Origin of the sequence: Microvirgula aerodenitrificans DSM 15089, from assembly GCF_000620105.1 — a bacterium.
GTDB lineage: Bacteria > Pseudomonadota > Gammaproteobacteria > Burkholderiales > Aquaspirillaceae > Microvirgula > Microvirgula aerodenitrificans.
In genome coordinates this window covers 1-48,524 of sequence record NZ_JHVK01000023.1, presented here as the reverse complement: position 1 = coordinate 48,524, position 48,524 = coordinate 1, and the positions used below count along the sequence as shown (strand labels likewise).

Sequence of the window (48,524 nt, the reverse complement as noted above, 5' to 3'; positions counted from 1 at the left end):
GCTCGGGCGCTGGATCAATCCCGATCCGGGGGGCACCATTGATAGCCTGAATCTGTTCCGCATGGTCAGCAATAATCCGCTGACGTTGCGTGACCGGAGTGGGTTGAGGGGCTCCGGATATATATACGTTCCTTTTCTCAGTCGCGATACCGTAGACATCGCTATTGCACTGTATACACAGAAGTATGCCGTAAACAAAAAACCTGACATTGTTGTATTTTCTTCAAGGAATGAACAGCTGGATTTTTATGAAGAACTAAAGAAGAGGCGCTCTGATTTCGCCGCAGCAATGGGGAAAAGTTTATTTGAAAAATACAATACGTCAGATTTGTCAAGAAAATCACTTTTGAATGCCGGCGTAAAGGAAACAGAAATCAAATCCACCATAATGAGCATAGGGAACTATCTTGCCATAAACAGCATGACCTTGATGAATCAGCAGGATGACGAGATATTCAGTGAAATTTCAATTGGAGACAAGTTAAAAATCATTGGCCACGGCAGTGCCGGGTCAGCAGAAATCAGCAGTGGGGGATTGAAGTCGGTGACTTTATCCATGCATGAATTGGCCGAACGCCTTGATTTTTCCGGTCTGCCTGACCAGGCATTGCAAATCACATTACTGCCGTGCCAGTCCGGCGACGAACTTCTTGAGCCTGTTTTTATTGAAGGGAAAAGTCCGTTTATGCGCACACGCCCTTCTGCTGCAGAATCTTTATTTTATGAAATGCAGGCACGGGGTTACAGGAGAGTAACGACAGCCGGATATCGCGGATTTGGGCAAATTCGCGGATTTCTGGAATCAACTGGCAGTCACCATACCCAGCGCAAGCCAAATTCCATTACGGCAAGCGACGATATTGTCCGCCGACGGGATGCAAAAGAAATTTTTTGCTAAGCGGCATGCTGAGCACTCAATGTGCTTGCGTCACCAACTGCTCGCGTTTCGCCAGCGACGGGAACAGCCGCATCCACAGCACCACCACCAGCAGCGTGCCGGCGCCGCCGATCACCACCGACGGCACGGTGCCGACCAGTGCCGCCGTCGCGCCGGACTCGAATTCCCCCAGTTGATTCGACGCGCCGATAAACAGCATGTTGACCGCGCTGACCCGGCCGCGCATCTCGTCCGGTGTTTCCAGCTGGATAAACGCGCTGCGGATGACCACGCTGATCATGTCGGAAGCGCCAAGGACTACCAGTGCCGCCAGCGACAGCGGGAAACTCGACGACAGGCCGAACACGATGGTGGACAGGCCGAATACCGCGACAGCCATGAACATGACCCTGCCGACCCGGTGCCGTGGCGGGTGGCGTGCCAGCCACAATGACATCAGCAGTGCGCCGATGCCCGGTGCCGAACGCAGCAGGCCGAGCCCCATCGGGCCGGCATGCAGGATGTCGCGGGCGAACACCGGCAGCAGTGCGGTGGCACCGCCCAGCAGCACGGCGAACATGTCCAGCGAAATGGCGCCGAGGATGTCCGGCCGACTGCGGATAAAGCGGATGCCGGCCAGAAAAGTGTCGAGGCTGGCGGCCTGGGCCGGCGCGGCGGTGGCCGGTCGCGGACACAGCAGCTGGTTCAGCACGCAGGCCAGCAGATAGCAGCCGCCGCCGAGCAGATAGACTTCGCCGGGGCCGATCGCATACAGGAAGCCGCCGAGCGCCGGGGCGACGATGGTGGCCAGTTCGTTGGCCGACGCGTTGGCAGCGATGGCCCGTGGCAGCACGGCCGTCGGCAGCAGCATCGGCAGCAGCGCCTGCGAGGTCGGTTGCTCGAACGCCCGCGCCGCCCCCATGATGAATGCGGCCAGGAACACCCACTCCCGGGTCAGCCCGCCGCTGAAGACGCCATGGGCCAGCGACAGCGCGCTCAGTGCCTGCAGCAGCTGGGCGATACCGACCACGCGGCGGCGGTCGTAGCGGTCGGCGACATGGCCGATCACCAGCACCAGCGCGATACGTGGCAGGAACTGGATCAGTCCGACCAGGCCGAGATCGAAGACATTGTGGGTCAGCGAATACACTTGCCAGCCGATCGCGACCGACAGCACCTGAAAAGCGCTGGTGGTCAGCAGTCTGGCCAGCCAGAAAGAGACAAAGTCGGGCAGCCGGCGCAATGGCGTCGAGTCGTCGAAAGTCATGGGAAGCGGGCCCGGGGTCAGTCGCGGATCGGGGTGCCGGCTGCGGCGGCACGCACATATTGCGGTGGCCACGGGACTTCCTGCCCCAGCACCTCGGCAGCATGCAGCGGCCAGTGCGGCTGGCGCAGCAGTTCGCGTGCCAGCCATACCATGTCGGCCTGTCCGCTGCGCACGATATGGTCAGCCTGTGCCGGCGAGGTAATCATGCCGACCGTCGCCACCGGTACGCCGGCGCGATGGCGGGCATCGGCGGCAAACGCGGTCTGGTAGCCCGGGCCGACCGGGATGGCGGCATGGGGCACCAGTCCGCCGGACGACATGTCGATCAGGTCGGCGCCATCGGCTTTCAGCAGCCGGGACAGTTCGACCGATTCATCCGGTGTCCAGCCGCCTTCGGCCCAGTCGGTGGCTGACAGGCGGACGAACAGCGGCAGCGAGGCCGGCCAGACATCGCGCACCGCACGGACCACCTCCCGCGTCAGCCGGGTGCGATTGCCGAAGCCACCACCGTAGTCGTCGCTGCGGCGATTGCTCAGCGGGGACAGGAACTGGTGCAGCAGATAACCATGGGCGGCATGGATTTCGACCACCCGGAAGCCGGCCTGGCGGGCGCGGATGGCCGCCGCGGCGAAGTCGGCGACGATGGCCCCGATCTCACCGGTGCTCAGGGCCTTCGGGGTGGCATGGTCGCTGAAGGCGACAGCGGCCGGCGCCACCGTGGGCCAGCCTCCGTCTTCGATGCCGATCGTGCCGCGCCGCGCATCCCAGGGCCGGTGGGTGCTGGCCTTGCGGCCGGCGTGGGCCAGCTGGATACCGGCCACGCTGCCCTGCCCGGCGATAAAGTCGACAATGCGCGCCAGGGGCGCAATCTGCCCGGCGTTCCACAGGCCGAGATCCTGCGGGCTGATGCGTCCGCCGGGTGACACCGCGACCGCCTCGCTCATCACCAGCCCGGCCCCGCCCCGTGCCAGTCCACCCAGATGAACCAGGTGCCAGTCGTTGGCCAGCCCGTCACAGGCTGAGTACTGACACATCGGCGAGACGCCGATGCGGTTGGCAAACGTGACGTCACGCAGCGAAAACGGAGTGAACAGATGAGCCATGGTGTCGGCGAATCAATGAAATATTAGCGTCAAAGTGTAGGACCAAAGTGGCCGGACCGGTCAGCTAATTTGACGGAAAGCAGCAGCAGGCAAGGCCGCGCGCAGTCTGCCCCACGCACAAACCGGCCAGACGGCCGGCTTGTGCGTGGGGGGAGTCGGGGGATTACTTCCCGGACAGCAGGCTGGCGATGTCCTTTGCCTCCCAGTGCGGGAAGTAACGCCGGACCAGCGCATTGAGCTCCTGCTCGAAAGCCCGGTAGTGTGCGAGCTCCTGCTCCGGCGTGCGCGGCTGACCGTCCCCGCCTGCCCTCACCGCAGCACGGATCATGCCGGCTGCGACCGTGGTATTGCTGAGGCGGTCGATGACGATCAGGCTGCCAGTGGCGCGGCACTCTGCATACAGGTCGAACGCAACCGGTGCGTCCAGCTCGATGCGCACGCGGGCGATCTCGTTCAGCTGCAGCAGATCGGCCGGATGCGGCTGCATGGTGTTGACATCGATCCGCTTGTGGATCGCCGCCACCCGGCCAGCCACCTGCTTGCCGCCCAGTTTGAACACATAACCCTTGCCCGGGCTCAGCGGCGTGGCATCCATCCAGACCAGCGACGCGTCGAAGGCGGCCGCAACCTGCGGCAGCGCTTCACCGTCGTGAACGATCATGTCGCCGCGCGAGATGTCGATCTCGTCCGCCAGCGTCAGCGTGATCGCCTGACCGGCGAAGGCAACATCGAGATCACCGTCCGCGGTCACGATGCGTGCGACCCGGCTCCGGTGTCCGGACGGCAGCGCGGTGATCGCGTCGCCGGGGCGGATTTCACCCGAGGCGATCGTGCCGCAGAAGCCACGGAAATCCAGGTTCGGCCGGTTCACGTACTGCACCGGCAGCCGGAAGGCGCTCTGCGCGGCACGGTCGCCGACATCGACGCTGTCGAGCAGCGACATCAGGGTCGGACCGTCGTACCACGGCGTGTGTTCGCTGGCGGTGACGACATTGTCGCCACGCAGCGCCGAGATCGGCACGAAGCGGATGTCGGGAATGTCGAGCTGGCCGGCAAAGGCGAGGTAGTCATCGCGAATGTCGTTGAACACCTGCTGGTCGAAATCGAGCAGGTCCATCTTGTTCACCGCGACGATCACATGGCGCAAGCCAAGCAGGCTGACGATAAAGCTGTGCCGGCGGGTCTGGGTCTGCACGCCGTAGCGGGCATCGATAAGGATAATGGCCAGATCGCTGGTCGAGGCGCCAGTGGCCATATTGCGGGTGTACTGCTCGTGTCCCGGGCAGTCGGCGATGATGAACTTGCGCTTGTCGGTGCTGAAGTAGCGGTAGGCGACATCGATGGTGATGCCCTGCTCGCGCTCGGCCTGCAGCCCGTCGACCAGCAGCGCCAGGTCGATTTCACCGTCGGTGGTGTTGTACTTTTTCGAGTCGCGGGCAATGGCCGCCAGATGGTCCTCGAAAATCAGTTTGGAATCGTGCAGCAGCCGACCGATCAGCGTGGATTTGCCGTCATCGACGTTGCCGCAGGTAATGAAGCGCAACAGGTCCTTGTTCTCGTGCTGCTTCAGGTAGCCGCCGATATCGTGGGCGATGAGTTCGGATTGGTGCGCCATTCAGAAATACCCTTCGATTTTTTTCTTTTCCATCGAGCCGGACTGGTCGTGGTCGATGGCCCGGCCCTGGCGTTCGCTGGTCCGCGTCAGCAGCATTTCCTGGATGATCTCCGGCAGCGTCGCGGCGGTGGATTCGACCGCACCGGTCAGCGGGTAACAGCCAAGGGTACGGAAGCGCACCGAACGCCACTCGGGGGTTTCACCCGGATTCAGCGGCAGGCGGTCGTCGTCGACCATGATCAGCATGCCGTCGCGCTCGACCACCGGTCGTTTTGCTGCGTAGTACAGCGGAACGATGTCGATGTTTTCCAGGTAGATGTATTGCCAGATGTCGAGCTCGGTCCAGTTTGACAGCGGGAACACGCGGATCGATTCGCCCGGATTGTGGCGGCTGTTGTAGAGGTTCCACAGTTCCGGCCGCTGGTTCTTCGGGTCCCAGCGGTGGTTCTTGTCACGGAACGAATACACCCGCTCCTTGGCGCGCGACTTTTCTTCGTCGCGACGGGCGCCACCAAAGGCTGCGTCGAAGCCGTACTGGCTCAGCGCCTGCTTCAGGGCATCGGTTTTCATCACGTCGGTATAGCGCGCGCTGCCATGCGTAAACGGCGTGACGCCCTGCGCCAGCCCTTCGGCATTGGTGTGTACCAGCAGCTTGAAGCCGTAGCGTTCCGCCATCTTGTCGCGGAAGGTGATCATGTCGTGGAATTTCCACGTTGTGTCGACATGCAGCAACGGGAACGGCAGCTTGCCGGGATAGAAGGCCTTGGCCGCCAGATGTAGCATCACGGCCGAGTCCTTGCCGATCGAATACAGCATGACCGGATTGTCGAATTCCGCAGCCACTTCCCGGATGATATGGATGGCTTCCGCTTCAAGTTGCTTCAGATGCGTGAGCCGGTGCTCGGAGAGATGCATGTTGCGCCTGTTCTGTAATCGCGAAACGATAGTTCGCAATGTACCGGCGCTGGCGTTCGCGCGCTAATCCATTTAGCCATAACAATATATGGATTGAAACATTTAGTCTGTCTTGGAATATGGATATGAGAAAGCGGGCACTGTCGTCAGTGCCCGCTGCTGTCCATTGCCTGCGCTCAGAAATCGACCGTGGCCGTGGCGCTGAAGGTGCGCGGCGCACCCTGAACCAGATAGCCATTACCCGGATAGCCACCGACCGAGCTCCAGTAATCGCGGTTGGCCACATTGTCGATCCGGGCCCGCCAGGTCACCAGCTTGCCGCCGATCTCGGTCAGGTAGCGCGCGCCGATGTCCAGCCGCGACCAGCCCGGCGCCCGCAGCGTGTTGGCGGCATTGGCATAGCTGTGGCCGGTGGCGATCAGGCGCGCATCCAGCGCCAGCCCGGCCAGCCATGGCACATCCCACTCGGCGCCGACACTGCCCTGGATGCCGGGCACGCCAATGACCTTGTTGCCGTCATTGCTGCCGCCTGCCGTCTGCTGCTGCTCCGCATCGAGCACGGTCAGGCCGCCGAGCAGGCGCAGGCCCGGCATCGCCTCGCCATGCACCGTCAGTTCGATGCCGCGATGACGGTCCTTGCCCTCGACGCCATAGTAGCGGGTCACCGGGTCCAGATAGCCGGACGGCTTGCTGGTGGCAAACAGCGCCAGCGTGCCGCCAATCCTGCCCGCGTCGTATTTGACGCCGATTTCCTTCTGCCGCGACACATAGGGGGCAAAGGTCTCGCCAGCATTGACCGCATTGCTGCCGGCCGTGTCGCCCTGCACCAGCGCCTCGATATAGTTCGCATACAGCGACAGCGCCGGGCGCAGCCTGATCACCAGCCCGGCGGCCGGCGTCACCCGGCTCTTGTCATAGTGGGTCTGCTGCGCCCCGGTGTTGTAGCTGTAGGTACGGGTATCGATGCTCTGCTTGCGTGCGCCGAGCGTCAGCCGCACGCTGTCGTCGAACATCGACAGCGTGTCGGATACGGCGATGCTGGTCAGCCGGTCGCGGCGCGTGGTCAGCGGCGAGTCGAGCCGGCCGCCGACCAGATAGGTCGCCGCCGGTTCGTCGAGCACCACCGGGTGGTACAGACTGGTGGCCAGCGGGGAGGCAAAATTGCTCCACGCATAGGCATTTTTCGCCTGCAGCGAATACATCGAGGCGGCCGCAACCAGTTCGTGTCCGATACTGCCGGTCTGCAGCGAACCGCGCAGCCCGGCCTCCCCGCTCTTCACCGAGTCGTCGCGACGATTGTCGGCACGATAGGTCGTCGCCGCGCCCGTATTGGCATTGCTCACGGTCAGATTGGCCAGCGAGTTGGCCTCGTGGGTTTCGCGCAGGCCGAACGCGGCCCAGGCGGTCAGCTTCGGGGCGAGATCGTACTCGCCGCGCACGGTGCCAAAGGTGTCGCGCTCCCGCGAATAGCTCCATGGCTGGGCATAGTTGCGGCGGCTGTCCGGCGCATCCGGCACCCGGGTGGCGCTGGCCGCCAGCGTGACGTTCGGCCGGCCACCGGTCAGCGCGTATTCCTGGTGACCGATATCGGCCGACAGGCGCAGATCGGTATCCCGCCAGTCAAGACCGACCGACACCATGCCCAGGTCGACGTTCTCGTTGTCGACACCGGTACCGCCTTCGCGCCGCACGGCGTTCAGGCGCACGCCGGCCCGGCCGTCGGGACCGAAGCGGCGCGAGAGGTCGATCGCCCCATGGCCCAACCCGCCACTGGATGCGCCCAGTGTGACCCGGTTCAGGTCATCGGCCGGCGCGCGTTTCGGCAGCAGGTTGATAGCGCCGCCGATGCCGCCGTTGCCCGGCGTGGCGCCGTTCAGAAAGGCGTTGGCGCCGCGCAGCACTTCGACCCGCTCGAACAGCTCGGCCGACACATACTGGCGCGGCAGCAGTCCGTACAGGCCGTTGTAGGCGACATCGTCCGAACCGAGAACGAAGCCGCGAATGAAATACGACTCCTGGAAATTGCCGAAGCCGCGCGCGACCCTCACCCCCGGGTCATTGAGCAGCACGTCGCCGACACTGCGCGCCTGGCGATCCTGGATCAGCTTGCTGGTATAGCTGGTCATGCTGAACGGGGTCTCGAGATCGTCCCGGGTGCCGAGAAAACCGACCCGACCGCCCCGGGCGACCTGCCCGCCGGCATACGGTTTGCTGAGCCCGCCAGCCGAAGCATCGGCACTGGCGTCGATGGTGACTGTCGGCAGGGTGGCGGTGGATGGCGCGTCGGCGTCCCCGGTCTGGGCACGGGCGGCGGCGGTCAGCAACAAGGGGGAAACGGTGGCGAGCAGCAAGGGGGACAGACGGAATCGTCGCGGCAGGGACATGGACTGCGTTCAGGTAAATTAATAAAACGATAATTATTATCAATTTCATTTGCGCTGTCCATGACTCGTTGCCCGCAACCGGCCGTCAATAGCCGTCTGCCGCCTGCATGGCCCACAAGTGGGCGGCGACCAGCGCCCGCCATGGCGAAAAGCCGGCCAGCCAGCGTTCGGTCTCGGCGGCGTCCGGCTTGTCGTCGCGCCCGAGCAGCCGCTGCAGATTGCGCCGGACGGCGACATCACCATGCAGCGAACCATCCAGCCAGCCGTATCCGCGCAGCAGCCCATAGCTGACCGTCCACGGGCCGATGCCGCGCACCTGCAGCAGCCGGGCACGGATGTCATCGACCGGTGGCGCTCCGAGCCAGTCATCCAGCGGCAGCTGTCCGTCGATCACGCACTGGCTCAGCGCCAGCAGGGTCTGCGCCTTGCCACGCGACAGCCCGGCCTGGCGCAGCCGGTCTTCATCGAGGGCGGCGACCCGGTGCGGGTCCGGGTGGCAGAACAGGCCGCTGCGGTGCGCGATACCGGCGGTCTGGATAAAGCGGCGACGGACCGAGATCGCCGCCCCGACACTGATCTGCTGGCCGGTGATCGCCCAGGCCAGCGCCTCGAACGGCGTGGCGCTGAGCGGAACCCGCAACCCCGGATGATGCCGGATCAGCGCACCGAGCTGCGGGTGGTCGCGGTAGCACTGTTCAAACTGCTCGACCGGCTGGGTCAGACCGAGCATGCGCCGCACCATCGCCGTCAGCGCGGCCGTTCCGTCCGTGGCGGGCTCGCCGTCGATCTCCAGCGTCGCTTCCGCAGCGTGTGCGGCAATCTGCAGCGTCAGACAGGCCGGCAACCCGTCCCACATCAATCCCTTGCGCAGCGAGGTGTCATCGACCTGTTCGGCCTGCTGTTGCGGATCACGACGATGAAAGGCCAGCAGGTCGCCGCGGCGAAAACCGGCCGGCAGATCGAGGTGGCAGCGGAAAGTGGTAGTGCGGTCGGTCGGCATGCATGCTCCACGAAAAACACGGCAGGGTATGGCCCTGCCGTGTGGTCTGTCATCCCGGATCCTGCGCCCGAATCCGGTTGACCCGCAACCTTACACCACGCCCTGCTCGATCATCGCGTCGGCCACCTTGCGGAAGCCGGCGATGTTGGCGCCGAGCACCAGGTTGTGCGGTTCGCCAAACTCGCGGGCGGTCTCGCTGGCCTGGCGGTAGATGCCGGTCATGATCTCGTGCAGCCGGGCGTCGACCTGCTCGAAGCTCCACTGCTGCATCGACGCGTTCTGGCTCATTTCCAGCTGGCTGGTGGCCACGCCGCCGGCATTGGCCGCCTTGCCCGGGCCGTACAGGATGCCGGCGTCGAGGAAGCGGCTGACGGCTTCCTGGGTGGACGGCATATTGGCGCCTTCGGCGACCAGCTTGCAGCCGTTGTTCAGCAGTTGCGTCGCATCGTCACCGTTCAGTTCGTTCTGCGTCGCGCACGGGAAAGCGGCGTCACACGGTACCGACCAGACCGCATTGCGGCCCGACGCATAGTCGCTCACCGGCACGAAGCGCACTCCGCCGCGCTGCTCGGCATAGCGGGCCAGCGATGCGTGTTCGACTTCCTTGACCTGTTTCAGCAGGGCGAGATCGATACCGGCCGGGTCGTGGACAAAGCCGGTCGAATCACTGGCCGTGACCGGGCGGGCACCACAGGCCTGCAGTTTCTCGATGGTGTAGATGGCCACATTGCCGGCGCCGGAGACGACGCAGGTTTTGCCTTCCAGCGTCTGCCCGGCATCGGCCAGCATCTGACCGGCGAAGTACACCGTGCCATAGCCGGTGGCTTCCTTGCGCGCCAGCGACCCGCCCCAGTTCAGTCCCTTGCCGGTCAGCACGCCTTCGTAGCGGCCGGTCAGGCGCTTGTACTGGCCGAACAGGTAGCCGATTTCGCGCGCGCCAACGCCGATGTCGCCGGCCGGCACGTCGATGGTCGGGCCGATATGGCGGTACAGCTCGCTCATGAACGCCTGGCAGAAGCGCATGATCTCATTGTCGGACTTGCCCTTCGGATCGAAGTTGGCCCCGCCCTTGCCGCCGCCGATGGCCAGCCCGGTCAGCGAGTTCTTGAAGATCTGCTCGAAGCCGAGGAACTTGATCACGCCGGCATTCACGCTCGGGTGGAAGCGCAAGCCGCCCTTGTACGGGCCGATGGCCGAGTTGAACTCGATCCGGTAGCCCTTGTTGACCTGCACTTCGCCACGGTCGTCGACCCAGGCGACGCGGAACATGATCTGCCGTTCCGGCTCGACGATGCGCGACACGATATTGTGGCGGCGGTATTTCGGATCGGTATCCAGCAGAGGTTGCAGCGACAGCAGCACTTCCTCGCAAGCCTGATAGAACTCCCGTTGCGCCGGACTGCTGTGCTGCAATGCGGCAATGGTTTCGGCTACGTACGCCATGACTGATTTTCCTTGTAGGGGTTGTATTGAATGATGTTGTTATTGTGTCTGGATGCAGGCGTAGCGGTGTCCGCCTTGCATCGCAATATTAACCGGCAAGGAATTCATATCGGGCATTTTGCCGTCTTTTGTCAATCCTTTTGGCATGAAAAATGCGCAAAAACCGTGCTTCAGACTGGTTGATAGCGCGCCTGGACCAGGCCGCTGGGAAAGGCGCGGGACGAGACCAGCCGCCATTTGCTTGTCGGCATCCCGACGCCGAACAGGGCGGTTCCCTGACCGAGGATGACCGGCACCCAGCTGAGGGTCAGCGTATCGACCACACCGGCGGCCAGCCCGTCGCGCACGGCCATGCCGCCATCCAGATACACATGGGCATGGCCCGCTGCTCCGAGTTCGGCGAGCAGCGCGCACAGATCGCCGCCATGGGCTTCTTCGCCATGGCGTGGATACAGTGCATGGTGGGTCAGCACGATGACCCGCTTGCCGTGGTACGGCCAGTCGCCAAAGGTCAGGACTTTCTCATACGTGTTCCGGCCCAGGACCAGCACATCGACCTCGCGCATCAGCGCCTCGTAGCCGGTGTCCTCCGGCGGATCGGTCTGGACGATGGACAGCCATGACAGGTCGTCGGATTCTCCAGCGATATAACCATCAAGGCTGACGCCCAGAAACACACTGACTCTGGGTCTGTTCATGGCGCTTCTCCAGATGCAACAAGAAAAATCGGGGTGGCACGGCCGGGCGAAAACGCGGCCTCGTGCAGGAGCAGGAGGCCGTCGTGCCGGGGGCCGCGAGGGCGTGGCTAGCGGGCCAGTGCCGTCAGTGCAGACACCGCGGCGCGGGCTGCGGCGTAAATGCTGGCCGGATTGGCTCCGGCGCACATATAGGCCGGCACGCTGATCAGGCGGCGCGCGCTGTCGACGCAGGCGCCATCGACCGGCCGGTCAACAGGATGCTGCCCCCAGGCGGCCAGCGCCGCCGCCAGCGGATTGCCTGCCGTGGCGCCGACGGTGAGGTCGACATCGCGCAGGCCGGCATCGCGGGCAGCCAGGCCGAGCACCAGCGGCGCGGCGCACATTGCCAGCACCGGTGTACCGGCCGCCAGCGCGTCGCGCATCACCCGGGCGACATCGGGATACAGCTGCGCCTGCTCGCCATCAGTGGCGAAAGTGGTCAGGTTTCTGGCCGCGCCGAAACCGCCGGGGAAAGCCAGGGCGGAGACCTTGTCGATCTGCAGCGCATCCAGCGGCGCGATGTCACCCCGGGCAATGCGGGCCGACTCGGCCAGGATGCTGCGCGTGCCCGCGGCGGTGTCGCCGCTGAGGTGGTCGGTCACCGCCTGTTCGCGATCCGGTGCATGGAATGCATACGGAAGACCGGCTTCGGACAGCGCGATGATCAGCGCGACCGCCTCGGTAATCTCGGTGCCGTCATTGACGCCGCAGCCGGACAGGACCACAGCAACGGGAAGCGGATTCGACATACAAGCTCCTGAATTTGAAAGGCGGAAACTGGCAGAGCCGATCAGGCTGACTGCCGTACCCTTCAGTGTATCAACCCGCCGGGCAGCGACCGGCGCCACTCATGCCATTGTGCCCAAAAATGCACGCAGTCAGATCGCCCGCTTGTCCAGCCACTTGCTGACCGCCACCGGCGCCCAGCCGGCCATGCGTTCCAGCAGCGCGTCCGGCGTCGCGGCGGACACCATCAGGTCGAGGTTCTGCTCGCGGGCGAAACCCTGTTCGACGGTATGCCGCATCATGGTCAGGAACGGGGTGTAGAAGCCGGCTACATCGAGCAGACCAACCGGCTTGTGATGCATGCCGAGCTGCGACCACGACAGCACTTCCAGCAGTTCCTCATAGGTGCCGTAGCCGCCCGGCATGGCGATAAAACCGTCGGACAGCTCGGCCATCATCGCCTTGCGTTCGTGCATCGACGCGACCACATGCAGCTCGCTGAGCCCCGGGTGGTCGAGTTCCTTCAGACGCAGGAATTCGGGAATCACGCCGATGACCTTGCCGCCGGCAGCCAGGGTGGCGTCGGCGACGGTGCCCATCAGGCCAACCTTGCCGCCGCCGTACACCAGCGTGATCCCGCGGCGGGCCAGCAACTGGCCCAGCGCGATGGCGCCCAGTTCATAGTCCGGCTTGTCGCCGAAGTTCGAACCACAAAATACGCAAATGCTTTTCATCATCCATCCAGCAAGGTTGTCGTGGCGGGACGGCCCCGCCCGGTCGAATCGTTACAGTACCGCAGTGGGATAGGCGCCAAGCACCTTGACGAAGGCCGCGCAGCGTCTCAGCTCGTTCAGGGCGGCGGTGACGTGGCTGTCGTCCGGGTGGCCTTCCATGTCGATGAAGAACACGTATTCCCACAGACCGGTGCGCGACGGCCGCGACTCGAATTTGGTCATGCTGACACCGGCCTGGGCAATCGGCGCCAGCAGGCTGTGCACTGCGCCCGGGCGGTTCTGTGCCGAGCAGACGATGCTGGTCTTGTCATGCCCGGTCGGCACGCATTCCTGATGGCCGAGCACCAGGAAGCGGGTGGTATTGTTCGGCTCGTCCTCGATGCTGCCGGCGATGCGGACCAGCTGGAAGCGTTCGGCGGCGGCCTCGCCGGCAATGGCGGCAACGGTGTCGTCCTCGGACGCGAGCCGGGCGGCTTCGGCATTGCTGGCCACCGACACGCGCTCGACATCGGGCAGGTGACGGTTCAGCCATTCATGGCACTGCGCCAGCGACTGGGCGTGCGAATACACCTTGCGCGGCGGCGGGGCGTCGGCGCGCTGGCGCAGCAGGTGGTGATGGATGCGCAGAATGACCTCGCCGCAGACTTTCAGCGGGCTGCTGACCATCAGGTCCAGCGTGCGGCCGACGGCGCCTTCGGTCGAGTTCTCGACCGGCGCGACCACGTAGTCACAGGTCCGCGATTCGACGGCGCGAAACGCCTCGTCGATCGATGCGCAGGCAATGGTGTGGGCAGCATGACCGAAATGCTTGACCGCCGCCGCCTGGGTGAAGGTGCCTTCCGGGCCGAGAAAGGCGATCGACAGCGGTTTTTCCAGCGCAAGGCATTCGCTCATGATCTCGCGGAACAGGCGTGCCACCGACTCGCCGGGCAGCGGGCCCGGATTGCGTTCCTTGACCCGGCGCAGCACTTCGGCTTCGCGCTCGGGCCGGTAGATGATGCCGCCCCCCTTGATCTCGCCGATGGCGCGGGCGTGGCCGGCGCGCTGGTTCAGCAGTTCGAGGACTTGTGCGTCGATATCGTCGATCGCATGGCGGTGTTGCTTGAGCAATTCGTCTGACACATCAGGCTTTCAATATCAGGCATTCACCCTTGCCGAGCGCCAGCGTTTCGACCACGTAGCCGGGCGTGGCGGCGACCAGGTCGAGAAAGCCGGCACATTCGGCGGCGTGGGAAATGGCGTTGTCGACCACAATCAGACCGCCGCGGCGCAGCAGGCGCTGCAAGTGCGGCCAGTCACCGGCATAGCGGCTGCGGTCGGCGTCGAGGAACAGGAGGTCAAAGGCGTCGTCCGGTGCGGCGGCGATCCACGCCGAAGCGTCGACGCGGAACAGGGTGACGCAGTGGTCAAGCCCGGCGGCGGCCAGCTGGGCGCTGGCCGCGGTCTGCTTGTCGGCCTCGATGTCGAGGCTGATCACGCGGCCGTCGATATCGTCAGCCGCTGCGGCCAGCCACAGCGTCGAATAGCCGTTCGAGGTACCGACTTCGAGAATTCGGCGCGCATTGCCGAAGCGGACCAGCTGGTACAGGAAGCGCCCGGTGTCCGGCGTGATGTTCAGCCGGCATTCGCGGCGCACGCCGGTGCCGGCGTCGTGCGCCACGCCTTCGTGGTACAGGCTGTCCAGCTGCCGCAGCAGGGATTCGGTCAGCATGTGCTGCGCTCAGCCGTTGTTGCGGGCGAAATCGTTCATGAAGCGCACCAGCGTCCGCACGCCTTCCAGCGGCATGGCGTTGTAGATCGACGCACGCATGCCGCCGACCGAACGGTGGCCCTTCAGCTGCACCAGACCGGCTGCGGCGGCGCTTTCGACAAACTGCGCTTCCAGTGCCTCGCTCGGCAGGCGGAACGGCACGTTCATCTGCGAGCGGTATGGCTTGTCGACCGGGCAGCGGTAGAAGCCGTTGCTGGCGTCGATGGCCTGGTACAGCAGCGCGGCCTTCTCGGCATTGCGCGCGGCAATGCCTTTCAGCCCGCCCTGCGCCTTCAGCCACTTGAACACCAGCCCGGCCATGTAGATGGCGTAGGTCGGCGGGGTGTTGTACATCGAGTCGGCATCGGCGTGAACCCGGTAGTCGAACATGGTCGGCGTGCCGGGACGGACATGGCCGAGCAGGTCTTCGCGGATGATGACCAGGGTCAGGCCGGCCGGGCCGACGTTCTTCTGCGCACCGGCGAAAATCAGGCCGAAGCGGCTGACGTCGACCGGACGGGACAGGAAGTCGCTGGACATGTCGCAAACCAGCGGCACGTCGGATTCGGGGATATACGGGAACTGCACGCCGCCGATGGTTTCATTGCTGACGTAATGCAGATAGGCGGCGCCGGGGTCACGCTTCCAGCCGGACTGCGGCGGGATGGTGGTGAACTGGCTGTCCTCGCCGCTGGCAGCAACGTTCACTTCGGCAAAGCGGTGGGCTTCCTTCAGCGCCAGCTTGCCCCAGTGGCCGGTAACGACGAAGTCGATCGATTTCCGGTCGCCGAGCAGGTTCAGCGGCACCATCGAAAACTGGCTGTGGCCCCCGCCCTGCAGGAACAGCACCTTGTAGTTCGACGGGATGGCCAGCAGCTCGCGCAGATCGGCTTCGGCATCGGCGGCGATCGACATGAACTCGCGCCCGCGATGGCTCATTTCCATCACCGACATGCCGGAGCCATGCCAGTCGGTCATTTCGCGGGCGGCTTCGATCAGCACGTCCTGCGGCAGCACGGCGGGGCCGGCGGAAAAGTTGTAGATGCTCATGGGTCCTCTTCTCTCCCGCGATGACCTGCGCGGGACTCAGTGCAGGGAGCGTGCGGACATCGTTTGCGTGTCCTTCGCGCCGGTTGATTCTAGTTCAGCAGGAAGTGTGCGCGGGCCACGGCGACCGGCTTGTTTTCATCGTCCTGCCAGGCGGTGATCTGCATGTTGGCGATACGCTTGCCCTGACGGGTGAACTCGCAGCGGGCATGCAGCGTGTCCGGCTTGCCGGAACGCAGGTAATCGAGTGAAAAATCGATGGTCTTCGGCGGTTCGCCGGATTCGCGGACCCACATCAGCTGGATCAGCGCGGCGTTTTCCATGAAGCCGCCAATCACGCCGCCGTGCAGCGCCGGCAGGATCGGGTTGCCGATGCTGGCCTGGCGGAACGGCAGGGTGAACAGCAGGCGACCGTCGCTCTCCTCGGCAAACTCGACACCCAGCAGGCGCGCATACGGGATGCTGTCGATAATGCCGGCGAAATCGCCGGCATCGCGCAGCGCCTGGAAGCGTTGCATATAGGATTTCATGATGTCGTCCCCCCGCCAAGCACCGCCGGACTGGAGTCGCGCATGAAGGTCGCGACGCCATGGGCAATCGGGTCGGCCGGATCGCCCTGGTGGCACAGCGCGCGGGTAAAGGCGATCTGCCGGCCAAGCTTGTAGCACTCGGCACGGCAGAACACCGGCTGGCCCGGCGTGGCCGGGCGCAGGTAGTCGATGCGCAGGTCCAGCGTGGCGATGGCCTCGGGCTGGTCGAGCCGGGCAAACAGCGCCAGACCACTGGTGGTGTCGATCAGGCTGGTGATGGCGCCGCCGTGCAGCACACCGGTCACCGGGTTGCCGACCAGTTCGTCGCGCCAGTCGATGGCCAGCGTCGGCCGGCCCTCGTCGAGGCCGGCCGGCCGCATGCCGAGTGTCGCGCAATGCGGCATGCTGACGAACCAATTCTGCATCTGCTCGAACAGCGCCGGGCTCATCAGGCGCCCTCGCCTTCGCCGGTTTCACCTGCAGCCGGCTCGCCGTCCACGGCTTCAGCGCCGTCGATGGCGTCGTCGTCGACCGGCAGGTCCTCGTCGCTCTCGGCCACCTTTTCCAGGCTGATCAGGTGTTCACCCTCGTCGAGATTGATCAGGCGCACACCCTGGGCGGTCCGGCCGGTTTCGCGGACTTCGGACACGCGGGTGCGGATCAGCACGCCGCCGGTCGTCATCAGCATCAGCTCGTCCTGCTCCTCGACCAGCGCCACGGCGACCAGCTTGCCATTGCGCTCGCCGGTATCGATGGCGATGACACCCTGGGTGCCGCGCCGCGACTTGCGGTAGTCGCCGATCGGCGTGCGCTTGCCGTAGCCGTTGGCGGTGGCGGTCAGCACCTGCAGCGTTTCGTCGTTGCTGACCAGCATGCCGATCACCTGCTGGCCGTCGGCCAGGTCCATGCCGCGCACGCCACGGGCGGTACGGCCCATTGCACGCACGTCGCCCTCGTCGAAGCGCACGGCCTTGCCGGCGTCGGAGAACAGCATGACCTGACTGCTGCCGCTGGTCACGGCAACACCGATCAGGTGGTCACCCTCGTCCAGGTCGACGGCGATGATGCCGGCGGTGCGCGGACGGGAGAAGTCGGACAGCGGCGTCTTCTTGACCGTGCCACGGCTGGTCGCCATGAACACGTATTCGCTGTCGCTGAAGGCCTTGACCGGCAGGATGGCATTGAGTTTCTCGCCATCGGCCAGCGGCAGCAGATTCACGATCGGCTTGCCACGGCTGTTGCGGCTGCCCTGCGGCAGTTCGTAGACCTTGATCCAGTACATGCGACCAAAGCTCGAGAAACAGAGCAGGTAGTCATGGGTATTGGCGACAAACAGGTTGTCGATGAAATCTTCTTCCTTGGTCCCTGCCGCCAGCTTGCCGCGACCGCCACGGCGCTGGGCCTGGTAGTCGGCGACCGGCTGCGCCTTCATGTAGCCGCCATGCGACAGCGTGACCACCATGTCCTGCGGCGTGATCAGGTCTTCGATATTGATGTCGCCGCCGTACTGCTCGATTTCCGAGCGGCGGGCGTCGCCATACTGGGTCTTGATCTGGGCCAGTTCCTCGGCAATGATCTGGTTCACCCGTTCCGGACGCGACAGGATGTCCAGCAGGTCCATGATGGTGTCCATCACGTCGCGGTATTCGCTGACGATCTTGTCCTGTTCCAGCCCGGTCAGGCGCTGCAGGCGCAGTTCCAGAATGGCCTGGGCCTGGACTTCGGACAGGCGGTAGCCCTGCTTCTGCAGCCCGTACTCGGGCAGCAGTCCGTCCGGGCGCGCCTGGCTGACGTCGACGCGGGACAGCATGTCCTCGACCAGCGCCGAGTGCCATTCGCGCGCCATCAGCTCGCTCTTGGCCACCGGCGGCGTCGGCGCGGCCTTGATCAGGGCGATGATCTCGTCGACATTGGACAGCGCAACGGCCAGCCCTTCGAGGATATGGCCCCGCTCGCGTGCCTTGCGCAGTTCGAAGATCGTGCGTCGCGTCACCACTTCGCGGCGGTGGCGCAGGAACTCGTCGAGGATCTGCTTCAGGTTCAGCAGGCGCGGCTGGCCATCGACCAGTGCGACCATGTTCATGCCGAAGCTGTCCTGCAACTGGGTCTGCTTGTACAGATTGTTGAGAACGATCTCCGGCATTTCGCCGCGCTTGAGCTCGATCACCACGCGCATGCCGGACTTGTCCGACTCGTCGCGCAGGTCGGAAATGCCTTCGATGGCCTTCTCGCGCACCAGCTCGCCGATCTTGATCAGCAGGTTGGCCTTGTTCACCTGGTACGGCAGCTCGTCGATGATCAGCGCCTGGCGGTCGCTGCCCTTGCCGATGTCCTCGACGTGGGTGCGGGCGCGAATCACCACGCGGCCACGACCGGTGCGGTAGCCTTCGCGCACGCCGGCCAGACCGTAGATGATGCCGGCGGTCGGGAAGTCCGGCGCCGGGATGATGTCGATCAGCTCGTCGAGCGTGATCTCCGGGTTGCCGAGCAGCACCAGCAGACCGTCGATAACCTCGTTGAGGTTGTGCGGCGGAATGTTGGTGGCCATGCCGACGGCAATGCCGGAGCTGCCGTTGATCAGCAGGTTCGGCACCCGGGCCGGCAGCACCAGCGGTTCCTGTTCGCTGCCGTCGTAGTTCGGGCCGAAGTCGACGGTTTCCTTCTCGATATCGGCCAGCATTTCGTGCGCGATGCGCGACATGCGGATTTCGGTGTAACGCATGGCGGCCGCGTTGTCGCCGTCGATGGAACCGAAGTTGCCCTGACCATCCACAAGCGGATAGCGCAGCGAGAAATTCTGAGCCATCCGCACGATGGTGTCGTAAACGGCGCTGTCGCCGTGCGGGTGATACTTACCGATCACATCGCCGACGACACGGGCCGATTTCTTGTACGGACGGTTCCAGTCGTTGGACAGTTCGTGCATGGCAAAGAGCACGCGACGATGCACCGGCTTCAGGCCGTCCCGCACGTCGGGCAGTGCGCGGCCCACGATCACGCTCATTGCGTAATCGAGGTAGGAACGCCGCATTTCTTCTTCGAGACTGATGGGAATCGTCTCTTTGGCAAACAGTTGATCGGTCATGTGTTCGAGGCAATCGCTTGGCCGGAAAAATGGACCTGATTCTACCACGCGGCGCCTGTCCCATGGCGGCAAAGGCTAATATTCCCCCCTGCTGCTGCGGGGAATATCGTGCCGGAGAGCGGTGCCTGCCGGCAGCACATACATTATTGAATGCAAAAACGGAAACAGCCCGGCAAGCCGGGCTGTTCTTTTGTCTGCGCGTGCGGACCGGTTTCCGGGCCTCAGCGTGCGGCGATGCGGTATTTCTTTTCCAGCGACGACACGCCCCACGCCATCAGCATGGTCATGCCGAGGTACAGGAAGGAAATCGTCAGGTACGGTTCCCAGTAGCGCGAGTAGACGCCGGCCACGGTACGGGCGGCGAATGCCAGCTCGGCCAGACCGATGGCCGAAACCAGCGAACTGTCCTTCAGCAGCATGATCGCCTCGTTGCCGAGCGGCGGCAGCATGCGCCGGAACGCCTGCGGCACGATAACGAACTTCATCGCCTTGCCGTAGCTCATGCCGAGCGAACGGGCCGCTTCCATCTGCCCGCGGTCGATCGACTGGATGCCGGCACGGAAGATTTCGGTGATGTAGGCGCCGGCATTCAGCGTCAGCGCCAGCAGGCCGGAGAAGAACGCGCCGTAGTTCTGGCGGATTTCCCGGGCCAGGTCACCGCTGATGATCAGTCCGTCGACCGGATGGACCAGCGTCGGCATCAGTGCGAAGTGAATCAGCAGGATCTGCACGAACAGCGGCGTACCGCGGAAGAACGTGACATAGGCGGTAGCAGGCCATTTGACCAGAAAGCGCAGCAGGTATTTGCTCATGCCGTGGCGCGCTTCCGCCAGCCGCGCCATGCCCATGAACAGACCGATGAGCGTACCCAGCACCACGGAAATCAGCGTGATGACCAGCGTCATCTTCAGGCCGCTGATAAACAGCGGCGCGTATTCGGTAATCATTGCGAACCGGAAGTCCATCATTCCCCCTCTCCCGGAAAAACGGCGGCGCGCGGTAAACGCGCGCCGCAGGTATTGCATGTCTTCAGCGTGGTCCGCTTACTTGTTTTCGCCAAACCACTTGGCGTAGATCTTGTCGTAGGTGCCGTCGGCCTTGATCGCCTTCAGACCTTCGTTGATCTTGCCCAGCAGCTCGGCATTGCCCTTCTTCACGGCGACGCCGTAATACTCGGGGTGGAAGCTGTCCTTGTCCTCGACCGAGATCAGGCCCTTGTCGGCGTTGTTCTTCAGATAGTTGATGACGACGCCGTTGTCGGCGACCACGGCCTGCACGCCACCGCTTTCCAGTTCCTTCAGCGCCAGCGGGGTGCTTTCGAAGCGCTTGATGTCGGCACTGGTCTTGCCGAGCAGCTTCTGCACCAGTTCATCGCCGGTAGTGCCGGTCTGCACGGCCACCTTCATGCCCTTCAGGTCACCGAACTTGGCAACCTTGGCATCCTTGGCGACCACGATCAGCTGGCGTGCCTCGAAGTACGGCTCGGAGAAGTCCATCGACGCCTTGCGCTCGTCGGTAATGGTGATGGCGGAAACCAGCGCATCACGGTCACCGTTATTCAGGCTGGCGAAAATGCCTTCCCACGGCGTATTGATGAACTTGACCTTGATGCCCGCCTTGTCGGCAATGGCGGTGACCACGTCGATGTCGAAACCTTCGGCCTGCTTCTGGTCATTTTCAAATTCAAAAGGAGCATAGGCGGCATCAGTGCCAACCACATATTCCTTCACCTCGGCAGCCGGCGTAGTCGGCGCCTGGACATTGGCAGCTTCTTCCTTCTTGCCGCAGCCGGTCAGCACGAATGCCGACAGCAGCGCCCCGAGCACCAGGTTTCTTCTCGATAGTTTCATGCATTCTCTCCCTTGAGGGTAGTTGTTGCGGAACAGGCGCCCGCGCAGGGCGGTGTTCCATGCGTGGTAATATAACTGCCACTAACTGTATCGCTCAATATTTCGAATAAATATTTCTCAAACATTCCCTTTACCGCCTGCGGCCCTGACAAAAAATGCGTAAATTCATACAGTTCCTTATTGGCGGCCTGACGGCGCTGACCCTCTGTTCGGCCCACGCCGAAGACGTTCCCCTGCCCGGCGACTACATGCCGGCTCCGGTCAAGGCCGGCAAGGCCCGCCCGGCGACCGCCGCCAAGCCGGCTCGCGCCGCCGACAACACCTCGCGCGGCAGCCGTGCCGAGCGCCCGGCCAAGGCTTCGCGCCACACGGCCAGGGCAGACAAGAAGCGCCGCGACAGCGCCGTTTCCGCCCGGACATCGCGGCACAAGGCCAGTGCGAAGCACGCCCAGGCAAAGCCGGTTTCCGCCCGGCACGCCGGCAAGAAGAAAACCGCCACGGCAACAACCGCCTCGGCCCGGCACGGCAAGCACGCCACGGTCGACAAGCGCAAGGCCGCCCGTCCCGCCAGCAAAAGCAAGATCCATGCCGAAAAGGGCAAGAAACAGGCCGTCCACGCCAGCGCCCGGCCGGATTCGCACAAGAAGGCGGTGCGCGGCAGCAAGGCGTCGGCAAACAGGAAAGCCGTGGCAAACCACAAGGCCGGCAGCAGCAAGCGCAACAGGCAGACCGCGCACGCGGGCAAGACTGGCAGCAAGGCCAGTGGCAAGGCCGTGAACCGGAAAAGTGCCGCCAGCAAGAAAGCGGCGCCGCACAAGGCAGTGACGCACAAGAAGCAAAAGAAGCAGAAAACACAGAAGACCGGACACGGTCGCTGATATCAGCCGGCCCGATCGCAAAAAAGCCCTGGCGGGGAAACCGCCAGGGCTTTTTTTCCTGCTGCCGCGATCAGCGCTTCAGCCGTGCGAAGGCATCGGCCATGGCCGAGTTGCCGGCGGCGGCCGGCTTGTCGTCGCGGCGACGCTTCTGCTGGCCACCGGTGGCCACAGCGGCAGCCCTGCCCGCTCCGGCACGCGGCGCATCCAGCGGATCGTCGAGGCGCATGGTCAGCGCGATGCGCTTGCGCGGAGCGTCGACTTCGACCACCTTGACCTTGACCACATCGCCGGCCTTGACCACCGTGCGCGGATCGGCGACGTATTTCTTCGACAGCGCCGAGATATGGACCAGTCCGTCCTGGTGGACGCCGATATCGACAAAGGCACCGAAGTTGGCCACATTGGTGACCACACCTTCCAGCACCATGCCCGGCTGCAGATCGCGGATATCCTCGACCCCGTCGGCAAAGGCCGCCGTTCTGAATTCCGGACGCGGGTCGCGCCCCGGCTTGTCGAGTTCACCGAGGATGTCCATCACCGTCGGCAGGCCGAAACGCTCATCGGTGTAATCGGTCGCCTTCAGCGTTTTCAGGAAACCGCTGTCGCCGATCATCGATTTCACCTCGCGACCGGAGCGGGCCACGATCTTCTCCACCACCGGATAGGCTTCCGGGTGGACCGACGAAGCATCGAGCGGGTTGACGCCGCCCATCACCCGCAGGAAGCCGGCCGCCTGCTCGAAGGTCTTGTCGCCGAGGCGCGGCACGGCCTTCAGCGCGGTACGGCTGTCAAAGGCGCCGTGCGCATCGCGATGGGCGACGATGTTCGCCGCCAGGGTGGCGTTCAGGCCCGAGACCCGGGTCAGCAGCGCTGCCGACGCCATATTGACGTCGACACCGACCGCATTCACGCAATCCTCAACCACGGCATCCAGCGCACGAGCCAGCTGGCTCTGGTTGACGTCATGCTGGTACTGGCCGACGCCGATCGACTTCGGGTCGATCTTGACCAGTTCCGCCAGCGGGTCCTGCAGCCGGCGGGCGATCGACACCGCGCCGCGCAGGCTGACGTCGAGATCGGGAAACTCCCGCGCCGCCAGTTCGCTGGCCGAATAGACCGAGGCACCGGCTTCGCTGACCACGATCCGGGTCATGCCGAGTTCCGGGTGCAGGCGGATCAGGTCTGCCGCCAGCCGGTCGGTTTCGCGGCTGGCGGTACCGTTGCCGATGGCGATCAGGTCGACCTTGTGCCGGGCGCACAGTGCACCCAGCGTCGCCAGCGAGCGGTCCCAGTCGCGGCGCGGTTCGTGCGGATAGATGGTCGCGGTGTCGAGCAGCTTGCCAGTGGCGTCGACCACCGCCACCTTGACCCCGGTGCGCAGGCCGGGGTCCAGCCCCAGTGTGGCGCGCGGGCCGGCCGGTGCGGCCAGCAGCAGGTCGTGCAGGTTGCGGGCGAACACCTGGATCGCCTCTTCTTCCGCCGCCTCGCGCACGCGGCCAAACAGCTCCAGTTCCAGCGACAGGAAAATTTTGGCCCGCCAGCACAGGCGCACGCTGTCGAGCAGCCACTTGTCGGCCGGCCGGCCCTGATCGGTCAGGCCGAAACGGGCAGCGATGCGCTGCTCGTATTCGCTGCGCTGGGTCAGCGGCGTGTCTTCCGGCTGATAGCGCAGCGCCAGGGTCAGGCATTCTTCATTGCGACCGCGCAGCAGTGCCAGCGCCCGGTGCGACGGCAGGCTGCGCAGCGGTTCCTCATGGGCGAAATAGTCGGCGAACTTGGCGCCGGCGCTTTCCTTGCCCGGCACGACCCGCGCGACGACTTCGCCTTCGCGCCACAGCTTGTCGCGCAGCTCGCCCAGCAACTGCGCATCTTCGGCAAAGCGTTCGATCAGGATCGCCCGCGCCCCGTCCAGCGCCGCCTTGATATCGGCCACGCCGTTGTCGGCATTGACGAAGCCGGCCGCCACGGCTTCCGGCGTCTGCGACGGGTCGGCCAGCAGCGTCTCCGCCAGCGGCGCCAGTCCGGCTTCGCGCGCAATCTGTGCCTTGGTACGCCGCTTGGGCTTGTACGGCAGGTACAGGTCTTCCAGCGTGGTCTTGTCGCCGGCAGCGTAGAGCGCGCTTTCCACTTCAGGGCTCAGCTTGCCCTGTTCGGCGATCGACTTGACGATGGTGTCGCGCCGGTCATCCAGCTCGCGCAGATAGCGCAGGCGCTCGTCAAGCAGGCGCAGCTGGGTGTCATCGAGACCCCCGGTGGCTTCCTTGCGGTAGCGGGCGACAAACGGCACGGTCGCGCCGCCGTCGAACAGCTCGATGGTGGCGGACACTTGCGCCAGGCGGACGTTGAGTTCTTCGGCCAGGCGTTGGGCAATCGGTTTCAGCATCGTGACAATCAGTGGGTAGGGTCGGTTTCGATGGAGCGCGGACTTTAGAGCCGGTGCGCGCAGGATGCAAGGCGGTCACGCCAACGGGTGCAGTTGGCGGTCTGCCGCCAGCCTCAGGCCGACGCGGCCGACATGACGGTCGTTCATGGCCCGGATGGTCAGACACAACCGGCCGATGCGGATACGGTCGCCAACGACCCGCACGCAGGCATAACGACGGGCAAACAGGGCATCCAGCGTCAGATCAGCCTCATCCGCCGGCGGCGTTTCACCATACAGTCCGGCGACATCGCCGAGCCGTGCGCTGCCATCGAGTACGAAGTCACCGAAGAAGCGCCGCTCGCACAGCGGCCCGTCCTGCTCCGGCTGCGGCAGGAAAACGCGCGACAGCGCCTCGCCCTCTCCGGCCGGCGCCAGCACCAGCACGTCGTCACCGGCAGCGAAGCGGGTGCTGGCATCCGGCACGATCAGCTGACCGTGGCGCGACAGCGCCAGACAATGCGCTGCAGCGCCGGGCAAGGCCCCGGCCAGCACCGTGCCGACCGGTTCGCCAATGGCTGCCGCGTCGGGATGCACGCTCAGTGTCAGCCAGTCGGCCGTCGGCGTCAGCGCCAGCAGCGGCGCACGGGCCTGGGGCAGCGGGTCCGGCTCGGGCACCACCACGCCCAGCTTGCGCGCCATCCAGCCGAGCGACGAGCCCTGCACCAGCAGCGACACCAGCACCACGGCAAAGGTCACGCCGAACAGCGGCGCCGAGGCCGGCACGCCGGCCATCATCGGAAAAATGGCGATCACGATCGGTACCGCGCCACGCAGGCCGACCCAGCTGACAAACAGCACTTCGTGGCGCGGAAAGCGGAACGGACGCAGGCAGAGCATGACCGCCACCGGTCGCGCCACCAGCATCAGGAACACGGCGACGGCAAAGGCCTGCGGCAGGTCGCCCACCATCTTCGACGGCGTGACCAGCAGGCCGAGCATCAGGAACATGACCGCCTGGGCGAACCAGGCCAGGCCATCCATGACCGGCAGCATGATCGGCGAGGCCGGTGTCGGCCGGTTGCCAATGACCACACCGGCCAGGTAGATCGCCAGAAAGCCGCTGCCGCCCATCTTGTTCGCCAGCGCAAACAGCGAAATCCCGCCGGCAGCCAGCAGCAGGGCATACAGGCCGTCCGCCAGCCGCAACCGGGCGAACAGCCGCGACAGCAGCCAGCCGCCGCCGAGTCCGGCCAGCGCGCCGACGCCAAACTGGGTGACAAAGGTCAGCAGCAGCGTCAGCGGCCCGCCGTCGGCCCGGCCGGACATCCAGCCGACCAGCATCAGCACCAGCAGCACCGCCATCGGGTCATTGGCGCCGGACTCGATCTCCAGTGTCGAGCCGACCCGGTCGTTCAGCCGGATGCCGCCGGAGCGCAGCAGCGCGAACACGGCGGCGGCATCGGTCGAGCCGATGATGGCACCCAGCAGCAGGCCATGGGCGAGATCGATGCCCATCAGCAGCATGGCGAACACGCCGACCAGCCCGGCCGACACCAGTACGCCGACGGTGGCCAGAGACAGCGCCGGCTTCAGGCCGGTGCGGAACGACTTGATCGAGGTCTGCAGGCCGCCGTTGAGCAGGATGATGGCCAGCGCGAGGTTGCCGATAAAGAAACTTGCGCCGTAATTGTCGAAGCGGATGCCGCCGGGGCCGTCCTCGCCGGCCAGCATGCCGACCACCAGGAACACCAGCAGCAATGGCACGCCGAAACGCGCCGACACCAGGCTGGCCAGCACGCTGAGAAACAGCAGGCCGCCACCCAGCAACAGCAGGGTATTGATTGCCTCCACGCGATGGGGAGTCCTATGTATGGGGAGATTTTACTGCTCAGACAGGCTTGTCGCAGTCTTCAGTGGCGACTTCTGCAATGGGAGGGCCGGCCGCGATGCGCGGCCGGCTGTGCGTCAGACCGCGGGCAGTTCCCCGCCCTCGACCCATTCACGGGCCGACTCGGCGCTGTCGAAATACATCACGTCGGTGTCGCCGCTGAGCAGGCCGGCAATATGCGCCGCCAGCTTGATCCAGTTGTCCTTGACCACCACGGCGATGCGGCCAAAATGCTTTTCGTGCGCGCGGACGAAGCGCAGTTCCTCGACGGCCATGTCGATGGTGAAGTCGACCACTTCACTCATGTCGATCAGGACATTGGGTTTGGCCTGGCTGTTGAAACGGTCGAGCAGCGCAGCTTCGAGGCTTTTGAAATCGGCCAGGGTGAATTCGTTGTACAACGCGACATCAAGGCCGAAATCCTGCGGGCGGATCGAGATCATGCGTGCCTCCTTCGGCTGGGGTGGTTTTCTTCTATCGTAGCGCAGCGGGGGGCTTCCTATAAAGCACCCGCTCAGCGTCTGGCCGCAATCAGCCCGCTGACGACGATCAGCACGATCGCCGCCACGGCCGGCAGGTCGAGCCGGTCACCGAACAGCAGGGCGCCGGCCAGCGCGGTAAAGGCCACGGTGCAATAGGCGAGCGCGGAGGCGACCAGCTTGTCGCCCTGCGAATAGGCACGGGTCATCGCCAGCTGCGCCAGCGTGGCCGTGATGCCCATGCCGAGCAGCGGCCAGACCGATTCGGCCGTCGGCAGCCGGAACCCGCCGCTCAGCAGCAGCCAGACGCCGCCGCAGACGGTGGACAGACCGGTAAACCAGAACACGGTGCGCCAGTCCGGCTCGCCAAGCTGGCCGAGTTCGCGCACGTGCAGATAGGCAAAGGCGGCCATCAGGCCGGAACCGAGGCCGATCATCCCCGACTGCCATTGACCGGCGCCGATCGACGGCCGCAGCAGCAGTGCCACGCCGACCAGTCCCAGCCCCAGCGACAGCAGCAGCTTTGGCGTCAGCCGTTCGCCGAGCATCAGCACCGACAGCAGGGCAAGAAAAATCGACGACGAATAATTGAGGGTGACCGCGGTCGAGATCGACAGCTCGGTCATGGCCGAGAAATAGCAGACCAGCGACACATAGCCGAACAGCCCGCGCTTGACCTGGACCCACCAGTTCGGCGTCAGCAGGGACTGCCGGCGCACACCGGCGACGGCGCCCAGCGACACCATGCCGAACAGTGTGCGCCAGAACACCAGTTCGACCGCGCCATGATGGACGGCGCCGAGCTTGACGCAGGAGGCCATCAGCGCAAAGAAGAAGGCGGCAACCAGCATCCAGGCCGCGCCGAGCTGGCCGGTTTTCAGCCGCGTTGCCCAGTCCGGCGGCAGGCCGGTCAGGGACGAGGAAATTCGGGTCAAGGGCATGGACCGGACAATACCATGCCCGCCCGTGAACCGGCAGCGCGCCGGCCGGAGATCAGCAGCCCGGCTGGCGCCACTCGGCGGTCGGCCACAGCGGAATGCCGCCCCGCGGCGTGAAGCGGCCTTCGACCCGGATCCACTTCGGCTGCAGCAGGGTGACCAGATCGTTGCAGATGCGGCAGACGCAGGCTTCGTGGAACTCGCCATGCATGCGGAAGGAACCGAGATACAGCTTCAGCGACTTCGATTCGACGCACCACGCGCCCGGGATCATGTCGATGACAAGGGTGGCGAAGTCCGGCTGGCCGGTGACCGGGCACAGGCTGGTGAATTCCGGGCAGGTGATGTTCAGGCTGCCGGTCACGCCGTGCGGGTTGATCGTCGCTTCGGCATACGGGTTCGGGAAGCGCTCCAGCAGCGCGGCGTCCGGCTGGTCGTAGCGGTAGTCGGTGCGCTGGCTGCCCAGGGCATTCAGTTTGTCGTGCAGGTTCATCGGGGAAACTCCTGGATGGGCAAGCGGCCTCCGCTTCAGCGGATGCCGGTGATCTTGTGGGTCTGGACCGACAGCCGCCAGCGGGGATCGGTCAGGCAGGCGGCAATCGCCGCCCGGGTGTGTTCCGTGCGTGCCGGGCCGTCCATCGGCTGCAGCCACGCGTGGGTAAAGCCGTCGGTGGCGACCGTGTCCGGCAGCAGGGCCGGTTGCGGGTAGACCAGCTTGATCTCGTCGCCACGGCGCTGTACCCAGTCGGTGCCGGCCTTCGGGCTGACGCACAGCCAGTCGATGCCGTCGGGGGCCGGCAGCGTGCCGTTGGTTTCGACGCCGATTTCGAAGCCGAGCCGGTGCAGTGCCGTGATCAGGGCAGCGTCCAGTTGCAGCAGTGGCTCGCCGCCGGTGAATACCACATATGGTGTGCCGCCCTGCCCGCGCCAGCCGGCACGGATATGTGCGGCCAGCGCCCCGGCATCGGCGAACTTGCCGCCGTCCGGACCGGTGCCGACAAAGTCGGTATCGCAGAAACGGCAGATGGCGCGATCACGATCCACCTCGCGCCCGCTCCACAGATTGCAGCCGGAGAAACGGCAGAACACTGCCGCTCGGCCGGCCTGCGCGCCTTCACCCTGCAAGGTGTAGAACACTTCCTTGACCGTGTAGTTCATGCCCCCTCCCCGGCCAGCCGGCACTCGGCGCCATCGTGGTCATTTTCCAGCACGTCGACCCGGCACAGCTCCGGCACCCCGGCGGCGAATTGCGCGGCAATCCAGCCGGCAATGCCGGCGCAGTCGGTGGCGCCGATGCCCGGCAGCTGGTCGAGCGGATGGTGGTCGAGCCGGGCATAGCACGGTTTGAAGCGCGCCTTGACCTCGCCAAAGTCGCGCACCCAGCCCCGGGCGTCGACCTGGCCGGCCAGATGCAGCCGTACCAGATAGCTGTGACCGGTATAGCGGCCGTGACCGTCGAACGGCACCGCCGCCTCGAAGCGCATTTCCTTCCAGATCCGGAAACGGTGGCCATCGTAGCGGCTGCCGGCAGTGGCGGTCTCGAAGACGTCGACGGCACGCAGGCCGGGCACGACCGCGCCCAGTCGCTGCCACAGCCAGGCGGCGAGGTTCTCGCTGGTCGGGTTGTCCAGTCCGGGCAAGGCATTCAGGTATGCATGGTTGAGCTGCGCATGCAGCGGTGCCCAGGCCGCCTGCAGCGCGGCGATGTCCTGTCGGTCGGCATCGGCCAGCAGCCGCACGCCGAAGCCGTGGCCGTGCAGGCGACCGCACTGGTGGCCGGCCGGCACGTGCGGCAACTGGTGGGCCGCCTCGAAGCCGCTTTTCAGCCAGACCCGCCGCGTCCCGTCAGCATCGCGCTCGACACCCCGGTCGGGCGCGCTGCGCAGAACCAGATCGGCCGCCATCGGCAGGCGCGCGGCGATCCAGTCGGCCAGCGCCGCATCGTCCGGCGACGGCAGCACCTGGTTCAGGTCGCGGTAATCGAGCGCCTGCGTCACCTCATGCAACCGGGCGCGCAGGGAAGCCAGCCCGGTTGCGGCGTGGGCACTGACCGTGAAGCTGTGACCATGCGCCTCGTCCGACGCCAGCCGGCGCGCGGACTCGAAGCCGGCCGCAGCACAATGCACGATACGCATGTCAGCCTCCCGTCCGGACGAGCAGCGGGTCGGCGACGCCGGCTTCGGCAAAGCCGCGGGCGCGCAACTGGCAGGCCGCACACTGGCCGCATGGCGGCACCTGGCCTTCATAGCAGGTATGGCTGTGGGCCAGCGCATCGAACGCGCCGACCGACTGTGCCAGGCGCACGGTATCGGCCTTGCTGAGGAACATCAGCGGCGCGTGCAGCTGCAGCCGGGCGTCCATGCCCAGGTTGATCGCCAGTTCCAGTGCCTTGAGCGTGTTCTCGCGGCAGTCGGGATAGCCGGAATAGTCGGTCTGTGCGACACCGGTCACGATATGGCCCAGTTGATGCTGGTAGGCATAGGCGGCGGCGAAGGTCAGGAAAATCAGGTTGCGACCGGGCACGAAGGTATTCGGCAGCGCGTCACCGGCAGCTGCCTCGGGCGCGATGTCGTCGGTCAGCGCATTGCCGCCGAGCGCGCTGAAGGTGTCGATCGGCAGCACGGTCTGGCGCACGCCGGCCAGCGTGGCGATGGTGCGGGCAGACGCCAGTTCGACCCGATGGCGCTGGCCATAGTCGAACGTGACGGCTTCCACATGGGAGAAACGGGCAAGCGCCCAGTACAGGCAGGTGGTCGAGTCCTGGCCGCCGGAAAGCACGACGAGTGCCCGGCCGGCATCGACGGATGCGGTCATGATATGTCCCTTCGAAGAACAGTCGAAGTTGGCGGAACCACTGGGGTTCCCGGTGTGCCACCGCTCGGTCTCGCGGCGCACGAAGGGACGGATTGTATCGCAGACGCGCTCAGCGCGGCAGCGCCGACAGGCTCAGACAGCTTTTTTCCAGCTGGGCGCGATAGAGGGAAAAATCGGTTTCCGCCGCCTGGCAGCGGGCAACCAGCAGCGTCTTGCCATCCACCGGCAGGTAGGCCAGCAGATAGCGGTTGACCAGCCACGCGCCGCTGCGGTCGTAGCTGCCGTCGCGGTATTCGACCAGCGTCAGCTCGGTATGGTTGGGGCGCGGGAAGGTCCGGATGCGGAGCGGTGCGGTCAGTTCCTTGCCGCGGCGGCGGATCTCGCGCTCCAGCTTGCGTGCCCCGGGATGGCGGCGGCGCTCGACCTCGATGCGCGCCCGGCCGCGGTCGGCGTCGGTGCGCCGCGACGGAATCCAGGCCCGCGAACGGTCCGGGGCCGACAGCTCGCGGTAGGTCAGTTTCCAGCGCGGCGGCAGGTCGATGCTGAAACCGAGCTCACGGTCGCGGACCACGCCCGCGCCGGCGGCCGACGGCAGCAGGCAGAGCAGCAGCAATGCCCGGGCCAGCCAGCCGCCCCGCGAACAGGCCGTGTCAGCCGGCAAGGGCCTGCCCCATCTGCCGCCGGTAGAACTCGTGGAAATGCTGCATGCCGTCCTCGGTCGGCGACTGGTACGGACCGACCTCACTGTCGCCGCGCAGCCACAGCGCGCGACGGCCTTCGTGCATCCGGTAGCAGATTTCGTCATCCTCGACCGCGGTTTCGAAGTAGGCTTTCTGCTCGGCTTCGATAAAGTCCGGCTCGAACCAGAGGATGTCTTCCGGGTAGTAGAACTCGGTAATGACCGTGGTCTTGTCGACGCCACGCGGAATGGCCACGCTGACTACCAGCACGTGCGGATACCACTCGACCATGATGTTCGGATAGTAGGTCAGCCAGATGGCGCCGAAATCGGGCTGGCGGTCGGCATGGCGCTGCCGTACCTGCTGATGCCAGTCGTCATAGACCTGGCTGCCGGCACGCGCCAGCCGGTTCTTCACTCCGACCGTCTGCACGTGATACTGCTCGCCCCACTCCCACTTCAGGTCGGCGCAATCGACAAAATTGCCAAGCCCCGGGTGGAACGGATCGACGTGGTAGTCCTCCGAATACACTTCAATGAAGGTTTTCCAGTTGAAGTCGTATTCGGTCACATGGGCGCTGTGGAAGCCGTACTGGTCGAACGACAGATGACGGGCAACACCGAGTGTCGCCAGATCGCGGGCGACATCGCGGCGGCCATCGAACAGCAGGCCGTTCCAGCAGGTCAGCTCGACCTGCTCCAGCTTCAGACAGGGGGTTTCGGCAAAGTGCGGCGCCCCGAGCAACCGGCCCTGGTTGTCGTAGGTCCAGCCGTGGATATTGCAGGTGATGTGGTCGGTATTGCCGCGCCCCTTCAGCATCAGCGCCTGACGGTGGCGGCAGACATTGGACAGCAGGCGGACACCATCGGCATTGCGCTTGAGCATTCTGCCGTGCCCCATCCATTCCAGCGTGTGATAGTCGCCGACATTCGGCACCATCAGCTCGTGGCCATAGTAGACCGGCGCATCGCGGAACAGCAGCTGTTGCTCCAGTTCATGGAATGCCGGATCAAAATAAGTATGGATGGGCAATTGCGCGCAGGACGCGCCCAGCAGTTGGGCCTGAGCCAGATCAGACATTCTTCCCACTCCTTGGGATGCAAGAGTAAGACCAGCCGAATCCCGCCAAAACGAGTTTACGGATACGGTGCTAAAAACCGCGCAACTGCCGGGAAAACCCCGGCAGGATACGGGCCGGGGAATGTACCCGGCCCCTCCCCCCGGGGCAAGTGCTTTTTACCGGACGGACGGCCGGTAAATCGCGTTTATTTAAATGCTTAGCCTCACTCAGTCATCGGCCCGCTCATGGTGCATCGCGCAGGCCGGTCGCAGGATGCGGATGTCGCGGATCTGCGCCAGCTCGCCCAGCGCGGCCTTCAGCCGGGCCAGCAATTGCTCGCAGGCAGCCGGGTCCGGCGCGGTCAGGCGATCGTCGAGCACAATATCCAGATCCAGCCAGCCTCCCAGATAATGCAGCTGGATCTCGAAACCGCCGGCCTCGCTGTCACCCAGGCTGTCGCGCAGTCGCTGCATCACGGCCTCGCGGAAAGGCAGGTCGTAAGCATTGCGCTCGCCTTCGTCATCCTCGGGATCGATATGCACCAGCACATCCAGCGCGCGGTGATGCTGCAGCACGCGGCGCCGTGCCGTCGCGGCGATATAGTGCCCTTCGGATACGCTGATACGACCATCAACCAGCAAGTGGGCATCGACCAGCGCGTAGTCGCCCATGTGCCGGGTCCGCAGATCATGCACATTGCGCACCCCCGGCGTGGCCGCCAGCGTCTGCCGGATCTCGTCCACTTCATGGTCTGACAGGCCACGGTCCATCAGGTCGGACAGCGCCGACCAGGCGAACTTCCAGCCGGAACGGCCGATCATGAAGCCGACCAGCGCCGCCGCCAGCGGATCGAGGAAACGGTAGCCCATCAGGTTGCCGCCAATGCCGACCGCCACCACCAGCGAGCTGGCCGCGTCCGAGCGGGCATGCCAGGCATTGGCCACCAGCATGCTCGACTTGACCGACTCGGCCACGCGCAGCATGTAGCGAAACAGCCCTTCCTTGCACAGCAGCGTCAGCAGTGCGACCCACAGCGCGACCGGGTGGACGGTCGGAATCAGCTCGGGATTGGTCATTTTCATGCCGGCAGACCACAGCATGCCGATGCCGACGATCAGCAGCAGCAGACCGAGCAGCATTGAGGCAGCCGTCTCGAAACGGGCGTGGCCGTACGGGTGGTTGGCATCGGCCGCCTCATGGCTGACGCGGTTTGCCGCCAGCACGACAAAATCGGCCAGCAGATCGGACAGCGAGTGAAAGCCGTCAGCGATCAGCGACTGGGAATGGGCGAAGAAGCCCAGCACGATCTGCAGCGTCGACAGCACGACATTGACCACCACGCTGACCAGGGTCGAGCGCTTGGCAGCGGCATGGCGGTCAGCGGGGCTGACGCCGGCTTGTGCAGGAGTACTCATCGGTTTCAGATACGGAAGGAAGACAGATCGCGCGATTGTCGCACAGCGATACGACCGCGCGCTGACAGGCTATTTGCGCTGGTTGACCATGATCACGCCGCCGACCACCAGCAAGGCCCCCGCGATCTGCCAGCCGGACATCGCGTCGCCGAGCACCAGCCAGCCCAGCACCAGGGTGATGGCCGGCCCGAGGGTCGACACCATGGCCATGCGGCTGGCGCCGATATGGGTCATGGCAATATTCATCCATACCACCGGCAGTACGGTACTGATGACGGCCATGGCCAGGCCATAGCCATAGACCGGCCACGGCTGCAGCAAGGCCTGCGGGTCGCGGGTGACCAGAAAATGAATCGCGATGCCGGCGGTGGAGAACAGACAGCCCCAGGCCGCCATCCGCACCGAGCCGATGCGCTTGACCAGTTCACCGGCGCCGGTCAGGTAGACGGCATAGCTGACCGCACTGGCCAGCACCCAGGCCACGCCGAGCCAGATCGCGTCACCATTGAACGCATGGCGCAGGTCATGGGCCACCGCCAGGCCGATGCCGCCGTAGCACAGCGCCAGCGCCAGCCATTCGCGCCGGCCGATCCTGCGACCGAAACAGAGCACCGCCAGCAGCAGCACGAAGGTCGGGTACAGGTACAGCACCAGCCGCTCCAGCGCCGACGAGATGTATTGCAGTCCGAGAAAGTCGAACAGGCTGGACAGGTAATAGCCACAGCCGCCGAGCAGAACCAGCGCCAGCCAGGTACGGAGCGAATAGCTGCGGGCGGCACGCAGCGCACCCGGGGTCAGCACCATCAGCAGGAAAAACGGCAGCGCAAACAGCATGCGCAGGGTCAGCAGGGTCAGCGGATCGACCTGGTACTGGTAGGCAAGCTTGATGAAAATGGCTTTGGCGGAAAAGCCGGCGGCGGCCAGCACGGCCAGCACAATACCGCGACTGACGGCCGACGGCGGGGCGACGGCATGGACATTCTGTTGCATGTTCTCGCCCGGGATGGTCTATGGTTTTGACATTATCCCGGCGTGGCGGCTGCCGCGACCACTGCCGGCTGACGATGCCGCCATCGCGGCCGGCGATGGCAGCGGCGGCATGACCCGCCTTGATGTCGTGCCGATCACCGGCTACCCTCGAAAAACCGCAAACAAATCAGCGGGATCGGTCAGCCGGCGACCGGCTGCCACCCTTCGTCAATGCAAACAGTCAGGAGTCTGAACATGACGACAAGCAGGACAGCGATCGTGCTGTGGACCTCCTTCTGCGTGGCGTTTCTGGCCACCGTGGCGTTCTATACCGCCTTCGATCCGATGGAAATGCACCGCCATGGCGAACCGCTGTTCCATTCGCCGCTGGCCGCGTATTCGATCAGTTTCTTCATTGTCTGGGCGTTCGCCGCCCTGTGTGCCGCGGTGGCCGTCTACTTCACCCGGCCGAAGGAAGAAGTCAATGGCTACTGTCCGGTGCACACCGGGCCGGCTGCCGAGGTGCAGCCCGAATCCGATCTGCAGTAGCCGGCACAAAAAAGAACGGGCGGACCTTGCGGCCGCCCGTTCCGGCGTTCACTTCCGGTCAGGCGCGCACGTCGATATTCTGACCCAGATGGGCCGGATTGACCGAACGGCTTTGCTGCACGGTAGACTCGACCAGCGTATTGATGGTGTCCTTGGTGATGTCGCGTTGCTTCTTGATCGCGAAAACAGCCGACTGGTCCAGTACGTTGGCACTGCTTGTCGATTGAACATTGTCCACGGTGATACTCCTTTCCGGCTGTATAAGCCTCTCCGTCTTATCGACCGGCGACAGACAGAGTTGAATGCCGTGGCCGGCATGGCCCATGACATCCGACTCTCATGGTAAGACCAGTCCGCCGGCAACGCCACCGGAAAGCGCCTGACGGACCCTCATAGCGGCTTGCTATCGGGGTTTGCAGGAATATCAATTCGCCCCGTCCCGGACCCGGTGATAGCCTTCGCGGCAATCCTCCGCCGCGGCGCCCGGCGCGCCGCCTGCGGCAAACCTGATAAAATACCCTGTTCCCCCTAGCACGGAAGACCGACATGAGCACATCCCGCCACAGCCCTCTGTTGATTCTGGGTTCCGGCCCCGCCGGCTACACCGCCGCCGTCTATGCCGCCCGCGCCAACCTGGCCCCGGTCATGATTACCGGCATGGCCCAGGGCGGCCAGCTGATGACCACGACCGATGTCGACAACTGGCCGGCCGACGCCAATGGCGTGCAGGGTCCGGAACTGATGCAGCGCTTCCAGCAGCACGCCGAGCGCTTCAACACCGAAATCCTGTTCGACCAGATCCATACCGTCGACTTCTCCGCCCGCATGCAGGACCCGGCCAGCCCGCTGCGCCTGGTCGGCGATGCCGGCGAATACACGTGTGATGCGCTGATCATCGCCACCGGCGCTTCGGCCCAGTATCTCGGCCTCGAAAGCGAGTCCAGTTTCATGGGTCGGGGCGTGTCCGGCTGCGCGACCTGCGACGGCTTCTTCTTCAAGAAGCAGCGCGTTGCCGTGATCGGCGGCGGCAATACCGCCGTCGAAGAAGCGCTGTACCTGTCCAATATCGCGGCACATGTCACGCTGGTGCACCGCCGCAACGAATTCCGCGCCGAGAAGATCCTGCTCGGCAAGCTGGAAGAGCGCGTCAGGGAAGGCAAGATCACGCTGCAACTCGACAGCGTGCTGGACGAAGTGCTCGGCGACGACAGTGGCGTCACCGGCATGCGCGTCAAGTCGACCACGGACGGCTCGACCACGGACATCGCGGTTGCCGGCGTCTTTATCGCCATCGGCCACAAGCCGAACACCGAGATTTTCAAGGGCCAGCTGGAAATGGACGCCACCGGCTATCTGATCACCCGCGGCGGCCGCGATGGCAATGCCACGGCGACCAGCGTGCCGGGCGTGTTCGCCGCCGGCGATGTGCAGGATCACATCTACCGCCAGGCGGTCACCAGTGCGGCGTCGGGCTGCCAGGCCGCACTCGATGCCGAGCGTTACCTCGACAAGTAAGGATCGCTGCAGCATGAACGCCGCATGAGCCGCAAGCCGCTCAAGGCGCAGCTCAAGGCCCTGAAGCCGGCGCTGGTCATCTCCCGACCCGTGCCGGCTTTGCCGTTGCCGCCGCCGTCCCCGTCGTTTTCGTGGTTGATGCGCGATGTGCAGCCGCTCGCGCCGGACAACCGCGTCCACCCGGCACGCGTGCCGCCCTCGCCACATCCGCAGCCGCGCCAGACCGGCATGGTCCGTCCGCCGGAGGCTGATCATTTCGCCAGCTGGTTTGACGAGGACCGCGCCCAGGCCGATTTCACCCGCGACGGCGTCCCGCGCGACGTGCTGAAGAAAATCCGCGCCCGCCACTGGCCGCTGGCCGGCCGGCTCGACCTGCACGGACTGGACCGCGATGCGGCCGAGGCCCGGCTGCTGCTGTTCCTGCACCGCTCGGTGCACGACGGTGCCCGTCTGGTTGCGGTCATCCATGGTCAGGGTTTCGGCTCGGTGGCCGGGCAGCCGGTGCTGCGGCCGATGGTGCGCGCCACGCTGGGACGCCATCCCGATGTGCTCGCCTACTGTCCGGCGCCGCCCGAGGGCGGCGGCGACGGTGCCATCTTCGTGCTGCTGCGCCGGCAGCATCCGGCCGGCTGAGCGGCCGCCGGGTCGTCAAGCGCCCCCCGTTGCCTTACCATGGCAGGCAACAGTTTCAATCCGCCCGGTTCCGGCCGGGCCAGAAGGGTAGCCATGTCCATCCGCGCTTTTGCTCTTGATCTGGACGGCACGCTGGTCGATTCGATCCCCGACCTGTCCGCCGCCGCCAACCAGGTTCGCCGCCATTTCCATCTGCCGCCGCTGGCGGAAGACCGCATCCGCAGCCACGTCGGCGACGGCGTGGCCACGCTGGTCCACCGGGCGCTGACCGATCTGCGCGATGGCAGCGTGCCGCTCGAACAGCACGCCGAGGCGATGAACGTGTTCCTCGCCTGGTATGGCGACCATATCGACGTGCACACCCGGGTCTATCCCGGCGTGCTCGATGCGCTGCAGCAGATGCGCGACAACGGCTACGCCATTGCGCTGGTCACCAACAAGTCGATCGCCCTGGCGGAAAAGCTGACAACCCGGCTCGAACTCGCGCCGTGGTTCGCGCTTCAGGTCGGCGGCGACTCGCTGCCGGAAAAGAAACCGTCCGCACAGCCGCTGCACCATGTGGCCCACACGCTGGGCATCCAGACGCGGGAAATCGCCATGGTCGGCGATTCGATCAATGACGTGCTGTGCGCGCGCAATGCCGGCAGCCTGGCGATCTCGGTCAGCTACGGCTACGAAGACGTCAGCAGCTACGCGGCAGACTACATCGCCGCCACGCTTGCCGATGCGGTCGAATTCGTTAAGAATCGGCACTGATCACGACTCACCCCGTTTGCATGACATGAAATTCCTGCCCAATCCGGCGAGCTGGCGATGGCAAGCCTGAATTGATGTTCCGGCCGCCACCCCTCCCTGTTGACTGCCTTACCCTGATTGGGCTTCCCTCATGACGCAAGACGATTTCGCGCGCTATGCCGCCGAAGGTTACAACCGCATTCCGGTCACGCTGGAATTGTTCGCCGACCTCGACACCCCGCTGTCGGTCTATCTGAAACTCGCCAATGCGCCGTACACCTACCTGCTGGAATCAGTGGTCGGTGGCGAGCGCTTCGGCCGCTACTCGTTTATCGGCCTGCCGTCTTCGACCCGGTTGCGGGTGATTGGCACCCGGGTGCAGGTCGAACATGGCGACCGGGTGGTCGAGAGCCAGGATGGCGATCCGCTCGGCTTTATCGAAGCTTTCCAGCAACGCTTCCGCACCCCGCCGCAAGCGGCCCTGCCCCGCTTTACCGGCGGTCTGGTCGGTTACTTCGGCTATGAAACCATCAAGCTGATCGAGAAAAAGCTGGCCGCACGCCCGGCCAAGCCGGACCCGATCGGTGCGCCGGACATCCTGCTGATGCAGTCAGAGGAACTGGCCGTAGTCGACAACCTGTCCGGCAAGCTGTACCTGGTCGTGTATGCCGACCCGGCGGTGCCGAATGCCTGGCAGAAAGCGCAGGCCCGGCTCGCGCAGCTGCGCGCCCGGCTGCGCGAACCGGTCCCGTTGCCGCTGTCGACGCCGTCGCAGCGGACCGAGGCACAATCGGAAATGGGCGAGGCGGCCTTCAAGCAGGCCGTCGAGGACATCAAGCGCTATATCGTCGATGGCGACGTGATGCAGGTGGTGCCGAGCCAGCGCATGATCATGCCGTTTGCGGACAGCCCGCTGGCGCTGTACCGCGCGCTGCGCAGCCTGAACCCGTCGCCGTACATGTTCCTGTACCACTTCGACGATTTTCACGTGGTCGGCAGTTCGCCGGAGATTCTGGTCCGCCAGGAAAACCGCACCGTGACCGTGCGCCCGCTCGCCGGCACCCGGCCGCGCGGCGCCACCCGCGAGCTGGACGAACAGCTGGCGGAAGAGCTGCTGGCGGACCCGAAGGAAATCGCCGAGCACGTGATGCTGATCGACCTCGGCCGCAACGACATCGGCCGCGTGACCGAGATCGGCTCGGTCAGGGTGACCGACCAGATGGTGATCGAGCGCTATTCGCACGTGATGCATATCGTGTCCAGCGTCGAGGGTCGCCTGCGCGAGGACATGAGCAATCTGGACGTACTGAAGGCCACCTTCCCGGCCGGCACCCTGTCCGGCGCGCCCAAGGTGCGGGCGATGGAAATCATCGACGAGTTCGAACCGACCCGGCGCGGCATCTATGCCGGCGCGGTCGGCTATCTGGGCTTCAATGGCGACATGGACCTTGCCATCGCCATCCGCACCGCGGTGATCAAGGACCAGACGCTGTACGTGCAGGCCGGCGCCGGCATCGTCGCCGACTCGGTGCCGGAAAGCGAATGGGCCGAAACCCGCAACAAGGCCCGGGCAGTGTTGCGCGCGGCCGAACTGGTGCAGGCCGGACTCGACAGCTGAACCGGCGACTCACCCCGTTTCCCTGCAAATATGGCTACCGGCTGTCGAATGGCCGGTAGCCATCCATTGCGGCACGGCGCAAAGCCTCCTATGACGAATACGTGCCTTCCATTCTGAGGGCATAATTCCAAGGAGGCCTTATATGTCGACTCAGCAGAAAATCATTCAGTGGCAACTCAATACCAGCTTCGCCATCGGTGTGCCTGACCAGATTAGTGGCTCCCCGCTGGTACTCAGCAAGATCAGCGGCGGCCGCAATGCCATCTGGGATGTCGATCTGGCCAAGAACGTTATCCTGCTGACCGCCAGTGGCAACACACTGGCCATCGACTTTGCCAATGGCCAGGCCGGCAACCAGGTGCCGCTGGTGCTGTCGCCGTACAACGGCACCCCGACCCCGACCCAGCAATGGAGCTTCCTGATAAAGGGTGGCTATATCACTTCCCTGGCCAATACGTCGCTGGTCATTGACGTGAAGAGCCGGGTGGCTACCGACGGCCAGCCGATCTGGGGATATACCTTCAATGGCTCCCCGGCCCAGCAATGGAAGGCCTACGATCCGTTCGCCGCTCTGGCACTGATCGAAAACGAGGCAGCCGAACCTGCTTGATCCCGTCAAGGAAATCTTGATCCCGTTAAGGGAACAGGGAATAAGGAAGCAGCCAGCGGCCCGGGTTAACCAGGCCGCTGTCACGTCTTTTGCCTTATCCGGCGACTAGAATGACGACTGATACGTCGTCATGATTCCCCGGTCATTCATGCCGTCACTGCGGCTGGCATAGGCGCTGACACTGAGCAGGCTCCGGTCCTTGCTGCGATGACTGATGCTGAGGCGCCCGTCGTAGCCGAAACGGCTGCGCGGATTTCCCGGCAAGGCCACGCGGGTGTCGACGTCGTCGGCCCAGTGGGCGCTGCGCCCGCTGTCCTGCCGGTACAGCTGCGGCCGCGCCAGCGCTTCGGCATCGATCCGCCACCCCCGTCCCTCGCGGGCCTCGGCGCCACGGAAGGCAAGGCGAACCCCCAGCACGCCATCCAGCGCCTTGTCGCTCTGCGCTGACAGTCGCAGCAGATCGCCGGAACCGGCACGCGCATTCAGTGCCATCTCCCGATCATGACGCAGCGCCAGCCCGAACAACGGCTCGACCTTCATGCCGGTGCCCACCGCGTAAGGCAGTGCCACGGCAATCTGACCGGCCAGCTGATCGCGGCGAGGCTCGCTGCCCGGTTCGTATTGCTGGCCGGACTGGTGCCGCGCGTAGTGGAATTCGCTTTCCAGCTTCAGCCCGGCATCCAGGGTCTGCACGTGACGCAGGCCGGCGAACTGGCTGACGCCATTACTGCTGCCCGCCTGCAGCCGGGCAATGCCATAACGCGTGGTCAACTGCGCGTCGTCACCAAGGGTGAAACGCTGCTGCATGACCACCATGCCATAGCTGGCATCGCCGATGCGCGTGCCCGGCTGGCCGCGGCTGACCAGATTGATGCCGAAGCCGGAGCCATCTTCGGCCACATTGTCCGCTACGCGCCCGAAGTGCTTGCCGAGCATCCGGGTCGGTCGCAGTGATTTGTCCAGATAATTGCCAGTCGACAACGCCGACTTCACGCGCCGGATCGGTGGCCCCTTTTTCGTGCTGGAGATCGGTATGCCGCTGGACAGCCGGGACACACCGGTCGCGCGGCGCTCTCCCTGTATCGACGGTCCCTTCTTCGTGCTGGAGATCGGTATGCCGCTGGACAGGCGGGGATAGGAAGGCAGTGATGACGATGGCCGGCCATTGCCGGCATCGGTCACCGGGCGTTGCCCGGCGGGCTGCGCCAGGCCGGACAGGGCGTCATCGATCATGCCGGCGGGAATACCGGCAGCGGCAAGCTGCTGCCGCTGATTGTCGGCAGTGCGCTGGCGGTAGTCATTGCTGGCTTCCGCGATCGGCACCGCACCAACGGCCATGGCACCGCTGACGCGGAACAAGGCGGCGATGCAACGCCGGGACCAATGACGCCGGGACTGTGTGTGAACAGTATGAGGAAGGGATTGCATGAGGATCTCCTGCTCGCTGGTCGGTAGTGACCAGTTCGCAGTCTAGCCATTTGAATCCCGCCATATCGATGGCATAAAGCTTAAATTGACGTACGAAAATACCCTCGAATTACGGAAAAATCTGCAATTTTTCCATTATTCTTTTAGTGGTGATCGAGTACAGACAGGATATTACCCTCGGCATCCAGAATAAAAGTCTGGTCGTAATCGAGCATTTTGCCGGCCGAATTCCACACCCGGTACTTGTGCTCAACCATGTAGGTCCCATCGCTGCGCTGGACAATGCTGGACCAGCTGCCGCCACGGTATTCGCCGGCGGTAGGATATTTCTGCTTCAGGTAAGCTTCTACTTGGCGCACGCTGCCGGATTCCGGGTCCCGGAACACGACATCCGGACGCGCCAGCGGGCCTTCCTGCGGATAGTGTCCGCCGGACCGCCAGACAAAGACGCAGATCAGGGCAACGATGATGACTGCGCCAGCGATGATCCAGCTCTTTCTGCTTTCCATGCCGGTCTCCTTGTAGTCTGCCCGCCAGCGGGCAGTGATGTGTCTTGGCACTCATAAGCATATAGGGGTTTTTTGATTGAAAGGTCAAGACGCCGACCTTATTCACTTGATGTGACTGACACATTTAACGTCATTGTCATGGCATGGGCAATCAATGCCATAATCAGGCATGCCCTTCTCCACGTTTCGGCTGGTTTCAAATCTGCTCAGTCCGGTCGTCCTGCTCGCCGGGCTGGCCGGATTGTGCGAATGGCTGGTTCATCTCGATCTGATGCCGGTCACGCACCACCCCGCCCTGCTTCCCGCCTACGATCTGCTCAAGGCCGTGGTGCTGCGCTTCCTGGCTGCCTGCCTGGCGCTGGCGGCCCTGGTGCTGTTCGGGCGCGGCGTGTGGCGACTGCACGGCTGGCGCCACGGACGGGGCGAGCGCTGTCCCGACTGCAGTGGTCCCTGCGTGCTGTGCCATGGGAGGCATGGCCTGCGCTGGCGATGCCTGGCTTGCGGAGCACGACGCGATATCCATTACTGAACAGGCACCATGCACGATCGGGGCATGGTGCCTGCCTGCCGCCGGCTCAGCGGACGATGGCGCGGGTTTCCCACTTGTTGTTCTTTACCTCGGAAATGGTCACCGGCGCCTGCTTCAGGTCGCCATGGCTGTCAAAGGTGAAGTCGGCCGTCACGCCGCGGTAGCTGATTTTTGCCAGCACCGGCAGATATCTGGCCGGATCGGTCGAGTTGGCCTGCTTCATCGCCTCGGCGACCAGCATCACGCCATCGTAGAATTGCGGGCCGAGCAGCACTACGTCCTGTTTGAAACGCGCCTTGTAGCGCTGCTCGAAGACCTTGCCGGCCGGTCGCGATGCCAGTGTGCTCCCGGGCACGGCGGAAAATTCACCAGCCGCGTCGGCACCGGCCAGTTCGATGAATTTGGGCGTATTCAGCATGTCGCCCCCCATCAGCCGCGCATTGATGCCGAGCCGCTTCATCTGCCTGACCATCGGGGCAGCCTGCGCATCGGCGCCGCCATAGAAAATGACGTCCGGTTTCAGCGGCTTGATGGCGGTCAGGATCGCGGCGAAATCGGCCGCCTTGTCGTTGGTGTATTCACGCCGCGCCACCTTGCCGCCATTGGCCTGCACCGCCTTGATGAATTCATCGGCGATGCCCTGACCATAGGCGGTACGGTCATCGATGGCGACGATGCTTTTCGCTTTCAGTTCCTTGACGGCAAAGTGACCGAGCGCCGAACCGACCTGTCCATCGCTGCCGACCAGCCGGAATGCGGTCTTCAGTCCCTGACGGGTATACGGCACGGCGGTCGATACTGACAGTTGCGGAATGCCGGCATCGCTGTAGATCTTCGAGGCCGGAATCGACACCCCGGAATTGAAGTGACCGATCACCGCCTTGACGTCGGCGTCGACCAGGCGCTGCGCCACCTGGGTGCCGATGCGCGGGTCGGCCTGGTCGTCCTCGGTGACCAGCTGGAACGATATCTTCTGGCCGCCGATGACCAGCCCCTTGCCGTTCAGGTCGTCTATCGCCATCTTGCTGGCGTTTTCATTGTCCTTGCCATAGTGTGCCTGCGGGCCGGACAGCGGCGACGCAAACCCGATCCTGACGATCTGGTCGGCCGCGGCATGACCCGCACACAGGGCCAGCAGGGTACACAGCGCCAGCCGTCGGGGCAGTACTCGATGCGATCTCATGCGTGCTTCTCCTTGTGATGGTGACTCGACCCGTTATCGTTGTTTCCCTGCCGGTCGGGCCCCCGGCGGGATATCAGAACGGCTTGCGTCAAGAAATGCGCGGCGCCAGCGCCGATTCAGAACCGCGTGGCCGCATAGGGCGCCAGGTCGATGCCGCTGTCGCGCCCGGCCAGCAGGTCGGCCAGCAGACGACCGGTGGTCGCCGCCAGCGTCAGGCCCAGATGACCATGTCCGGTCGCGAACAGCAACCGGTCCACGCCGGGTGCGGCACTGATAATCGGCAGCGTATCCGGCAGCGACGGCCGGTTGCCCATCCACTGGCTCATGTCAGCGGTCGAGAACGGCGGCAGGATGCGACGCGCCTTGTCGATCAGCACCCGGGCGCGCGCCCAGTTCTCCGGCGCGTCACGGCTGGCCAGTTCGACCGTACCGGCCAGCCGGATCGCACCGTCTCCCATCGGCAGGATGACAAAGCCCTCGCCGGCCGGCTGCAGAAAATGGTTCAGCTCGATGCCGGCCTGCGGCAGCGTGACGTGATAGCCGCGTTCGCTCTCCAGCGGCACCCGCAGGCCCAGCTGGCGGGTAAAGCGGTCGCTGTCGATGCCGGCGGCAATGACCACCGCATCAGCAGCGATCCGCTGGCCATCGTCCAGCACCACACCCCGCACCCGCCCGTGTTCGTGATCGACCCGGTCGACCGTTGCCTGCACGGAGCGGGCTCCGCGCGCCAGCGCCGCCGCATGCAGGCCGGTAGCAAAACGGTACGGGTCGTCGACATGAGACCAGGCCGGTACCCTGACTGCCTGATGCCAGGGCGCGGACAGCCCGGGCTCAAGCTGTGCCAGTTCCTTGTCGGCCACTTCGATGCAGCGGATGCCGAAACTGCGCCGGCTGCGCCAGGCGGCCGCGTCGGCATCCCGCGCCCGCAGCGACGGATACAGGGTCAGCGAACCCCGCCGTCGCCACATCGGCGTCAGTCCGGCTGCCGCGATCAGCGGTGCATAGTCGGCATCGACCCGGCCCAGCAGCGCGGCCATGGCCCGGGTCAGGGTACGGACCCGCGCCGGGTGGCCGGCCCGGACAAACCGCCACAGCCACGGCGCCAGCGTCGGCAGATGGCGCCAGCGCACTGCCAGCGGCCCGCACGGATCCAGCAGCCAGCCCGGCACCTGACGAATGATGCCCGGCGATGACAGGGGAATGATGTCGCTGACGGCAAAGGCGCCGGCATTGCCGTATGACGCCCCGCGCGCCGGCAGGTGACGTTCGAGCAGCGTCACCTGCCAGCCGTCATCCAGCAGCGCATGCGCGGCACCGATGCCGACAATGCCGGCGCCGACGATGATGACCTGTCCACGGGTCGTTCCCGGCGCGTTCATCAGGCAAGCTCGAAGCCAAAGGCGTACGGATCGTCCGCCGGATCGAGCACGATGCGGTTGTAGCCGGTGACCCTGGCCCAGCCCTCGATGCTCGGCACGATGGCCGCGTGCGGCCCCACTTCGGTCAGTTGCTCGACCCGGGCAACAAACTGGCTGCCAATGATGCTTTCATGCACGAACGGCCGCGCCGGGTCCTGCCAGCCTCGGGCAACCCGCTGCGCCAGCCGGGCCGAGGTACCGGTCCCGCATGGTGAGCGGTCGATGGCCGAAGCGCCGTACAGCACGGCATTGCGTGCATCCGATCCTGCCATGCGCGGCGCACCGGTCCACAGCACGTGGCGCACGCCGCGGATGGTCGGATGCAGCGGATGGACGATGTCCGGATGATCGCGATCGATCAGCTCGCGCAGCGTGCGACCGTATTCGATCAGCTGCGCCGGCGAGTAGTCGGCCATGTCGCGGAAATTGGGCTGGCTGTCGACAATTGGATAGAAATTGCCGCCATAGGCGATATCCACCGTCAGCGGGCCCAGTGCCGGATGCTCGACGGGCACATCGCGCCGGAACAGGAAGGACGGCACATTGGTGATGCGGACCGAGGTCACCTTGTCCCCGCTCCGGGTATAGCGTGCCCGCACCGGACCGGCCGGCGTATCCAGCATCAGCTCGCCCGCCGTGCGCGGCGTCACCAGATCGTGTTCGATCGCCATCGTCACCACACCGATGGTGCCATGGCCGCACATCGGCAGGCAGCCACTGGTTTCGATAAACAGCACGGCGATATCGCAGTCATCCCGCGTCGACGGATACAGGAAAGCACCCGACATCTGCCCGTGCCCGCGCGGCTCGAACATCAGCCCGGTGCGAATCCGGTCGAAACGGGCCAGGAAGTCCTCGCGCCGCGCGGCCTGGGTGTCACCGTTCAGCACGGGTGCACCATCGGTCACCAGACGGACCGGGTTGCCGCAGGTATGCCCGTCGATACATTCGAAAACCATCCGGTCCATGCGTCGCATCCTTGTCGGGTATGTCTTCGTATTTGTATACAAAATACTGTCAAACAGTGCAACCGGCTTTTTTCCCGTAGCCGACGACCTCTGCCGCACGGGATTTCGCGCGAAAACTGATGGATTTCTTGCCATTCTGCCCCGGAAAAAGCGGCCCTGCGCCTGAGCGCCCCCATGCGATGACAATCCGGCTGATTATTTTTGAATATTGTATACAATTTATGGAGCGCCCGACTCTGGCCGCGGCGCCCCCTGACCCCGCCAGCCCCTCTACAGGAGAAACCCATGCAAAAAGCGATCCACTGGTCCGGCGTGTTTCCCGCCGTCACGACCCAATTCACCGCGGACGGCGAGCTGGATGCCGCCGCGATGCAGAAACTGTACGACTGGCAGATCCGTTGTGGCGCCGACGGGCTGGTCATGGTCGGGTCGCTGGGGGAAAACTCGACACTGAGTTCTGCAGAAAAACTCGATGTCCTGCAGATCGCCCTGGAAACGGCCGACGGCAGGGTGCCGGTGCTGGTCACCGTGGCCGAGAACAGCACGCGTGACGCCTGCCGCTTTGCCGCCGACGCCCAGCAGCGGGGTGCGCACGGACTGATGGTGCTGCCGGGCATGCGCTATCTGTCCGACCGGCACGAAACGCTGGTGCACTACCGTGCCGTGGCGGCGGCCAGCGACCTGCCGGTCATGATCTACAACAACCCGCTCGCCTACGGGGTCGACATCAAGCCAGACATGCTGGCCGAGCTGGCCGACGAGCCGAAATTCCAGGCGATCAAGGAGTCCAGCGGCGACGTGCGCCGCGTGACCGACATTTTCAACGCCGTCGGCGACCGCTATGCCGTCTTCACCGGCGTCGATGACCTGGCGCTGGAAAGCCTGGCGGCCGGCGTGCAGGGCTGGGTGGCCGGGCTGGTCTGCGCGTTTCCGCAGGAAACCGTGGCCATCTACAGGCTGATGCGCGCCGGCCGTCTGGCCGAGGCGCTGGCCCTGTACCGCTGGTTTGCCCCCCTGCTGCATCTCGACGTATCGACCAAGCTGGTGCAGAACATCAAGCTGGCCGAACTTGCGGTCGGCTACGGGACCGGCCATGTGCGTGCGCCGCGGCTGCCACTGACCGGTGACGAACGGGTCCGGGTGCAGGCCGTCATCGACGACGCACTGGCCTGCCGCCCGGTCATGCCGCTGCACTGACCCGCGCTGGACGCTGCAGGCGGCAACCGCTATCGTGCGCTTGCCGCCTGTCCCCTTTCCTTTCCGACTGCCCTCAAAACCGCCATGACCGCCCCCGACCTGCGTGTTTCGCGCCAGACCCTGACCTCCGCCGTGACCGAGGCATTGCGCAACCGCATCCTGACCGGAGACCTGACCGGTGGCACCCAGCTGCGCCAGGAGGCCCTGTCGCAGGAGTTCGGCGTCAGCCGCGTGCCGGTGCGGGAAGCCCTGCGGCAACTGGAAGCCGAAGGGCTGGTCCGGATTTTCGATCATCGCGGCGCGGTGGTGACCGAGCTGTCGCTGGATGATGTACGCGAACTGCTCGATATCCGTGCTCTGGTCGAAAGCGATCTGCTGCTGCGCGCCGTGCCGCGCCAGTGTGCCGCCGATATCGACGAAGCGGCCGCCGCGCTGGCCGAATTCGAGACGGCTCTGGCACGACACGACATTGCCCACTGGGGCACGCTGAATGCCCGTTTTCATATCGCGCTGTATCGTGCTGCCGGACGACCGCAGACCATGGCCCTGGTCGAGTCACTGCACAACCGCACCGATCGCTATACGCGAATGCAGATTCTGCTGACCAATTTTGCAGACCGGGCCCAGGCCGAACACACCCATCTGCTGGCGCTGTGCCGCAGCAAGGATGCCATCGGTGCCGCAGCCTTCCTGCGTCAGCATGTACTGAATGCAGCCGACTCTCTTGACGACTGGTTTGCCCGCCGCGACGGGACCCGGAGCGCGCTAAGCGCACGCTAACCGTCTGGCGGCTGGCGGGTGAAACTTGAGACCTGCTTCTTATAGTGTGAACCAGAGGGGCGGAATGTGTGAGCCCGGCATCTGTACCGGGCCCATGCCGATGCAGCCGGAGACGCTCCGCCCCTTCTTCACTCCCTCGCAACAAGGTGCACTTGCCATGGCCACCGCTACGCTCCCTGACGCAGGCACTGCCAGCCGCTGCCAGGCTACCCCGACCGTCACCGTCCACGACAATCGTCTCCTTGCCGTTCGCGTCATTCGCTACCACCGCACTGACGACGAAGCCGCCGACGAGCGTATCGA

Annotated in this window: 48 protein-coding genes; 12 read left to right on the top strand and 36 right to left on the bottom strand. The window is 64.8% G+C overall.

From position 1 onward, the window contains the following. Nucleotides 1-898 (top strand): RHS repeat-associated core domain-containing protein (locus tag Q352_RS23780; protein WP_169735660.1); only part of this gene is annotated, 898 nt, incomplete at its 5' end. A gap of 16 nt (nucleotides 899-914) precedes the next feature. Here the strand turns inward: Q352_RS23780 and Q352_RS0115710 are convergent. The 18 genes from Q352_RS0115710 to Q352_RS0115625 form a co-directional block, all read right to left on the bottom strand. Next, nucleotides 915-2,144, bottom strand: a complete 1,230-nt coding sequence (locus Q352_RS0115710; RefSeq protein WP_028500162.1) for an MFS transporter — start codon at nucleotides 2,142-2,144, stop codon at nucleotides 915-917. Between the two features lie 17 nt (nucleotides 2,145-2,161). Further along, nucleotides 2,162-3,247: an NADH:flavin oxidoreductase/NADH oxidase gene (locus Q352_RS0115705; protein ID WP_028500161.1), complete on the bottom strand. Its 1,086-nt coding sequence runs from the start codon at nucleotides 3,245-3,247 to the stop codon at nucleotides 2,162-2,164. Between the two features lie 163 nt (nucleotides 3,248-3,410). Continuing rightward, nucleotides 3,411-4,862, bottom strand: a complete 1,452-nt coding sequence (gene cysN, locus Q352_RS0115700) for a sulfate adenylyltransferase subunit CysN (protein ID WP_028500160.1) — start codon at nucleotides 4,860-4,862, stop codon at nucleotides 3,411-3,413. Then, a complete protein-coding gene (cysD, locus tag Q352_RS0115695; protein ID WP_255420251.1) occupies nucleotides 4,863-5,807 on the bottom strand; it encodes a sulfate adenylyltransferase subunit CysD in 945 nt (314 codons plus the stop codon). Nucleotides 5,808-5,953: 146 nt separating this feature from the next. Continuing rightward, nucleotides 5,954-8,161 (bottom strand): TonB-dependent receptor, encoded by a 2,208-nt coding sequence (locus Q352_RS0115690; protein ID WP_028500158.1) that lies wholly within the window; start codon nucleotides 8,159-8,161, stop codon nucleotides 5,954-5,956. A gap of 85 nt (nucleotides 8,162-8,246) precedes the next feature. Then, entirely contained in the window at nucleotides 8,247-9,161 is a 915-nt protein-coding gene (locus tag Q352_RS0115685; protein ID WP_028500157.1) for a DNA-3-methyladenine glycosylase family protein, read from the bottom strand. A 90-nt stretch (nucleotides 9,162-9,251) separates the two neighbouring features. Next, nucleotides 9,252-10,604, bottom strand: coding sequence for an NADP-specific glutamate dehydrogenase (gdhA, locus tag Q352_RS0115680; RefSeq protein ID WP_028500156.1), 1,353 nt, complete (start codon nucleotides 10,602-10,604; stop codon nucleotides 9,252-9,254). Nucleotides 10,605-10,774: 170 nt separating this feature from the next. Then, on the bottom strand, nucleotides 10,775-11,302 hold the full coding sequence (locus Q352_RS0115675; RefSeq protein WP_028500155.1) for a dihydrofolate reductase family protein: 528 nt from the start codon (nucleotides 11,300-11,302) through the stop codon (nucleotides 10,775-10,777). Nucleotides 11,303-11,409: 107 nt separating this feature from the next. Further along, nucleotides 11,410-12,090: an isoprenoid biosynthesis glyoxalase ElbB gene (gene elbB / locus Q352_RS0115670; RefSeq protein ID WP_028500154.1), complete on the bottom strand. Its 681-nt coding sequence runs from the start codon at nucleotides 12,088-12,090 to the stop codon at nucleotides 11,410-11,412. Nucleotides 12,091-12,219: 129 nt separating this feature from the next. After that, nucleotides 12,220-12,804 carry an LOG family protein gene (locus tag Q352_RS0115665; protein ID WP_441338903.1) on the bottom strand — a complete coding sequence of 195 codons (585 nt, stop codon included), beginning with the start codon at nucleotides 12,802-12,804 and terminating at the stop codon, nucleotides 12,220-12,222. 48 nt (nucleotides 12,805-12,852) lie between these two features. Next, the gene (gene pheA, locus Q352_RS0115660; RefSeq protein WP_028500152.1) at nucleotides 12,853-13,923 is read right to left on the bottom strand and encodes a prephenate dehydratase; all 1,071 of its coding nucleotides are present in this window, start codon (nucleotides 13,921-13,923) and stop codon (nucleotides 12,853-12,855) included. A gap of 1 nt (nucleotide 13,924) precedes the next feature. Further along, the gene (locus Q352_RS0115655) at nucleotides 13,925-14,512 is read right to left on the bottom strand and encodes an O-methyltransferase (RefSeq protein WP_036386655.1); all 588 of its coding nucleotides are present in this window, start codon (nucleotides 14,510-14,512) and stop codon (nucleotides 13,925-13,927) included. 9 nt (nucleotides 14,513-14,521) lie between these two features. Beyond that, nucleotides 14,522-15,601: a 3-phosphoserine/phosphohydroxythreonine transaminase gene (gene serC / locus Q352_RS0115650; protein ID WP_028500150.1), complete on the bottom strand. Its 1,080-nt coding sequence runs from the start codon at nucleotides 15,599-15,601 to the stop codon at nucleotides 14,522-14,524. 89 nt (nucleotides 15,602-15,690) lie between these two features. Continuing rightward, nucleotides 15,691-16,128 (bottom strand): PaaI family thioesterase, encoded by a 438-nt coding sequence (locus Q352_RS0115645; protein WP_028500149.1) that lies wholly within the window; start codon nucleotides 16,126-16,128, stop codon nucleotides 15,691-15,693. After that, nucleotides 16,125-16,577, bottom strand: a complete 453-nt coding sequence (locus tag Q352_RS0115640; protein WP_028500148.1) for a PaaI family thioesterase — start codon at nucleotides 16,575-16,577, stop codon at nucleotides 16,125-16,127. The genes Q352_RS0115645 and Q352_RS0115640 overlap by 4 nt, the downstream gene beginning before the upstream one ends. Continuing rightward, complete coding sequence (gene gyrA / locus Q352_RS0115635; protein ID WP_028500147.1) at nucleotides 16,577-19,213, bottom strand: DNA gyrase subunit A; 2,637 nt, start codon at nucleotides 19,211-19,213, stop codon at nucleotides 16,577-16,579. Before gyrA ends, Q352_RS0115640 begins: the two co-directional genes overlap by 1 nt. 221 nt (nucleotides 19,214-19,434) lie before the next feature. Continuing rightward, nucleotides 19,435-20,178 carry an amino acid ABC transporter permease gene (locus tag Q352_RS0115630; protein ID WP_028500146.1) on the bottom strand — a complete coding sequence of 248 codons (744 nt, stop codon included), beginning with the start codon at nucleotides 20,176-20,178 and terminating at the stop codon, nucleotides 19,435-19,437. Nucleotides 20,179-20,256: 78 nt separating this feature from the next. Beyond that, entirely contained in the window at nucleotides 20,257-21,063 is an 807-nt protein-coding gene (locus tag Q352_RS0115625; RefSeq protein ID WP_028500145.1) for a basic amino acid ABC transporter substrate-binding protein, read from the bottom strand. Nucleotides 21,064-21,218: 155 nt separating this feature from the next. On the opposite strand from Q352_RS0115625, the gene Q352_RS0115620 reads away from it, so the two are divergent. Next, a complete protein-coding gene (locus Q352_RS0115620) occupies nucleotides 21,219-21,941 on the top strand; it encodes a hypothetical protein (RefSeq protein ID WP_028500144.1) in 723 nt (240 codons plus the stop codon). A 70-nt stretch (nucleotides 21,942-22,011) separates the two neighbouring features. On the opposite strand, the gene Q352_RS0115615 is transcribed toward Q352_RS0115620, so the two are convergent. From Q352_RS0115615 to Q352_RS0115560, 12 genes are all read right to left on the bottom strand, one after another. Next, nucleotides 22,012-24,324 carry a Tex family protein gene (locus Q352_RS0115615; RefSeq protein ID WP_028500143.1) on the bottom strand — a complete coding sequence of 771 codons (2,313 nt, stop codon included), beginning with the start codon at nucleotides 24,322-24,324 and terminating at the stop codon, nucleotides 22,012-22,014. A gap of 75 nt (nucleotides 24,325-24,399) precedes the next feature. Next, on the bottom strand, nucleotides 24,400-26,157 hold the full coding sequence (locus Q352_RS0115610; RefSeq protein ID WP_028500142.1) for a potassium/proton antiporter: 1,758 nt from the start codon (nucleotides 26,155-26,157) through the stop codon (nucleotides 24,400-24,402). 114 nt (nucleotides 26,158-26,271) lie between these two features. Then, nucleotides 26,272-26,637, bottom strand: a complete 366-nt coding sequence (locus Q352_RS0115605) for a SpoIIAA family protein (protein ID WP_028500141.1) — start codon at nucleotides 26,635-26,637, stop codon at nucleotides 26,272-26,274. Between the two features lie 71 nt (nucleotides 26,638-26,708). Continuing rightward, complete coding sequence (locus Q352_RS0115600) at nucleotides 26,709-27,608, bottom strand: DMT family transporter (RefSeq protein WP_233495298.1); 900 nt, start codon at nucleotides 27,606-27,608, stop codon at nucleotides 26,709-26,711. A 58-nt stretch (nucleotides 27,609-27,666) separates the two neighbouring features. Continuing rightward, nucleotides 27,667-28,104, bottom strand: a complete 438-nt coding sequence (queF, locus tag Q352_RS0115595) for a preQ(1) synthase (protein ID WP_028500139.1) — start codon at nucleotides 28,102-28,104, stop codon at nucleotides 27,667-27,669. 35 nt (nucleotides 28,105-28,139) lie between these two features. Continuing rightward, nucleotides 28,140-28,769 (bottom strand): 7-carboxy-7-deazaguanine synthase, encoded by a 630-nt coding sequence (queE, locus tag Q352_RS0115590; protein ID WP_028500138.1) that lies wholly within the window; start codon nucleotides 28,767-28,769, stop codon nucleotides 28,140-28,142. Then, nucleotides 28,766-29,746: a 6-pyruvoyl trahydropterin synthase family protein gene (locus tag Q352_RS24550; RefSeq protein WP_051529018.1), complete on the bottom strand. Its 981-nt coding sequence runs from the start codon at nucleotides 29,744-29,746 to the stop codon at nucleotides 28,766-28,768. The genes queE and Q352_RS24550 overlap by 4 nt, the downstream gene beginning before the upstream one ends. 1 nt (nucleotide 29,747) lies before the next feature. Next, entirely contained in the window at nucleotides 29,748-30,425 is a 678-nt protein-coding gene (queC, locus tag Q352_RS0115580; protein WP_028500137.1) for a 7-cyano-7-deazaguanine synthase QueC, read from the bottom strand. Nucleotides 30,426-30,534: 109 nt separating this feature from the next. After that, nucleotides 30,535-31,086, bottom strand: a complete 552-nt coding sequence (locus tag Q352_RS22450) for a hypothetical protein (protein WP_028500136.1) — start codon at nucleotides 31,084-31,086, stop codon at nucleotides 30,535-30,537. Then, entirely contained in the window at nucleotides 31,076-32,185 is a 1,110-nt protein-coding gene (locus Q352_RS0115570) for an aromatic ring-hydroxylating oxygenase subunit alpha (RefSeq protein WP_028500135.1), read from the bottom strand. The genes Q352_RS22450 and Q352_RS0115570 overlap by 11 nt, the downstream gene beginning before the upstream one ends. A gap of 207 nt (nucleotides 32,186-32,392) precedes the next feature. Next, nucleotides 32,393-33,580, bottom strand: coding sequence for a cation diffusion facilitator family transporter (locus Q352_RS21505; RefSeq protein ID WP_051529017.1), 1,188 nt, complete (start codon nucleotides 33,578-33,580; stop codon nucleotides 32,393-32,395). Nucleotides 33,581-33,649: 69 nt separating this feature from the next. Next, entirely contained in the window at nucleotides 33,650-34,570 is a 921-nt protein-coding gene (locus tag Q352_RS0115560; RefSeq protein ID WP_028500134.1) for a DMT family transporter, read from the bottom strand. Between Q352_RS0115560 and Q352_RS21500 the strand changes: the two genes are divergently transcribed. After that, complete coding sequence (locus tag Q352_RS21500) at nucleotides 34,569-34,802, top strand: hypothetical protein (protein ID WP_036386651.1); 234 nt, start codon at nucleotides 34,569-34,571, stop codon at nucleotides 34,800-34,802. The genes Q352_RS0115560 and Q352_RS21500 overlap by 2 nt on opposite strands. Nucleotides 34,803-34,804: 2 nt before the next feature. Beyond that, nucleotides 34,805-35,098, top strand: a complete 294-nt coding sequence (locus tag Q352_RS21495) for a hypothetical protein (protein WP_051529016.1) — start codon at nucleotides 34,805-34,807, stop codon at nucleotides 35,096-35,098. Nucleotides 35,099-35,156: 58 nt separating this feature from the next. Here Q352_RS21495 and Q352_RS21490 read toward each other — a convergent pair whose 3' ends face one another. After that, entirely contained in the window at nucleotides 35,157-35,336 is a 180-nt protein-coding gene (locus tag Q352_RS21490; protein ID WP_107890370.1) for a putative motility protein, read from the bottom strand. Nucleotides 35,337-35,644: 308 nt separating this feature from the next. On the opposite strand from Q352_RS21490, the gene trxB reads away from it, so the two are divergent. From trxB to Q352_RS21480, 5 genes are all read left to right on the top strand, one after another. Further along, the gene (gene trxB, locus Q352_RS0115545; RefSeq protein WP_028500133.1) at nucleotides 35,645-36,613 is read left to right on the top strand and encodes a thioredoxin-disulfide reductase; all 969 of its coding nucleotides are present in this window, start codon (nucleotides 35,645-35,647) and stop codon (nucleotides 36,611-36,613) included. 24 nt (nucleotides 36,614-36,637) lie between these two features. Then, nucleotides 36,638-37,246 (top strand): Smr/MutS family protein, encoded by a 609-nt coding sequence (locus Q352_RS21485; protein WP_036386646.1) that lies wholly within the window; start codon nucleotides 36,638-36,640, stop codon nucleotides 37,244-37,246. Between the two features lie 93 nt (nucleotides 37,247-37,339). After that, on the top strand, nucleotides 37,340-38,002 hold the full coding sequence (locus Q352_RS0115535; RefSeq protein ID WP_028500132.1) for a phosphoglycolate phosphatase: 663 nt from the start codon (nucleotides 37,340-37,342) through the stop codon (nucleotides 38,000-38,002). 130 nt (nucleotides 38,003-38,132) lie between these two features. Continuing rightward, nucleotides 38,133-39,599, top strand: coding sequence for an anthranilate synthase component I (gene trpE, locus Q352_RS0115530; protein WP_028500131.1), 1,467 nt, complete (start codon nucleotides 38,133-38,135; stop codon nucleotides 39,597-39,599). Nucleotides 39,600-39,741: 142 nt separating this feature from the next. Next, nucleotides 39,742-40,209: an RICIN domain-containing protein gene (locus Q352_RS21480; protein ID WP_051529015.1), complete on the top strand. Its 468-nt coding sequence runs from the start codon at nucleotides 39,742-39,744 to the stop codon at nucleotides 40,207-40,209. Nucleotides 40,210-40,314: 105 nt separating this feature from the next. Here Q352_RS21480 and Q352_RS0115520 read toward each other — a convergent pair whose 3' ends face one another. Both Q352_RS0115520 and Q352_RS0115515 read right to left on the bottom strand, forming a co-directional pair. Further along, entirely contained in the window at nucleotides 40,315-41,568 is a 1,254-nt protein-coding gene (locus Q352_RS0115520) for an autotransporter outer membrane beta-barrel domain-containing protein (RefSeq protein ID WP_028500130.1), read from the bottom strand. Nucleotides 41,569-41,780: 212 nt separating this feature from the next. Continuing rightward, nucleotides 41,781-42,146 (bottom strand): hypothetical protein, encoded by a 366-nt coding sequence (locus tag Q352_RS0115515; RefSeq protein ID WP_028500129.1) that lies wholly within the window; start codon nucleotides 42,144-42,146, stop codon nucleotides 41,781-41,783. 169 nt (nucleotides 42,147-42,315) lie between these two features. On the opposite strand from Q352_RS0115515, the gene Q352_RS23510 reads away from it, so the two are divergent. Next, nucleotides 42,316-42,675, top strand: coding sequence for a hypothetical protein (locus Q352_RS23510; protein ID WP_156952570.1), 360 nt, complete (start codon nucleotides 42,316-42,318; stop codon nucleotides 42,673-42,675). Between the two features lie 46 nt (nucleotides 42,676-42,721). On the opposite strand, the gene Q352_RS0115505 is transcribed toward Q352_RS23510, so the two are convergent. The 3 genes from Q352_RS0115505 to Q352_RS0115495 form a co-directional block, all read right to left on the bottom strand. Next, nucleotides 42,722-43,858 carry a branched-chain amino acid ABC transporter substrate-binding protein gene (locus tag Q352_RS0115505; RefSeq protein WP_028500127.1) on the bottom strand — a complete coding sequence of 379 codons (1,137 nt, stop codon included), beginning with the start codon at nucleotides 43,856-43,858 and terminating at the stop codon, nucleotides 42,722-42,724. 116 nt (nucleotides 43,859-43,974) lie between these two features. Then, nucleotides 43,975-45,237: an NAD(P)/FAD-dependent oxidoreductase gene (locus Q352_RS0115500; RefSeq protein WP_036386640.1), complete on the bottom strand. Its 1,263-nt coding sequence runs from the start codon at nucleotides 45,235-45,237 to the stop codon at nucleotides 43,975-43,977. Next, nucleotides 45,237-46,244: a 4-hydroxyproline epimerase gene (locus tag Q352_RS0115495; protein ID WP_028500125.1), complete on the bottom strand. Its 1,008-nt coding sequence runs from the start codon at nucleotides 46,242-46,244 to the stop codon at nucleotides 45,237-45,239. The genes Q352_RS0115500 and Q352_RS0115495 overlap by 1 nt, the downstream gene beginning before the upstream one ends. Nucleotides 46,245-46,529: 285 nt before the next feature. Here Q352_RS0115495 and Q352_RS0115490 point away from each other — a divergent pair, with 285 nt between their 5' ends. Both Q352_RS0115490 and Q352_RS0115485 read left to right on the top strand, forming a co-directional pair. After that, complete coding sequence (locus Q352_RS0115490) at nucleotides 46,530-47,441, top strand: dihydrodipicolinate synthase family protein (RefSeq protein WP_028500124.1); 912 nt, start codon at nucleotides 46,530-46,532, stop codon at nucleotides 47,439-47,441. Nucleotides 47,442-47,525: 84 nt separating this feature from the next. Continuing rightward, nucleotides 47,526-48,221: a GntR family transcriptional regulator gene (locus Q352_RS0115485; RefSeq protein WP_028500123.1), complete on the top strand. Its 696-nt coding sequence runs from the start codon at nucleotides 47,526-47,528 to the stop codon at nucleotides 48,219-48,221. The last annotated feature ends 303 nt before the right edge of the window (nucleotides 48,222-48,524 follow it).

Excerpts from the sequence above, each read along its gene's own strand:
- Q352_RS0115710 (WP_028500162.1), bottom strand. The coding sequence starts at position 2,144 with ATGACTTTCGACGACTCGACGCCATTGCGCCGGCTGCCCGACTTTGTC.
- Q352_RS0115705 (WP_028500161.1), bottom strand. The coding sequence starts at position 3,247 with ATGGCTCATCTGTTCACTCCGTTTTCGCTGCGTGACGTCACGTTTGCC.
- cysN (WP_028500160.1), bottom strand. The coding sequence starts at position 4,862 with ATGGCGCACCAATCCGAACTCATCGCCCACGATATCGGCGGCTACCTG.
- Q352_RS0115690 (WP_028500158.1), bottom strand. The coding sequence starts at position 8,161 with ATGTCCCTGCCGCGACGATTCCGTCTGTCCCCCTTGCTGCTCGCCACC.
- Q352_RS0115685 (WP_028500157.1), bottom strand. The coding sequence starts at position 9,161 with ATGCCGACCGACCGCACTACCACTTTCCGCTGCCACCTCGATCTGCCG.
- gdhA (WP_028500156.1), bottom strand. The coding sequence starts at position 10,604 with ATGGCGTACGTAGCCGAAACCATTGCCGCATTGCAGCACAGCAGTCCG.
- Q352_RS0115675 (WP_028500155.1), bottom strand. The coding sequence starts at position 11,302 with ATGAACAGACCCAGAGTCAGTGTGTTTCTGGGCGTCAGCCTTGATGGT.
- elbB (WP_028500154.1), bottom strand. The coding sequence starts at position 12,090 with ATGTCGAATCCGCTTCCCGTTGCTGTGGTCCTGTCCGGCTGCGGCGTC.
- Q352_RS0115665 (WP_441338903.1), bottom strand. The coding sequence starts at position 12,804 with ATGATGAAAAGCATTTGCGTATTTTGTGGTTCGAACTTCGGCGACAAG.
- Q352_RS0115655 (WP_036386655.1), bottom strand. The coding sequence starts at position 14,512 with ATGCTGACCGAATCCCTGCTGCGGCAGCTGGACAGCCTGTACCACGAA.
- serC (WP_028500150.1), bottom strand. The coding sequence starts at position 15,601 with ATGAGCATCTACAACTTTTCCGCCGGCCCCGCCGTGCTGCCGCAGGAC.
- Q352_RS0115645 (WP_028500149.1), bottom strand. The coding sequence starts at position 16,128 with ATGAAATCCTATATGCAACGCTTCCAGGCGCTGCGCGATGCCGGCGAT.
- Q352_RS0115640 (WP_028500148.1), bottom strand. The coding sequence starts at position 16,577 with ATGAGCCCGGCGCTGTTCGAGCAGATGCAGAATTGGTTCGTCAGCATG.
- gyrA (WP_028500147.1), bottom strand. The coding sequence starts at position 19,213 with ATGACCGATCAACTGTTTGCCAAAGAGACGATTCCCATCAGTCTCGAA.
- Q352_RS0115630 (WP_028500146.1), bottom strand. The coding sequence starts at position 20,178 with ATGGACTTCCGGTTCGCAATGATTACCGAATACGCGCCGCTGTTTATC.
- Q352_RS0115625 (WP_028500145.1), bottom strand. The coding sequence starts at position 21,063 with ATGAAACTATCGAGAAGAAACCTGGTGCTCGGGGCGCTGCTGTCGGCA.
- Q352_RS0115620 (WP_028500144.1), top strand. The coding sequence starts at position 21,219 with ATGCGTAAATTCATACAGTTCCTTATTGGCGGCCTGACGGCGCTGACC.
- Q352_RS0115615 (WP_028500143.1), bottom strand. The coding sequence starts at position 24,324 with ATGCTGAAACCGATTGCCCAACGCCTGGCCGAAGAACTCAACGTCCGC.
- Q352_RS0115605 (WP_028500141.1), bottom strand. The coding sequence starts at position 26,637 with ATGATCTCGATCCGCCCGCAGGATTTCGGCCTTGATGTCGCGTTGTAC.
- queF (WP_028500139.1), bottom strand. The coding sequence starts at position 28,104 with ATGAACCTGCACGACAAACTGAATGCCCTGGGCAGCCAGCGCACCGAC.
- queE (WP_028500138.1), bottom strand. The coding sequence starts at position 28,769 with ATGAACTACACGGTCAAGGAAGTGTTCTACACCTTGCAGGGTGAAGGC.
- Q352_RS24550 (WP_051529018.1), bottom strand. The coding sequence starts at position 29,746 with ATGCGTATCGTGCATTGTGCTGCGGCCGGCTTCGAGTCCGCGCGCCGG.
- queC (WP_028500137.1), bottom strand. The coding sequence starts at position 30,425 with ATGACCGCATCCGTCGATGCCGGCCGGGCACTCGTCGTGCTTTCCGGC.
- Q352_RS0115570 (WP_028500135.1), bottom strand. The coding sequence starts at position 32,185 with ATGTCTGATCTGGCTCAGGCCCAACTGCTGGGCGCGTCCTGCGCGCAA.
- Q352_RS21505 (WP_051529017.1), bottom strand. The coding sequence starts at position 33,580 with ATGAGTACTCCTGCACAAGCCGGCGTCAGCCCCGCTGACCGCCATGCC.
- Q352_RS21500 (WP_036386651.1), top strand. The coding sequence starts at position 34,569 with ATGTTCTCGCCCGGGATGGTCTATGGTTTTGACATTATCCCGGCGTGG.
- Q352_RS0115560 (WP_028500134.1), bottom strand. The coding sequence starts at position 34,570 with ATGCAACAGAATGTCCATGCCGTCGCCCCGCCGTCGGCCGTCAGTCGC.
- Q352_RS21495 (WP_051529016.1), top strand. The coding sequence starts at position 34,805 with ATGACGACAAGCAGGACAGCGATCGTGCTGTGGACCTCCTTCTGCGTG.
- trxB (WP_028500133.1), top strand. The coding sequence starts at position 35,645 with ATGAGCACATCCCGCCACAGCCCTCTGTTGATTCTGGGTTCCGGCCCC.
- Q352_RS21485 (WP_036386646.1), top strand. The coding sequence starts at position 36,638 with ATGAGCCGCAAGCCGCTCAAGGCGCAGCTCAAGGCCCTGAAGCCGGCG.
- Q352_RS0115535 (WP_028500132.1), top strand. The coding sequence starts at position 37,340 with ATGTCCATCCGCGCTTTTGCTCTTGATCTGGACGGCACGCTGGTCGAT.
- trpE (WP_028500131.1), top strand. The coding sequence starts at position 38,133 with ATGACGCAAGACGATTTCGCGCGCTATGCCGCCGAAGGTTACAACCGC.
- Q352_RS21480 (WP_051529015.1), top strand. The coding sequence starts at position 39,742 with ATGTCGACTCAGCAGAAAATCATTCAGTGGCAACTCAATACCAGCTTC.
- Q352_RS0115515 (WP_028500129.1), bottom strand. The coding sequence starts at position 42,146 with ATGGAAAGCAGAAAGAGCTGGATCATCGCTGGCGCAGTCATCATCGTT.
- Q352_RS23510 (WP_156952570.1), top strand. The coding sequence starts at position 42,316 with ATGCCCTTCTCCACGTTTCGGCTGGTTTCAAATCTGCTCAGTCCGGTC.
- Q352_RS0115505 (WP_028500127.1), bottom strand. The coding sequence starts at position 43,858 with ATGAGATCGCATCGAGTACTGCCCCGACGGCTGGCGCTGTGTACCCTG.
- Q352_RS0115500 (WP_036386640.1), bottom strand. The coding sequence starts at position 45,237 with ATGAACGCGCCGGGAACGACCCGTGGACAGGTCATCATCGTCGGCGCC.
- Q352_RS0115495 (WP_028500125.1), bottom strand. The coding sequence starts at position 46,244 with ATGGACCGGATGGTTTTCGAATGTATCGACGGGCATACCTGCGGCAAC.
- Q352_RS0115490 (WP_028500124.1), top strand. The coding sequence starts at position 46,530 with ATGCAAAAAGCGATCCACTGGTCCGGCGTGTTTCCCGCCGTCACGACC.
- Q352_RS0115485 (WP_028500123.1), top strand. The coding sequence starts at position 47,526 with ATGACCGCCCCCGACCTGCGTGTTTCGCGCCAGACCCTGACCTCCGCC.